Annotated in this window: 32 protein-coding genes, 9 tRNA genes and 1 riboswitch; of the genes, 22 read left to right on the forward strand and 19 right to left on the reverse strand. The window is 42.0% G+C overall.

What is annotated here, in order from left to right; all coding sequences use genetic code 11:
- Window positions 1-107: 107 nt before the first annotated feature.
- Window positions 108-183: transfer RNA gene (locus IEY03_RS16090), tRNA-Val, on the reverse strand.
- A gap of 274 nt (window positions 184-457) precedes the next feature.
- Between IEY03_RS16090 and gltX the strand changes: the two genes are divergently transcribed.
- From gltX to IEY03_RS16135, 9 genes are all read left to right on the forward strand, one after another.
- Complete coding sequence (gene gltX, locus IEY03_RS16095) at window positions 458-1,867, forward strand: glutamate--tRNA ligase (protein WP_188843570.1); 1,410 nt, start codon at window positions 458-460, stop codon at window positions 1,865-1,867.
- A gap of 105 nt (window positions 1,868-1,972) precedes the next feature.
- Window positions 1,973-2,048: transfer RNA gene (locus tag IEY03_RS16100), tRNA-Ala, on the forward strand.
- Window positions 2,049-2,145: 97 nt separating this feature from the next.
- Window positions 2,146-2,221 (forward strand) — tRNA-Glu (locus IEY03_RS16105).
- 106 nt (window positions 2,222-2,327) lie between these two features.
- Window positions 2,328-2,403, forward strand: a tRNA-Glu gene (locus IEY03_RS16110).
- Window positions 2,404-2,508: 105 nt separating this feature from the next.
- Window positions 2,509-2,584: transfer RNA gene (locus IEY03_RS16115), tRNA-Glu, on the forward strand.
- Between the two features lie 106 nt (window positions 2,585-2,690).
- A tRNA-Glu gene (locus tag IEY03_RS16120) sits at window positions 2,691-2,766 on the forward strand.
- A 106-nt stretch (window positions 2,767-2,872) separates the two neighbouring features.
- Window positions 2,873-2,948, forward strand: a tRNA-Glu gene (locus IEY03_RS16125).
- A 28-nt stretch (window positions 2,949-2,976) separates the two neighbouring features.
- A tRNA-Ala gene (locus IEY03_RS16130) sits at window positions 2,977-3,052 on the forward strand.
- A gap of 92 nt (window positions 3,053-3,144) precedes the next feature.
- A tRNA-Glu gene (locus IEY03_RS16135) sits at window positions 3,145-3,220 on the forward strand.
- 286 nt (window positions 3,221-3,506) lie between these two features.
- On the opposite strand, the gene IEY03_RS16140 is transcribed toward IEY03_RS16135, so the two are convergent.
- On the reverse strand, window positions 3,507-3,992 hold the full coding sequence (locus IEY03_RS16140; RefSeq protein WP_188843572.1) for a glutathione peroxidase: 486 nt from the start codon (window positions 3,990-3,992) through the stop codon (window positions 3,507-3,509).
- A gap of 224 nt (window positions 3,993-4,216) precedes the next feature.
- Between IEY03_RS16140 and IEY03_RS16145 the strand changes: the two genes are divergently transcribed.
- From IEY03_RS16145 to IEY03_RS16155, 3 genes are all read left to right on the forward strand, one after another.
- A complete protein-coding gene (locus IEY03_RS16145) occupies window positions 4,217-5,611 on the forward strand; it encodes a magnesium transporter (protein WP_188843574.1) in 1,395 nt (464 codons plus the stop codon).
- A 190-nt stretch (window positions 5,612-5,801) separates the two neighbouring features.
- Window positions 5,802-5,963 carry a hypothetical protein gene (locus IEY03_RS16150; RefSeq protein WP_188843576.1) on the forward strand — a complete coding sequence of 54 codons (162 nt, stop codon included), beginning with the start codon at window positions 5,802-5,804 and terminating at the stop codon, window positions 5,961-5,963.
- 16 nt (window positions 5,964-5,979) lie between these two features.
- Window positions 5,980-6,339, forward strand: coding sequence for a YfaZ family outer membrane protein (locus IEY03_RS16155; protein WP_188843579.1), 360 nt, complete (start codon window positions 5,980-5,982; stop codon window positions 6,337-6,339).
- Between the two features lie 70 nt (window positions 6,340-6,409).
- Here IEY03_RS16155 and IEY03_RS16160 read toward each other — a convergent pair whose 3' ends face one another.
- The gene (locus tag IEY03_RS16160; RefSeq protein ID WP_188843581.1) at window positions 6,410-6,574 is read right to left on the reverse strand and encodes a small highly charged protein; all 165 of its coding nucleotides are present in this window, start codon (window positions 6,572-6,574) and stop codon (window positions 6,410-6,412) included.
- A gap of 414 nt (window positions 6,575-6,988) precedes the next feature.
- On the reverse strand, window positions 6,989-8,107 hold the full coding sequence (locus tag IEY03_RS16165) for a patatin-like phospholipase family protein (RefSeq protein ID WP_188843583.1): 1,119 nt from the start codon (window positions 8,105-8,107) through the stop codon (window positions 6,989-6,991).
- 261 nt (window positions 8,108-8,368) lie between these two features.
- On the opposite strand from IEY03_RS16165, the gene IEY03_RS16170 reads away from it, so the two are divergent.
- Both IEY03_RS16170 and IEY03_RS16175 read left to right on the forward strand, forming a co-directional pair.
- Entirely contained in the window at window positions 8,369-9,931 is a 1,563-nt protein-coding gene (locus IEY03_RS16170) for a DUF3369 domain-containing protein (RefSeq protein WP_188843585.1), read from the forward strand.
- 2 nt (window positions 9,932-9,933) lie between these two features.
- Window positions 9,934-11,295 (forward strand): GAF domain-containing sensor histidine kinase, encoded by a 1,362-nt coding sequence (locus IEY03_RS16175; protein WP_188843588.1) that lies wholly within the window; start codon window positions 9,934-9,936, stop codon window positions 11,293-11,295.
- Between the two features lie 51 nt (window positions 11,296-11,346).
- Here the strand turns inward: IEY03_RS16175 and IEY03_RS16180 are convergent, their stop codons facing one another.
- From IEY03_RS16180 to IEY03_RS16200, 5 genes are all read right to left on the reverse strand, one after another.
- On the reverse strand, window positions 11,347-13,056 hold the full coding sequence (locus IEY03_RS16180) for a proline--tRNA ligase (RefSeq protein ID WP_188843590.1): 1,710 nt from the start codon (window positions 13,054-13,056) through the stop codon (window positions 11,347-11,349).
- 107 nt (window positions 13,057-13,163) lie between these two features.
- Window positions 13,164-13,775 carry an acyltransferase gene (locus IEY03_RS16185; protein WP_188843593.1) on the reverse strand — a complete coding sequence of 204 codons (612 nt, stop codon included), beginning with the start codon at window positions 13,773-13,775 and terminating at the stop codon, window positions 13,164-13,166.
- Window positions 13,776-13,827: 52 nt separating this feature from the next.
- On the reverse strand, window positions 13,828-14,556 hold the full coding sequence (gene tsaA, locus IEY03_RS16190; protein WP_188843595.1) for a tRNA (N6-threonylcarbamoyladenosine(37)-N6)-methyltransferase TrmO: 729 nt from the start codon (window positions 14,554-14,556) through the stop codon (window positions 13,828-13,830).
- A 70-nt stretch (window positions 14,557-14,626) separates the two neighbouring features.
- Window positions 14,627-15,016, reverse strand: a complete 390-nt coding sequence (gene rcsF / locus IEY03_RS16195; RefSeq protein ID WP_188843597.1) for an Rcs stress response system protein RcsF — start codon at window positions 15,014-15,016, stop codon at window positions 14,627-14,629.
- Window positions 15,017-15,145: 129 nt separating this feature from the next.
- Complete coding sequence (locus IEY03_RS16200; protein WP_188843599.1) at window positions 15,146-15,553, reverse strand: H-NS histone family protein; 408 nt, start codon at window positions 15,551-15,553, stop codon at window positions 15,146-15,148.
- Between the two features lie 501 nt (window positions 15,554-16,054).
- Here IEY03_RS16200 and IEY03_RS16205 point away from each other — a divergent pair.
- From IEY03_RS16205 to IEY03_RS16220, 4 genes are all read left to right on the forward strand, one after another.
- Window positions 16,055-16,804 carry an electron transfer flavoprotein subunit beta/FixA family protein gene (locus IEY03_RS16205; RefSeq protein WP_188843601.1) on the forward strand — a complete coding sequence of 250 codons (750 nt, stop codon included), beginning with the start codon at window positions 16,055-16,057 and terminating at the stop codon, window positions 16,802-16,804.
- Window position 16,805: 1 nt separating this feature from the next.
- Window positions 16,806-17,729, forward strand: a complete 924-nt coding sequence (locus tag IEY03_RS16210; RefSeq protein WP_188843603.1) for an electron transfer flavoprotein subunit alpha/FixB family protein — start codon at window positions 16,806-16,808, stop codon at window positions 17,727-17,729.
- Between the two features lie 79 nt (window positions 17,730-17,808).
- Window positions 17,809-18,006: riboswitch (Lysine riboswitch) on the forward strand.
- 76 nt (window positions 18,007-18,082) lie between these two features.
- Window positions 18,083-19,642 carry a Na+/H+ antiporter NhaC family protein gene (locus IEY03_RS16215; protein WP_188843605.1) on the forward strand — a complete coding sequence of 520 codons (1,560 nt, stop codon included), beginning with the start codon at window positions 18,083-18,085 and terminating at the stop codon, window positions 19,640-19,642.
- Between the two features lie 113 nt (window positions 19,643-19,755).
- Window positions 19,756-20,334 carry a thymidine kinase gene (locus IEY03_RS16220; protein WP_188843607.1) on the forward strand — a complete coding sequence of 193 codons (579 nt, stop codon included), beginning with the start codon at window positions 19,756-19,758 and terminating at the stop codon, window positions 20,332-20,334.
- A 264-nt stretch (window positions 20,335-20,598) separates the two neighbouring features.
- Here IEY03_RS16220 and IEY03_RS16225 read toward each other — a convergent pair whose 3' ends face one another.
- Window positions 20,599-22,632, reverse strand: coding sequence for a methyl-accepting chemotaxis protein (locus IEY03_RS16225; RefSeq protein ID WP_229778369.1), 2,034 nt, complete (start codon window positions 22,630-22,632; stop codon window positions 20,599-20,601).
- A 251-nt stretch (window positions 22,633-22,883) separates the two neighbouring features.
- Here IEY03_RS16225 and IEY03_RS16230 point away from each other — a divergent pair, with 251 nt between their 5' ends.
- Window positions 22,884-23,555: a fumarylacetoacetate hydrolase family protein gene (locus IEY03_RS16230; protein WP_188843609.1), complete on the forward strand. Its 672-nt coding sequence runs from the start codon at window positions 22,884-22,886 to the stop codon at window positions 23,553-23,555.
- A gap of 16 nt (window positions 23,556-23,571) precedes the next feature.
- Window positions 23,572-24,351, forward strand: a complete 780-nt coding sequence (locus IEY03_RS16235; protein ID WP_188843611.1) for a fumarylacetoacetate hydrolase family protein — start codon at window positions 23,572-23,574, stop codon at window positions 24,349-24,351.
- Window positions 24,352-24,436: 85 nt separating this feature from the next.
- Here the strand turns inward: IEY03_RS16235 and yghU are convergent, their stop codons facing one another.
- From yghU to IEY03_RS16280, 9 genes are all read right to left on the reverse strand, one after another.
- Complete coding sequence (yghU, locus tag IEY03_RS16240; protein WP_188843613.1) at window positions 24,437-25,294, reverse strand: glutathione-dependent disulfide-bond oxidoreductase; 858 nt, start codon at window positions 25,292-25,294, stop codon at window positions 24,437-24,439.
- A gap of 339 nt (window positions 25,295-25,633) precedes the next feature.
- Window positions 25,634-26,386, reverse strand: coding sequence for a substrate-binding periplasmic protein (locus IEY03_RS16245; protein ID WP_229778370.1), 753 nt, complete (start codon window positions 26,384-26,386; stop codon window positions 25,634-25,636).
- A gap of 244 nt (window positions 26,387-26,630) precedes the next feature.
- Window positions 26,631-26,885: a hypothetical protein gene (locus IEY03_RS16250; RefSeq protein ID WP_188843615.1), complete on the reverse strand. Its 255-nt coding sequence runs from the start codon at window positions 26,883-26,885 to the stop codon at window positions 26,631-26,633.
- Window positions 26,886-26,981: 96 nt separating this feature from the next.
- Window positions 26,982-28,637: an eicosapentaenoate synthase subunit PfaD gene (gene pfaD / locus IEY03_RS16255; protein ID WP_188843617.1), complete on the reverse strand. Its 1,656-nt coding sequence runs from the start codon at window positions 28,635-28,637 to the stop codon at window positions 26,982-26,984.
- Window positions 28,638-28,647: 10 nt separating this feature from the next.
- Window positions 28,648-34,464 carry a hotdog fold thioesterase gene (locus IEY03_RS16260; protein WP_188843619.1) on the reverse strand — a complete coding sequence of 1,939 codons (5,817 nt, stop codon included), beginning with the start codon at window positions 34,462-34,464 and terminating at the stop codon, window positions 28,648-28,650.
- Window positions 34,461-36,575 carry a PfaB family protein gene (locus IEY03_RS16265; RefSeq protein WP_188843621.1) on the reverse strand — a complete coding sequence of 705 codons (2,115 nt, stop codon included), beginning with the start codon at window positions 36,573-36,575 and terminating at the stop codon, window positions 34,461-34,463. The genes IEY03_RS16260 and IEY03_RS16265 overlap by 4 nt, the downstream gene beginning before the upstream one ends.
- A gap of 2 nt (window positions 36,576-36,577) precedes the next feature.
- Window positions 36,578-44,482 carry a type I polyketide synthase gene (locus tag IEY03_RS16270; protein ID WP_188843623.1) on the reverse strand — a complete coding sequence of 2,635 codons (7,905 nt, stop codon included), beginning with the start codon at window positions 44,480-44,482 and terminating at the stop codon, window positions 36,578-36,580.
- A complete protein-coding gene (locus tag IEY03_RS16275) occupies window positions 44,479-45,351 on the reverse strand; it encodes a COG3415 family protein (RefSeq protein ID WP_188843625.1) in 873 nt (290 codons plus the stop codon). The genes IEY03_RS16270 and IEY03_RS16275 overlap by 4 nt, the downstream gene beginning before the upstream one ends.
- A gap of 191 nt (window positions 45,352-45,542) precedes the next feature.
- On the reverse strand, window positions 45,543-46,505 hold the full coding sequence (locus IEY03_RS16280; protein ID WP_188843627.1) for an integron integrase: 963 nt from the start codon (window positions 46,503-46,505) through the stop codon (window positions 45,543-45,545).
- A 366-nt stretch (window positions 46,506-46,871) separates the two neighbouring features.
- Here IEY03_RS16280 and IEY03_RS16285 point away from each other — a divergent pair, with 366 nt between their 5' ends.
- Both IEY03_RS16285 and IEY03_RS16290 read left to right on the forward strand, forming a co-directional pair.
- On the forward strand, window positions 46,872-49,340 hold the full coding sequence (locus IEY03_RS16285) for a P-loop NTPase (RefSeq protein ID WP_188843630.1): 2,469 nt from the start codon (window positions 46,872-46,874) through the stop codon (window positions 49,338-49,340).
- Window positions 49,341-49,421: 81 nt separating this feature from the next.
- Window positions 49,422-50,027 carry a DUF998 domain-containing protein gene (locus IEY03_RS16290; RefSeq protein ID WP_188843632.1) on the forward strand — a complete coding sequence of 202 codons (606 nt, stop codon included), beginning with the start codon at window positions 49,422-49,424 and terminating at the stop codon, window positions 50,025-50,027.
- Window positions 50,028-50,552: the final 525 nt, after the last annotated feature.

Genomic DNA, 50,552 nt, shown 5'->3' on the forward strand with positions numbered 1-50,552 from the left:
TGGGCTCGAACCAGTGACCCCCTCCTTGTAAGGGAGGTGCTCTCCCAGCTGAGCTAAGCGACCTGGGAATATAATCAACAACAATAATAATTTCTTCAATGAAATTATGGTGGTCGCTACTGGGCTCGAACCAGTGACCCCCTCCTTGTAAGGGAGGTGCTCTCCCAGCTGAGCTAAGCGACCTCATGCTGTGTGGGTCGGTATTATAGGGAGCAAGCAAAAGCTGTCAACGATTTTTCGATAAAAATATAACGATAGTGCTATTTTTGTGCCGTTTGGCGTTTTGTTAAACAGAGTTGTTTTTATTTTTAATGAAAAACGGAGCATGATTCGACATTCGCCCATTTCAACCTAGCGCGTTGGCTGTTAGAATATCGGCCACATTTTTATCCTCGTCTGTTTTGGGTTTATACCTACATACTTATACAGACTTCTTTATATAGGTTAGTGTCCGATTATGACTACTAAGACTCGTTTTGCTCCAAGCCCTACAGGTTTCTTACACGTTGGTGGTGCCCGTACAGCACTTTATTCATGGTTACATGCCAAAGCAAATAACGGTGAATTTGTTTTACGTATTGAAGACACTGATATTGAACGTTCAACGCAAGAAGCTTGTGATGCTATTTTAGATGGTATGAACTGGTTAGGCTTAACCTGGAATGAAGGTCCTTATTATCAAACAAAGCGTTTTGATCGTTATAACGAGATCATTGCGCAAATGTTAGACAAGGGCACTGCTTATAAATGTTATTGCTCTCGTGAACGTATTGAATCTTTACGTGAAGAACAAGCCGCTAACGGTGAACAGCAAAAATATGATGGATGTTGTCGTGACTTAGCTCCGCGTGACACTGATGAGCCATTTGTTGTTCGCTTTAAAAACCCAACAGAAGGTAGTGTTGTGTTTGACGATCATGTACGTGGTCGCATTGAAATTGCTAACAGTATGCTTGATGATTTAATCATTAAACGTACTGACGGCGTGCCTACCTATAACTTCTGTGTCGTGGTTGATGACTGGGATATGGGGATCACTTGCGTTGTGCGCGGTGAAGATCATATTAACAATACTCCTCGTCAAATTAATATTTTACAGGCACTAGGCGCGCCAATTCCTGAATATGCGCATGTTTCGATGATTTTAGGCGATGACGGTGCTAAATTATCAAAACGTCATGGGGCAGTGGGTGTCATGCAATACCGTGATGATGGCTATTTACCTGAAGCCTTATTGAACTACCTTGTTCGCTTAGGATGGTCTCATGGTGATCAAGAAGTGTTTTCAATGGACGAAATGATAAGCCTGTTTAAATTGGATGATATTAATAAAGCCGCTTCCGCTTTTAATACAGACAAGTTGAATTGGTTAAATCAGCACTATATTAAATCATTAGCGCCTGAATATGTTGCCTCACATTTAGCATGGCACATGGATGACCAGAAAATAGATACTAGTAATGGACCTGCACTAACAGAAGTCGTGACTGCGCTTTCTGAACGCGCTAAAACATTAAAAGAGCTTGCCGCTTCTAGTCGATACTTCTTTGAAGATTTTGCTGACTTTGATGAGGCGCAGGCGAAAAAGCACCTCCGTGGTGTTGCTTTAGAGCCATTAACGCTAGTAAAAGCAAAGTTGGAAGCTTTATCTGATTGGACAGTAGAATCATTACATGCTGTTATTGAAGCAACAGCAACCGAGTTAGATGTTGGTATGGGGAAGGTGGGTATGCCGTTACGCGTTGCCGTGACCGGAGCCGGACAATCACCAGCTTTAGATTTAACCTTGTTTTTGATAGGTAAAGACAGATCTGTTGAAAGAATATCCAAAGCGATTGATTTTGTAGCAGATAGAATAAATTCCTAAAAAACGAGTTGACACATTAAGGTATGCTGCATAGAATGCGCCTCGCAGTTGAGACACGGCTCAGTAATTTCTGGCAGCGTATCTAGATTGTGATTTAAGTAAGACGGGGTTATAGCTCAGCTGGGAGAGCGCTTCGCTGGCAGTGAAGAGGTCCACGGTTCGATCCCGTGTAGCTCCACCACTTACTTAAATACTTCTTGATGAGAAGTTAGCATTGATGTTTAGCCTACAGGCATCGATGAGTATTCACTCGATACAGAGTATAAGGTATCAACAGTGTCCCATTCGTCTAGAGGCCTAGGACACCGCCCTTTCACGGCGGTAACAGGGGTTCGAATCCCCTATGGGATACCACTTTTTTGAGTGGTTGACTGTAAAGTTAACGATTCGATAGCATTGATGTTTAGCCTACAGGCATCGATGAGTATTCACTCGATACAGAGTATAACGTATCAACAGTGTCCCATTCGTCTAGAGGCCTAGGACACCGCCCTTTCACGGCGGTAACAGGGGTTCGAATCCCCTATGGGATACCACTTTTTGAGTGGTTGACTATAAAGTTAACGATTCGATAGCATTGATGTTTAGCCTACAGGCATCGATGAGTATTCACTCGATACAGAGTATAAAGTATCAACAGTGTCCCATTCGTCTAGAGGCCTAGGACACCGCCCTTTCACGGCGGTAACAGGGGTTCGAATCCCCTATGGGATACCACTTTTTTGAGTGGTTGACTGTAAAGTTAACGATTCGATAGCATTGATGTTTAGCCTACAGACATCGGTGAGTATTCACTCGATACAGAGTATAAGGTATCAACAGTGTCCCATTCGTCTAGAGGCCTAGGACACCGCCCTTTCACGGCGGTAACAGGGGTTCGAATCCCCTATGGGATACCACTTTTTTGAGTGGTTGACTGTAAAGTTAACGATTCGATAGCATTGATGTTTAGCCTACAGACATTGATGAGTATTCACTCGATACAGAGTATAAGGTATCAACAGTGTCCCATTCGTCTAGAGGCCTAGGACACCGCCCTTTCACGGCGGTAACAGGGGTTCGAATCCCCTATGGGATACCACATTTTGATTTTAGTGTTAACTAGAATTGGGGTTATAGCTCAGCTGGGAGAGCGCTTCGCTGGCAGTGAAGAGGTCCACGGTTCGATCCCGTGTAGCTCCACCAAGTTTTTTTGGTATCAACAAATAGCATCAATGTTTAGCCTACAGGCATTGATGAGTATTCACTCTATTTACTGAGTATAAGTAAATCTCGGCGTCCCATTCGTCTAGAGGCCTAGGACACCGCCCTTTCACGGCGGTAACAGGGGTTCGAATCCCCTATGGGATACCACACTAAACCACCGAAAGGTGGTTTTTTTATGCTTGTATTTTATGTTTGGCATAAATCTAAGCCATAAAAAAAGGCAATCAAATGATTGCCTATCGATCTACTTAGAGATCAAGGGGACCGCGCTAGAAGTCCCAGGGAGATGATGAACAAAGTGAGTATCACTGTTAATAGATTTGAGTGCCCATCAAGCTAAAAGTTCAAAAATAACTGCAAATTATTTCAAAATATTGATATTGCTAGCCCATAAATTTAAATAAAGATAAAATTCAACTAGTTAAATAATACTTTATTTTAACAGTGTCGCAATTTTACTCGCCAAATCTTCTGGTTTTGTGGTTGGAGCGTAGCGCTCTAATACATTTCCTTGCTTATCAACTAAAAATTTTGTGAAATTCCACTTAATTGATTGACTACCTAGTAGCCCTTTAGCTGATTGCTTCAGATAGTGGTAAAGCGGCGCAGCATTATCGCCATTAACCTCAACTTTACTAAATAAAGGAAAGGTTACCCCAAAATTGAGTTCGCAAAATTGACTTATGTCAGCTTCAGAACCTTGCTCTTGGCTACCAAACTGGTTACAAGGAAACCCTAAGATCACTAAGCCTTGATCTTTATACTGCTGGTATAGTTGTTCTAATGCTTTATATTGGGGGGTGAAACCACATTTACTTGCCGTATTGACAATCAACAGTACTTTGCCCTTAAAGCTTTCCATACTGACCCTATTTCCTTGGATATCTTTAACATCAAATTGATAAATATCTGCGCTCATTTTGTGCTCCTTAAAAACCTGTTTCATCAAATATAGTTGATACCAAGTTGTAAACTGTAAAAGGTAAACTTTAAACGTCGTTCTTCAATGTGTTTTGACACTATAATAAATAAATTAGAAGTGGTCAATTTAATTGCGTGCAATTTAATTTATGTATTTGCTTATCATGGTAAATATCAATATAGTCTGCGCATTATTCGCTTAACTATATAAGGGGCGGGCTTATGGAAGAATTAAAGAACGAACTTATATCTGAAGCTGAACAAGACATTACATCACAACTGCAAATAGAGGTGAGTCAAGTTGTCCAACAACTGACCGAAGCCGAGGGTGAAGAGCAGGCTGAAGTTTTCAGTGAAATTCTAAATGAAGCGGAAGCTGGCACCATCGCGATCCTACTTGAATCATTACCTTTAGATGAGCGTTATGATCGTTGGCAGCAGGTTCAGCCAGAAGAGCGCGTCGATGTTTTAAACTTGATGCGTGCCGATCCTCGTTTAGGCATTTTGAAGAAGATGCCAGATGAAGAATTGGATTTATTGTTCTCACAACTGAGTCCAGAAGATCTGATTGATTGGAGTGACTCGTTACCGGACAGTATTACCGATCGCGCTTTAGCGCAGATGGGCGAGCGGCAACGCAAACACTTCGAGCTTTATGACCAATATGACGAGAATGAAATTGGTCGTTATGCCGATCACCAAATGTTGGTGTTGAACCCTGATTCAACAGTTGCCCAAGGTCAACGTTTTTTTCGTCGAATCGATTTAGATTGTAATGATCACCTGTTTTTAGTTGATGTTAACGATAAATATGTTGGAACCGTGCGTCGCTATGACTTATTTAAAGCTGATGTTGACAGTTTACTTTCAAGTTTAATATGGCCTGACAGTCGGGTTATTTCAGCGGACTCCTCATTGATTGAATCGGCCGAAACCCTTGAGCATAGTCGAGAGTTAGAATTGCCTGTAGTGGATGATGAAGGGACCTTGATTGGCCGTATGACCCTGCGAACCGCAACGGCATTAGTACGTGAGCATTATGAGGCTCAACTGATGGCGACAGCCGGTATGGATGAGGATGATGACTTATTCGCGCCAATTATTGTTGGTGCTCGAAGAAGAGCGCTTTGGTTAGGTATTAATTTGCTAACGGCATTTTTAGCATCAGCCACGATTGGTCTATTTGAAAATGTGCTGTCGCAAGTTGTGGCGTTAGCTGTGTTGATGCCTATTGTTGCGTCAATGGGCGGTATCGCAGGTAGTCAGTCATTAACATTGATGATCCGTGGTATGGCGATGGGCCAGATATCTGCTGGTAACGTTGTGTCTTTACTTAAAAACGAATTAGGTATTGGTGCCTTGAATGGCGTTTTATGGGCCATAGTCATAGGTCTCATCGCAGGCTGGTGGTTTAATGATGTTATTATGGGGATCATTATTGGCTGTGCCATTTTAATCAACATGGCAATGGCAGCAATTGCGGGCGTAATGGTGCCAATGATATTACAGAAGTTTAATCAGGATGCTGCGTTATCTGGGTCAGTTATTTTAACCACTGTGACCGATGTTGTGGGTTTTTTCACTTTCCTCGGTTTAGCGACCATCTTGTATTTATAAATGGTTCGTTAAATACCATTAATCTAAAAGGACCTATTGGTCCTTTTTTGTTAATGGTATTTATGACTTTTTAAAAATGGTGAGTGGTTAAGGTTGATAAACTGGTTTGAAATGAATCAATATTATGATTTTAAATGCTTTATTTAATATGCCACGTATCATTTAATGATCAATTAAATGAGGGGGAATAATGAAGCGCTATTTTATTTCAGCAATGTTTTTAGCTGTTATTTCTACTTCTGCATTGGCAGGCGATATTAACTTTGAAGTGAGCGAACATGTGGTTTCGGCTGAAATGAAAGCTAGCATTTCATCTCATGTTAATATGGGGGGGGGGTTATACATATTCTGACCATAAAGGCCAATTAATGCAGTTTTATACACATATGATGCATCAAAGCGGCGCTCATTCTATTGAAATCGGTCCTAAGTTTGTAAAAGCGTGGATGGATAAAGGTCCGAATGCCTCTGTGTTGTCTGTTGGTGGACAATATGGATTACAAATAGCCAAAAATGTCACATTAAGTGCGGCAGCTTATTATGCGCCATCAGTATTATCTTTTGCTGACTCCTCGGGCTATTTTGAGTATGAAGGGAAAGCCCAATATCACTTTAACCCCAATATGGCGATATTTATAGGTTATCGAAAATCATCGTTTGAGTTTGAGGAAGCACCGAGTCGAACATTTGAACAGGGGATGTTCATTGGAGGAAAAGCCAGTTTTTAAATGTTAGGCAATAAAAAAAGCAAGTTTACTGTAACTTGCTTTTTAAACTTGATGATATAACCCTGATAACTTACTTCCACTTATTAGCGGGTGAAAACTCCACTTCAGCATTGTCATCGAAGTAACGACGCTTGGTATCGCGGCGTCTTTGTTTCACTTTCTTCGACTTAGGTTTTCCTTTTATGTTGTCACCCCAAGGTGCATCATCTTCATCAAATTCAAATGTGTGTGCCATTTCTTAGCTTTCCAAAATACAATACCGCTATTGGTACAGGCTCTTTTTACCTAAAGTTGGTCTAAATCTAAAGCGAAATTTTTAGCTCAGATTGGTGAAATAAATTGCATGTCAAAGTGAGTAAACTCACTGTTGTTAATCCTATCAAATTTAAATGAATAAAATATGACAGTAAAATCATTCAAAGATTACCACTTTATTGTGGCTTTAGACTGCTAAGTAACCTCAGCTAGAGACAATAAACGCATATAAAACAGATTTTTACACAGCTAACTACATTAAATTTATTTGTAATAGACCTATTATTGATGCTTAAATTTGCCTTGTTATCAGTGCAAAGTTTAAGTTTGACTTTAAGCAATTGAATACTGGTATTTTAAATATCGTTTATTCATTTCTTAACCCGAGTTGCGGTTAAGTAATATCGAAGAAATGCTTAATTTCATCCATTTTCACTAAGGCATCTTGATAGCCTAAATCGATCAATGCACTTGTATAGGCTTTTTCAAACAGTAAATAAGATACGATACTTGAGTCTGATTGTTGATTAATACCAAATAATGTTAATAAGTGACGAATAGCTATTGGCATTTCTAAATAGTAACGCGCGGCAATTTCACTTAAATCTTCACTCGGTTTAATCACTAAGGTTTCAATTTCACGTAGATTGAGTTTGTTTTTATCCTCATCAGATATCAGACTCAATGTGTTATTAACCCGCTGTAATCGTTCTAAATCACTGTTTAAGGTGTCAGAAAATATAGTATCGAGTAAATGGCCGGCAATCGTTGCGGTTTTAGGATGATGCTTGAGTTGTTTACCTTCTTGTTTATGTGGGCTATCTAAGTTAATCACAAAGAGCTTTTTTGCTCCCAAATGAATCGGACTCGATAAGGGGGATAATTGGTGAACTGAGCCATCACCAAAAAATGCACGGTTTAATTTGACAGATGGAAACACCATAGGAATGGCTGAGCTTGCCAATAAGTGATCAGTATTTAATTGGCTACGTTGTCCTTGTCTTCGAGCGCGTTTCCAGTTCTCTATTGAATGATGACCGTGAAAAAAACTGTATGACATCGAGTTGTTATAACAGGATGCATCAACACTAATAGCATCGAGTGCACCCAGATGAATATTTCTGTCGATACGTTTGAAATCAATTAGTTTATTGAGTAATTCACGTAATGGCTGATTATTTAATAAGCTGCCAGCATCAGTACTGATTTTGTCATGCTGTAAACCTTTGATGGCCATTTTGACAAGGTGCTTAGTGACCCCAAATACCGATGACTCATATACTTGATGAGTTTCAAAATGACGCCAAACCCAATCTAACTTTTTCACACCAAGGTGAAAGCATGCGGCGTGAGTTGCTAGTGAAGTGGCATTAATTGCGCCGGCAGAAGTGCCGCAAATAATACTGAAGGGAACGTGCTGGTTTCTGGGGTATAACTGCACTAGGGCTTTTAATACCCCTATTTGATATGCTGCGCGGGCACCGCCGCCACCAAGTACAAGTCCAATCGACACGGTATCATTTAATCCTTTCAAGTTAAGCTTACTTTAAGAGTATGTCTTGTTTTAAGTTTTCACACTAGTCGGATAAGTATTTCTAGACTAATTATTTAAAAAAATAATGAAAATATATCCTTTGAAACTGTTAACTTTTCTTTGACAAGAGTGCGTTTTATCAGCTATTAACTAAGGGTAGATAATAAAAAGAATAATATTTTCGCTTCAATATTTGTAATCATAATGCTGAATTGAAAGAGTAACAGTAAGGAATACCCATTGGCTCTGTTTAAAAAATCTGCTGATATGCCAAAGGACAATGACGCGGAATTAAAATCTCGTGTGCAATTGCCCCCTTGGAAAGTTGTCATCATTGATGACGAACCGGGGATCCACGATGTTACCAAATTCGCATTGAGCCAATTTAGTTTAGATGGCCGCGGGTTAACATTTTATTCTTGTTTTAGCGCACAAGAGGGCTTTGAACTTCTCCGTGATCAGCAAGATATCGCGTTAGCGTTTGTTGATGTCGTGATGGAAAATGATCACGCTGGTCTTGATTTAATTGAGCGCATTCGTGGTGAATTAAATAATCACAGTACGCGAATCATATTAAGGACAGGTCAGCCTGGTAGTGCTCCTGAAGAAAGAGTGATACGAGATTTCGACATTAATGATTACAAAGCAAAAACGGAACTGACTGCAGCAAAATTAAAATCCTGTGTTTACACCTCTCTTCGTTCTTATCGTGACATCAAAATTATTGAACAAAGCCAGCGGGGAATGGAAAAAGTCATTTCAGCGTCTTCTTCGGTACTGCGTAGCCATACATTGCATCATTTTGGAAGTGCTGTTTTAGAGCAAACCCTGCAACTTCTAGGCTTAAGTAGCTCTGCTTTATATCTCACCAGTTACCATGAAGATTTATACCACGACACTCAAATGAATTTGCTCGCAGCTACTGGCGAGATGGTAAGTTATTCTGAAATTGACAGCGTTGAGGCATTACCCGGTGATGTAAAAGAATACATAATTGAAGCTATAGCACTCAAAAAATCCATAGTGCATGACAACATTTATGTGGGTTTCTACGAGTTTGGAAATGATGTAACCAGCATTCTATATTTAGGGCATAACGCGTCACTCACCTCGTTACAGGTCAGAATTCTTGAACTTTTTGCCGCCAATGTGAGTCTTACATTTGAAAATTTATCCGGCAAAGAAAACGTACAACAAACTCAAAAAGAGCTCATTTTAATCATTGGCGATGCGATTGAGCAGCGCAGTAAAGAAACCGGCGCGCATGTTCGACGCGTTGCATTAATGAGTGAAATATTAGCTGAATACCTAAATCAAAGCCTAGATTTTATTGAAACGATTCGCTACGCGGCACCGCTTCATGATGTTGGTAAAATTGGCATTCCAGAAAGCATCCTCCACAAGCCTGGTAAACTCACAGATGATGAATGGCAAATAATGAAAACCCATGCTGAAAAAGGTTATAACTTGCTTGCGGCATCAAACCGTATTATTGCAAAAATGGGCGCCAGAATAGCTTATACCCATCATGAGCGATGGGATGGACAAGGTTACCCTAGAGGTCTTGTGGGTGAAGATATCCCAGTAGAAGGGCGGATAATGGCAATTGTTGATGTGATTGATGCGCTCTTATCTAAACGAAGCTATAAACCTGCCTGGCCTGCTGAAAAAGTGATTGAATACTTGAATGAGCAATCGGGTAAACAGTTTGACCCAGTAATGTGTAATGCAAGCTTGGCATTGATGGATAGATTTATTGAAATCCAACGACAAATGCCAGATAGCGCTGATGAAGAACATTAGCTATGCATCACTCTCTAGAGAATGTCTTATTTAAAGTTAGTCAATCTGAACTCATCGATAAAGGTGATTTGAACAGTGCTTCACAATTAATCATTGAATCAATATGCCTTGGATTGAATATTGAGCGTGCGGGTATTTGGTTGCTTGCCGAAGATAAACAGTCTATTGAGTGCTTTTTATTGCTGGATAATGCGACCCGCCAAGATAACATAGTGCTAACTCGTGAGCAGTTTCCAAAATACTTTCATGCTTTAGATTCTGAACGCGTCATTTCAGCATCTGATGCCCATCGACACGTTGCAACACATGAGTTTACTGATGTGTATTTAAAGCCGCAGGGCATTGTTTCTATGCTAGATAGTCCTATTCGTCATTGTGGAAAAATGATTGGGATCATTTGCTGTGAACACCGTGGTGATTTAAAGCAATGGAGCAGGGATGAAGAAGTGTTCGTCGGTTCTTTGGCCGATTTATATGGCCGAGCCGTTAATGCACATGAAGTAAGAAGTCACCAAGTTTTACTGGAAAAACTTAATAGTGAGCTTGAAAATAAAGTTGCTTTGAGAACAGATGAATTACAGCAAGCATTAATTCATCTGAAAACGACCCAAGCCAGTTTAATCGAAAGTGAAAAGTTGGCTGCTCTAGGCAATCTTGTTGCCGGTGTCGCCCATGAAGTCAATACTCCATTGGGTATTTCGGTCACTTCAACTAGCCATTGTATTGATGAATTAAATAAACTGAAGAAACATTTTTTAGCGGGCGAATTAGACGAAAAAGAGTTTCAATATTTTATTGATACTATGACCGATGGCTTATTATTGATTGAAAGGAATTTATCTCGAGCTGCTGAGTTAGTACATAATTTCAAACGTACTGCAGCAGATCAATTGACCCTTGAAAAAGAATATTTCAATTTAACTGAGTATTTAGAACAAATATCAACTCCCTTAAGGCCATTAACCCGTAAGCAGAATATTAAGCTGGATATTCAACTTGCTGAATCAATTATGGTGGAATCTTATCCTGGTGCGATTGCACAAATATTCACTAATCTTGTCTCTAACTGTTTTCGCCATGCTTACCCAGAAGGCTTTACGGGTGAAAAAATTATTACATTAGGTGCGCAAGTGTGTGGTGACGAGATTAAGATGTTTTATAAAGACAACGGCAAAGGATTATCAAAAGAAGCTAAGGACAGGATTTTTGAGCCTTTTTTTACTACAGCTAGAAGTGCGGGCGGCACAGGATTGGGTATGTCGATTGTTTATAATTTAGTCACCCAGAAATTAGGCGGAAGGTTAGAGTTAATCTCTGAAATTAATCAAGGGCTTGAAATTGATATTTACATAAACCATAAATAAAAAACGCACATTAAAGTGCGTTTTTTAATATCCGTTTAGAACCGAAAAAGCTTAATTAGATGCGGTTAAAAAATCGATAATGTCATCAAAAGGAATATTTTGTTTCTCGCCAGTACGACGATTTTTATATTCAAATACACCTTCATCAATATTACGATCACCAATAACAACAACGTGTGGCAAACCGATCAGTTCCATATCGGCAAACATTACCCCAGGGCGCTCTTTGCGGTCATCCATCAATACTTCAATACCTTTAGCTTGTAAATCAGCATAAAGTTTCTCAGCTATCTCTGCAACGCGATGAGACTTATGCATATTCATGGGGAGAATACCGACTTTGAATGGTGCAATTGCCTCTGGCCAAATAATGCCACGGTCATCATGATTCTGTTCAATCGCTGCGGCAACAATACGGCTCACGCCGACACCGTAACATCCCATTAATAACACTTGTGCTTTACCGTTTTCGTCAAGCACGGTCGCATTCATAGATTTTGAATAATTAGTGCCAAGTTGGAAAATATGGCCAACTTCAATGCCACGAGCCATTGCATAAGTGCCTAGATGATCTGGTGTAGGTTCACCTTCAACTACATTTCGAATGTCTGCAGAAGTTGCTAGAGGCAGATCACGTTCCCAGTTAATGCCAAATTGATGCTTATCATCTTGGTTTGCACCTGCAGCAAAGTCGCTTAATACTGCAACGCTGTGATCGATAATGATAGGCATGCTTAATCCAACCGGACCAAGAGAGCCTGGACCTGCACCAACAGCAGCTCGGATTTCAGCTTCAGTGGCAAACTCTAATGGTGAAGCAACCGCTTCAAGTTTGTCTGCTTTGATTTCATTTAACTCGTGATCGCCACGAACAATTAATGCTACTAACGGCGCGTCTTCAGATGCGCCTTTAACGATTAATGTTTTTACCGTTTGAGTAATGGCTAAACCAAATTGCTCTACTAATTCAGCAATAGTTTTGGCATTAGGCGTATCGACTAATTTCAGCTCTTGAGTCGGTGCTTGACGTGTTTGCGTCGGCATTGGTGATTCCGCTTTCTCAATGTTAGCTGCATAATCACTGCCAGTTGAATAAGCGATTAAGTCTTCACCACTATTTGCAAGCACATGGAATTCATGCGAAACACTGCCACCAATAGAGCCTGTATCAGCAAGAACGGGGCGGAACTCTAATCCCATACGGCTTAAAATATTGCTATAAGCGGTATACATAGACTGATATGTTTCATCCATAGTTTGTTGATCTAAATGGAATGAATACGCATCTTTCATTAAAAATTCACGTGCGCGCATGACACCAAAACGCGGGCGAACTTCATCACGGAATTTAGTTTGCACTTGATACAAATTAAGCGGGAGTTGCTTGTATGAACTTAACTCTTTACGCACTAAGTCAGTGATCACTTCTTCGTGAGTAGGGCCTAAAACGAAGTCACGGTTGTGGCGGTCTTGAAAGCGAAGTAATTCGGGGCCAAACTTCTCCCAACGGCCTGTTTCTACCCATAAATCAGCAGGCTGAACCAAAGGCATCAGAATTTCAATAGCACCTGCGTTATTCATCTCTTCACGCACGATAGCTTCAACTTTACGCAGCACACGTAAACCTGACGGTAACCAGCTATATAAACCAGAAGCGTTACGACGGATCATACCAGCACGTAACATTAATTGATGGCTAATCACTTCCGCATTGGCAGGCGTTTCTTTTTGTGTTGAAAGCAGGTACTTACTAACTCGCATTCCAGTTTCCATTTTAGTAAAAGTTAATGAGCGTCATTTTAGCACTTGAAGCAGTTATGTCACCTGATTATTACTGGATTAGCGGGTTAATTTATCTCGTCTTGCTGCTATTTGTTACGCCTATCACCAATCACTTTAGCTGGGTTGCCTGCGACGATTGAATATGCTGGTATGTCTTTAGTAACAATGCATCCCATACCGATTACGGCATGGTCGCCAATACTAACGCCATCTACAATACCGGCTTGTGCGCCAATCCAAACATCTTTTCCTATCACAATGCCTTTAGAGGTAACGGGTTGTTCATAGATAGGGCTGTCAGGAGACATTCCGTGATTAAAGGCATAGATGGTAACATTATTAGCGATACGGGTTTGATCACCGATACTAATTCCAGCTCTTCCGCCATCTAAACTACATCCGTGATTTATGGCAACTTCATTGCCTAAGGTGATAGGGCCATGCATAAAAACATCTGCGGCAATCATGCACTTATTCCCAACAATAATGTCTCTACCGGGTTCAGCAAACAGTTCCGCCTCGGGAGCAATGAAGCTGTTTTCACCAATGTTGATGGTTTCTAATTGCATTAAAGTTTGTTGGATTTGCTGTTGCCAGGGTAATGCCCATTCCAGTAATTTGGGTTTTAATGAGAAATAAAGCCAAGGCATCCAAGACAGTCTTTTTTTATGCTGCGTTTGGTAATCAAGTGACGCCATTAAGTAATCCCTCAGTTTGAAATTAAATCTATATTCATTTGAATATGTAAGCTTAGTCGTTGAGTAAGGTCACTGTGGTAGGCTTTAATTCTATAACCACTATTTTCTGATCGATGACTTGCCAAAATATATCAAGATCATAGAGTGCAACTTGGTATATTTTCGGATCGTCTTTGGCTTTTTTATAAGCGGGTCGAGGATCTTGTGCAAGGACTGCAGATATTAATGATTGCAGTTGAGGATATTTATCATTTTGAGCCAACGCGGATAATTGTGTTTGCGCGCTAGCAGCATAGGTCACATTTATTAATTCGGGTGCGTCTTGTGCGATTCCGCCTTTAGCATTGACGATAGCGTCAGAAAAAGGAATATAAGGTTTTATATCTATAATTGGGGTGCCATCTAATAAATCCATACCGGATATTTCGAGACAGACTTTGCCCTTACGCTGAACCACGCCGTGCAGTTTAACAACAGATTGTCCAATGCCATTGGGCCGAAAGGTTGAACGGGTGGCAAATACGCCCAACTTTTCATTTCCACCAAGGCGAGGGGGGCGAACGGTTGTTTTCCAGCCTTGGGCTAGATTTTCGTGAAAACAAAATAGCAGCCAAAGGTGTGAATACTGTTCTATGCCTCTAATCGCATCAAGGGTATTGAGTTCAGGCACTAACTCAACATAGCCTTTGACATCGACTAAACCTGGTTGGCGAGGGATGCCAAACTTTTGTTTGTAGGGGGTTCGGCAAACCGCTACTGCATTAATTTGAGATGTAAACATGGCAACAAGTCAACTTGAGATTAAAGTCAGCCAAAATTGAAAGTATTTCAGCTGAGTAAAAAACATTACTTTACTGAGCGCGTTTAATAGCTTGTCCGACACATAAGCTGCGACTAAAACAACCCGCTTCCTGTTCTTCGATGACTAAACATTGCTTGATAATAAGACCGTTAGCGCCCATAGCAGCGGCTTTTTTGCGGGCTTCAGTGCGGGCATCTTCAATTGATGCGGGAGCACCATTTGCCACATCTTGGCAAACCTCACCTTCTGCTAAACCAATAACTGAATAGTGTCCCTTAGGTAATATGTCACCTTCATACAATGCGACTTCACCGACTTTGAAATACTCATCAATCGCTTTTCCATCAAGATTACTCTTGAACGCATAGTCGCCAGCACAAGCCGTTAATAATAAAGCAAATGAACAGACGGATAACATTTTTAGTTGAGAAGAGGACATAAGTCAGCTCACTTAATTCAATTTGATAACAGTTTACTCTGTCCTTATTTAAGGCGAAAGCAAACCTTTATGAGATAGATAAAAAAACGCTTACCTAAGTAAGCGCTTTATATGATGCTGTCAGTTAATTTATTCCATTCCAGGAATTAAGAAACTCTCCATCGGCTTACCTGCATCGACTTGTTTTTTGAACACTGTCGGCATACGGCCTTGTCCAGTCCACTGAATTAATTCACCATCAACAGTAATTTGGTATTTTGCTGGACGAGGAGCACGTTTTTTTGGCGCTGATTTAGTCGCAGTCACTTCGCCTAAATCTTCAATTGATAATCCGCTATTTTCAATTTGGGCCAGAATTTCCGCAATACGCGCATTACGTTCAGCATTGGCTGCGGCATCGGCTTTTGCTTCTTCTTCCCGTTCAACAATCACTTTATCAAGTTTAACGGCTAAATCACGTAAATCCTCAATGCTTAGTTCTTTAACAGCGGCTTTAAAGCGACGGCCATGGGTTAAAATATCTAAAAAATCACTCATAATGCGAAATGTCCTAAGAAAAATGGAATTTGAATAAATTTTATTACTAGTTTATTGAATGATGCCATGCCTTATAGCATGTCAATTAATCTTAAATATTAAGTGTTCATTAAGACTTAAATACACTGAAATAATTTGCTTAAAGATACAAATTATTATCGAGATTGATATTTTGCATTACATTCAGCAGGGCTAATAACAATTAATAAAATTTATTTTTTATTAATGTTCATAATAATAGAAACTTATTCGACCTTGATCAATTTAATTTACCAAAAATAAGCTTATTTTATGAGTTGATTTAAAACTAGGCTATTTAAGGCCAGTAAAAAGTCATTGTTTTGGCTGATTGTTACTTTTCCTTGCCAGTTTTTGGTCTATTTTTTCAAACAAGCGTTTAACTTAGGTTGACGTTAACGTTAACAGGTCGTAAAGTTGAGCTATCTTGCATTGGCTTTAGTCAATGTGTTGTCCATAGACAAGGTGTAGGAAGGAAAACCTATGAAAGTATTGGTGCCTGTAAAGCGCGTCGTTGATGCCAATGTCAAGGTCAGGGTAAAAGCTGATCATTCAAATGTTGATACCGCTAATCTCAAGATGGCTTTGAACCCATTTTGTGAAATTGCTGTCGAAGAAGCTGTCCGTCTAAAAGAAGCGGGCATCGCCACAGAAGTGGTTGTGGTGAGTGTTGGTACCAAAGCTGTGCAAGAACAATTAAGAACAGCCATGGCATTAGGTGCTGATCGTGCTATTCATGTTGAAACCGATGAAGAACTTGTGCCGTTATCAATTGCAAAATTACTATTAGCCGTGCAACAAAAAGAACAAGCACAGTTAGTGGTGTTTGGTAAGCAATCTATTGATGGTGATAATAACCAAACAGGCCAAATGTTAGCCGCCCTTGCTGATATGCCACAGGCGACTTTTGCTTCTGAAGTAAAAGTAGATGGCGACAACATTGTCGTTACTCGTGAAATTGATGGCGGCTTACAAACATTGAAAATGCCATTGCCTGCGGTTATTTCTGTTGATTTACGCTTAAATGAGCCGCGTTATGCATCATTACCTAACATTATGAAAGCTAAGCGTAAGCCATTAGATGTGCATTCAATTGCAGATTTAGGTGTCACGCTAAAAGCCCACCAAACGGTTCTAAAAGTGACTCCACCTGCTGAACGTCAAGCCGGGATCATGGTGTCTTCAGTAGAAGAACTTGTCGAAAAATTAAAAAACGAAGCGAAGGTGATCTAATATGACCATTTTAGTTTTAGCAGAACACGATAATGCGCATTTAAAAGCGGACACCGCAAAAGTGGTTGCAGCTGCATCGGCAATTGGTGGTGATATTCATGTGCTAGTGGCAGGTCATCAATGCGTCGAAGCAGCAAAAGCTGCGCAATCATTAGCCGGTGTAACTAAGGTGCTTGTTGCTGATGCTGCAGTGTTTGCCAATCATTTAGCAGAAAACCTAGGGAAATTAATTATCAGTTTATCTGCTGATTATTCACATATTTTATCTGCAGCCTCAAGTGTCGGTAAAGATACATTACCGCGCGTTGCGGCATTATTAGATGTTGCGCAAATTTCTGAAGTTATTGCCGTTGCAAGTGCTGATACCTTTATTCGTCCAATTTACGCGGGTAATGCGCTTGCGACCGTACAAAGTTTAGATGATAAAAAAGTCATGACAGTCCGCTCAACTGCATTTGATGCCGTTGCTGCAACGGGTAGCGCAGAATTAGTCTCTGTTGATAATGCGCTTGATGCTCGCACTGAGTTTGTTTCGCAAACACTGACTGAGTCAGCACGTCCTGAATTAGGCAATGCCGGCATCATTGTATCAGGCGGCCGAGGTATGGGCAGTGGTGAGAACTTTGCCATTCTTGAGCAATTAGCTGATAAGTTAGGTGCTGCCGTTGGCGCATCTCGTGCTGCAGTTGATGCAGGCTTTGTACCCAATGATTTACAAGTAGGTCAAACAGGTAAGATTGTTGCCCCAGATCTCTATATTGCTGTGGGTATTTCAGGTGCCATCCAGCACCTTGCCGGTATGAAAGACTCTAAAGTGATTGTGGCTATCAACAAAGACCCAGAAGCACCGATTTTCCAAGTCGCTGATTATGGTTTAGAAGCTGACTTATTTGATGCTATTCCCGCTTTAAATAATTTACTGTAAATGTGATTTTTGTCACAATATGCGGCGGTGGGGTGGCAACCCCACCGCCGCTGTGTTTTCATGTGCACGCTTTTTTGCCCTTTTTAGTAGAGGTGCGCTGAATATGAGTAAAGTGAGTTAGGGTGATGCCTGTGATCTAGCTTGAAAGGATTTAGTGCCGAAGTTGTTATCGTTATCAAACTTAACAGCTGGTATGGTTACCGAATAGGTACCGTACTGCCATAGTATTTTTTGTCGGGATGACAAAGATAAATTACTATGGAGCGCTACTGATAGGACAGGTGTTCCTTGGCATTATTTTGCTTTGCACCGGTTCAGTCGCCCTCCATTCGTACATACACGAAGAATAAATAATGAACGTACTAAGTCATGCCGATTCGGCACTGTCACTGCTTCCCCCTGTAATCGCAATCGTTTTAGCAATTATGACCCGTAAAGTATTGCTGTCTCTCGGTGTCGGTATTTTAGTGGGAGCATTACTGCTCACCCAGTTCTCATTAGGGGACACAAGCACATTTTTAATTACAACCGTCAAGGGTCTTATTTGGGATGATGGCGCATTAAATAGTTGGAATTTACAGATTTTAGGGTTTTTAATCATGCTTGGCATGATCACCGCATTGATCACTGTCAGTGGTGCTTCTCGCGCTTTTGCTGATTGGGCTAAAGATCGTATTCGCAGTAAACGCGATGCCAAACTGATGACCATGTTTTTGGGCTGTGTGGTTTTTATCGATGATTACTTCAATAGTTTAGTTGTGGGTTCTATCTCTAAACCGATTACCGACAGATACCATATTTCACGTGCAAAACTGGCTTATTTATTAGATTCGACCGCAGCACCTGTGTGCGTAATCTCTCCAATATCCAGTTGGGGAGCTTATATAATTGCGCTGATTGGCGGTATTTTAACTGCGCATGGATTTACCGATTCGGGTCATTTAAGTGTATTTGTGCAGATGATCCCAATGAACTTTTACGCTATTTTTGCGCTTTTACTTTTGTTATGCGTGGCAATCTTTGGGCTGGATATTGGCCCAATGCGTCAGCATGAATTAAATGCGCAAAAAGGTGAGCTGTTTGATGAGTCGAAAGGTTTACCTCCCGGTGCAAACCCTGATTTACCTGAGGCTGATACGGGTAAGATCATTGGACTCTTCTTACCCATTTTAGCGTTAATCGCCGCGACAGTTTATTTTATGGTAAGCAGTGGTGCCGATGCTTTAGCCGCCAATGGTAAGCCATTTGATGTATTAGGGGCGTTCGAAAACACCGCCGTTAGCCAATCATTATTTTACGGTTCTGTTGTTGGCTTTATTGTGACCTTGGTGCTGGCTTTTATGCAAAAGGTATCAACTCGCTTGGTGCTGCAGGGTGTGGTTGCAGGTGCTCGTTCAATGTTACCCGCAATTTATATTTTACTTTTTGCATGGTCTATCGCTGGGGTAATTGGTCAGTTAGAAACCGGTAAATACATGGCCAGCTTAGTGACAGGCGCAATTCCTTTTGAATTATTGCCTGTGGTGCTATTTATGCTTGCGGGTATTACGGCTTTTTCAACGGGCACAAGTTGGGGCACCTTTGGCATTATGTTGCCTATTGCAGCCGATATGGCAATGGGAAGCGACTCGACCATGATGTTGCCCATGTTGTCGGCCGTATTAGCAGGAGCGGTATTTGGTGACCATTGTTCACCTATTTCTGACACCACTATTTTGTCTTCAACAGGCGCAAGTTGTCATCATATTGACCATGTGATTACCCAACTTCCCTATGCCTTAATTGTTGCCTTTATCAGCATTGTTGGATATTCGGTACTCGGATTTACCGGCTCCATCATCAGTGGCTTCTTAGCCTGTAGTGTGGTGTTTGCCATCACACTAGGCGGGCTTGTGTTTTATACTCGTCGTTAAGCGATAACATTCATACAAAAATGCCACACAATTAACCTTGTGTGGCATTTTTGTTTGTGATGAACACGATTAAACGAGTAGAATTTAGCAAAGTAAAAATATTGGACTCTGTTGTGGCACAATTGTATTTCTATTATTCATCAATGAACGCGGGTAAATCGACTTCATTATTGCAATCTTCGTATAATTACCGTGAACGTGGTATGCACACCTTAGTGATGACAGCATCAATTGATGATCGTTATGGCGTAGGTAAAGTAGCATCACGTATTGGTATCGAAACCGATGCACAGGTGTTTGCGAGTCATGATGATCTGAGTGAGATGATTTCACAGTCTCATCAACAAAAACATATTCATTGTGTGTTGATTGATGAAAGCCAGTTTTTGTCTAAAACGCAGGTTAAGCAGTTAACCTATGTGGTCGATATTCTTGATATTCCGGTATTGTGTTACGGATTGCGTAATGATTTCCAAGGTGAGTTATTTACCGGTAGCCAGTACCTTTTGGCTTGGGCCGATAAACTGGTTGAACTCAAAACCATTTGCCATTGTGGCCGCAAAGCTAACATGGTGGTGCGTCTAGATGGCGAGGGCAAACCGATGAAAGAAGGTGAGCAAGTGGCTATTGGCGGTAACGAGTCTTACGAGTCAGTTTGTCGCAAACATTTCCGAGAGTTTTTGTGGGATTAAAAATCTAAACAACAAAAAATTGAAGGCCGAATTAATCATTGGATTTAACTCGGCCTTTTTATTTGCCTGCAGAACACTGCCAAAGTGTTAAAATTTGCCACTTTTTGTGCTTTGAAACATGTCATTGTCTGATCGACATTCAGTTGATGGAAATTAAAATGCTGAAGTCATGTTCATCAAGATGCAAAATTAAATGAATGACACCTTAATGAAATTAAATCGTTAAGGCTCAGCATTATTTCATCATCTTTTATTATAAAAAGCTTAAAGCTTAAACCGTTCAATCGATGCTGTGAGCGAGTGTGCCAGTTGATTTAATTCTTGGCTGCGTTTTGCCATTGCTGATGAATCTTCAGCATTGGTTTCTGCTGAATCGGCGGTGACGGTCATAGTGTGTTCAATTTGTTCACTAAAGTTTACCTGTTCATTTGCCGCTTGATTGATGTTTTGGCTCATATGATTAATGGTTAGCAAAGCCGATTCAATTTTTTTAATCGCATCATGTAATGATTGGCTTTGCTCTACACATTGGTTGGCTTCCGATTGCCCCTTGGAAATGGCTTTAACTGCATTGGTGGTTTCAAGTTGTAAAGCTGAAATCATAGTTTGAATTTCAGCAGTTGAAGATTGGGTTCTTGATGCAAGCGATCGTACTTCGTCGGCGACAACAGCAAAACCGCGACCATGTTCGCCTGCTCTAGCTGCTTCTATGGCTGCATTTAAAGCCAGAAGGTTGGTTTGATCTGCAATTGCGCTAATGGTCACTAAAATGCCACCAATGTTATCGCTGTGCTGGCTAAGATTGTTCATGGTATTAACCGAATGGCTTAAGCCTATCGATAACTGCTCAATTCTAGCTCTATTATCATCCGCAATCTCTTTAACCTGCTTCCCCTGCGAAGAGGCTAAGTTAATATGACTGGCAGATTCACTGGCTTGCTCATTCACTAAACTTGAACTCTGATGAATTTGTTCAGCCAATCTCTTCGCTTGGGCGATTTGGCCAATCTGATTGCTAGCTGAGTTGGCGATTTGCTCGCCCTGAGCTTGAGAACGAATAGCTGATTCATCCAGCAAATGCGCATCTCGACTGATATCTTGCAACAAAGATCTTAAATCATTTGATAACTTATTTATGTTATCCATTAACTGACCAAATTCATCATTGTTACGTTTATCCAGCCGTTGAGATAAATCACCACTGGCAATACGTGATAACGCTTTATTAACTGCTTGCAAAGGCTCTAACATGGCTTTGGAAGTGAGAGTGTAAATAATAATAGCAAGGACAATGAAGATTACCGCAAGCACAATTGCTAAGGTCTGGGCGGTGCTAATTTCATTTGAGGCTGCAAGTTGGTAATCACCAAAACGTTTATCAGCAAGAGTAATAAGCTGATTCAATTCAGCAAAGCTTGATTCAAAATATAGATTTGATTGCTCATAAGCCATTTCAGATTGCTTTATTACCTCGACAACTTTACGTTGGCTTTCATAAAGTGTCCCAGGGGCATCTAACAAGGCTTTCATTTGCGTAAATTGTGCAGCAAAAACCGCCAATAATTCATCCGCTGGCAAAGTGGCGGCTTGCTGTTTTAAAAACTGAAAGTTTGTCTCAATGCTGCTAACCATCATCATGACATCTTGTTGATGATTATCGACACTTTTTAAGTCAGTAAACCGCGCCACTTCAGCCATAATATTGCCCATATTATAAATGGTGTCGTCTAACCTTGTGCCCGTGCCTATGACTTCTTCCAGCAAACGTGCTTGATCGCCTGCATCAATCATTTCCAGATCTATCATGCTATTACTGGCTTGATCTTTAATGGCTAGAAACTGTTGTAATTGTTTTTGATAATCTTCACGCGTTTGTTCAATGGTTAACTTGGCATTAAACATCATTTCAGTTTGCTGAAGGTATTGCGCATATTGTTGCTTAACATTGTCTAATGCCCGCTTCATATTAGGTTGGTCGGCAACCTTAATAGCCAGATCATTAAAAGTGGCGGCATATTCTTTTTGCAGCTGTTTAAATTGGTTAAAGCTACTCGTAAGGTGAGTGTTACCCGCTTGCGAAAACGCCAAACTGCCGGTTTTAACCATTTTTAATAAACTGAGTTGAAGGGCATTACTTTGACTTTGTACGGGTTGGGCTAAGATTTCAATATTGGTGTTTGCTGTTTGAATTTGAGTTAGTGAACGATAAAAGAAGCTACTTCCTGCAAGAAGTAACACGCCAATTGTGGCAAAACCCAAAGCAATTTTTTGTTTAATTGTTAGCTCAAGCAAGTTCATTTTACGTCTCTTATTTGTTGTGCTATGCGCACTATTTTATTTTAATTATATGTTTTCAATAAGATTAAGCATTTTTAGTGTAGCTAAAATAAGTAAAGGTTAATAGTTTTTAGGTTAAATGATTGAGTCTTTATGACGATTGTTTTTAGCAAAGATACTGTTTTATATCGGCAAAACGTGATTTAAGTATAGTGGTTTAATTTTGTATGCTAGATAATTACTAAGACGCTTTTTATTTGAGACTTAATCCCATGCAACACATTCGTTTTAATCAGCATCTTCAAGTTACTCCGTCCAAAATTATCTGTATTGGACGCAATTATGTAGAGCATATCCACGAGTTAGGTAATGATATTCCGGATGAGATGGTGGTGTTTATTAAGCCCAATAGTGCGATTAACAACCAACTGAACAGTGTTCATCTTCAACAGGCACTTCACTATGAGGCTGAGCTGTGTTTTGTTGTTGAAAATGGGCTGTTTACGGCAGTAGGCTTAGGCTTAGATTTAACTAAGCGTCAATTACAAAGCCAATTAAAATCCAAAGCTCTGCCCTGGGAACGAGCTAAGGCTTTTAATGGTTCTGCAGTATTTACTGATTTTTTGAGCATAAAGGATGTTAATCCTCAAAATGGCAACTGGTCTTTTAGTTTGACAATCGATGGCCAGTTAACGCAATTGGGCCATAGTCAGCTGATGATCTATTCACCGAGTGACATACTTGCAGATATTAGTGACTTTTTAAGCTTGGAAAATGGTGACATTGTTATGACGGGCACCCCAAAAGGTGTCGGTGAAGTATCGTCTGGTCGAGTTTTTGAGTTAACCCTGTGGCATGGGATTGAATATCAGTCAGAGGAACAGCTGATTCAAGATACCGCCAATACTAAGCCTCTTCTCAAACAACAGTGGGTAGCGATTTAATGGATACTCAAAAACTATGACAAATTTACATACCTTATTGGCGCAACATTTATTGACTCAACGCAGCGCAACTTCACCAGCCTCTGAACTTGCTGATGTTAAACCGCAAAGTATTGACGATGCCTTTGCTGTACAGCAACAAATGATAGCACTTTTGAATCAAGATATTGCTGGGTGGAAATGTTTAACACCACTGGAAAATGGCCAACTTATTTTTGCACCCATATTGAGGCGGGCTGTGGTTGAACAGTTTCATTGCCCAATCATCCCCTTTGCTAAATCGAGCGGCTTACAAGCGTTAATCGAGCCTGAAATAGCCTTTGTTTTGGGGCAAGATTTTGCAGCTTATCAAAGCTATAACCATCAACAAATTGATTTGGCTATCAGTGCTACCCATATGGCGCTGGAGTTAATTCAAAGTCGATTCAGCGCTGATTACACCGCCAGCTATGTTGAGAAACTGGCTGATGGTTTAAGTAATCAAGGTTTGTATTTAGGACCGCAAATTGATAAAGCTCTTGCTTATCAGGCGAATAACATCAATATCACCGTGAGCCATGACGGCGAAGCACGCACGTTTGACGGTGCGCATCCGTGTCAGTCTCCACAAGCACCAATTTATTGGTTAATCAATTATTTAACATCTAAAGGCGTGAACCTCAAAAAAGGGCAGGCGATAATAACGGGCTCTTATTGCGGTGTGGTTAAGGTACCTATGGCCGCTCAAATTGATATCGAGTATCAAGGTTTGGGAAAGGTGAGCGTTCAATTTGAACAACAGACCCTCAAAGCTTAAACAGACAAAATAATACATCAGACTTGTCGGTTTAAGCGTATTTGACCCGCTCAGACTTAACTTATTGAGGTTTAATCAAACTAAGTTAAGGTTTCAGTGCCAGTACCTTATCAATGTCTGCTGCACTATGACGGTTTGGCACTTGTTCCCATACATCGCCCCAGGTTCTGTTGACAATTCTGCCTCGTTGTACTGCTGGGCGTTGCTCAATCGCTTTCGCCCAGCGCATCAGATGTGTATAACTAGCCACATCTAAAAATGCAGCAGCACTATAAAGGTTACCCAATACGAGATTGCCGTACCATGGCCAAATAGCGATGTCCGCAATCGAGTATTCATCACCGCCTATGTAGGCAGTTTTGGCAAGTTGCTTATCTAATAAATCTAATTGGCGTTTTACTTCCATTGAAAAGCGATTAATAGGATATTCAAATTTTTCTGGAGCATAAGCATAAAAATGGCCAAAGCCACCGCCAAGATAAGGCGCTGAACCTTGTAACCAAAATAACCAGTTCATTACTTTGGTACGATCAGCGATATGAGATGGAATAAAGTGGCCAAATTTATCTGCTAGGTATAATAAAATCCCACCAGACTCAAATACATTTATGGCTTCAGCACCTGAGTTATCAACCAAGGCTGGAATTTTTGAGTTAGGGTTTACCTGTACAAACCCAGATGAAAACTGATTGCCTTCACCAATATTAATTAAGTGTGCATCATACTCAGCGCCACTTACCCCTAATGCGAGTAACTCTTCAAGCAAAATGGTGACTTTTTGGCCGTTAGGTGTCGCTAATGAATAAAGCTGTAAGTCGTGCTCTCCAATCGGTAAAACTTGTTCATGGCGCGCACCGGAATCCGGACGATTAATGCTAGCCCACTGGCCACCGTTTTCAGTATCCATTGTCCACACGGCTGGAGGTGTATATTGATTACTCATGTAAAATCCTTGTTTAATTTTGAGATGTCTGATGAGACTTTTGCCTAACACGATAAATTCATGCTTGGAGGATCATCAATTACAAAGGTTGCGTTTAATTAATCTAATTTGATTTAAAAGATGAATAAACAATATTTAAAATACTTATATTCAAACGCTTACGGTCAAAATTGAACTTTGCGCTGATATCAAGGCGAATTTACGCGTCAACAGTGAGTCTACCTTAAGCGATTTAACGGAGTTGTTACCGTAAGATGCTGTTTTATATGGGTTTATTATCCACACCTGAAGTTGAATGGTATGTTGTGTCTACTTGATTATCACAGCAATAGTCTCAGTTTAGTTCATTTTACCAGTGGCATTTTTTGGTGCATCTAGGCTGGCAAGCACTTCATCTTCGGCTTGTTTTAACAGCATATCTAGCTCTCCACTGGTTTTCATTGATTTGATAACTGCATCAATTTTAGGGACCAAATCGGCATTTTTAGGATTGATATAATGATAAAGCTCGAGTGTCGCAAGTGCGGGGGGCAGTGGCTTAATATAATCAATATTTAATTTTTTAATCGCATACAAACCGTCAGCGGTATTGGTTAATGCAATACTATTGTGAGTCTGGGCTAAAGCCTCCATCATGGTGAATGTATTGTTATAATTAAATACATATTTTAAACCATGGGTGATATTGTCTGTGTGTTTAACTCCACGGACTTTGAGTAAATTATGGTTTAGTAAATCGGCATTAGATGCCAATTTAATTTGACTGTTTTTATGGACAAACGCCATGGTTTCTAATTGATAATACGCTGTTGGTACACGGATCATGGTTGGATTTTCAATACCATAAGTCCATATTCGCATAATCTCGCCATCTTTATGACCAGACACGGCTTCTCGCTGGGCACGCTTGCCAGGCATAGGTGTGATACTAATGGTTAATCCTAATTTTGCATAAATCTCTGGCAGCACTTTTGCACCGACTTGCTGCTCGAATAGGAATTCGATTGAGGCAAACTGATAATCTTCAGTTTGGGCAACGCTTACGCCGCTAAAAACCATTGCAGCAAGGGCTAACATAAAACGATACTTCATTGATAACCTTGAGTCTGTATTTTTATGATGTCCAGCACTTTGAGTTGCAGAACGTTTGCTCACTTTTAACAGTATAGTGTTTGCTATTAAAAGAGTAGACCGAGATGAAAGTTATTTTATTTCAATCTTTGTTGATAAATGAAGCACTGTTTACGTTTAATACCTTAAAGTTGTGTAAAATAGACCAACAAAAAAGGCGCGAAAGGCGCCTTTAATCATTAAAAAACAGAGCACTGTATCTTTGTTACATCAAAGACACGGCTTCCATATCCAACTCAATATCCGTACAACCTTTCGCACAATAGATACCAGGCGGCTTAGCACTCGGCTTGGCATTTTTTGTGTTGGGCGGTAATTGTAAGGTAAGCGGTTTATTGCATTCACTGCAGGTTGCGCTATTCCCTTTCATCATGCGTTTAATCAGATTTTTATGCTGATTAAAAGACGCTAGCGTCGTGTCATTAACGGCTGAAAAATCCAGTTTTTGCGTTTCGCTCATTACCATTACCTAGTGTAAGTGTCTGTTAACTAGCAGCTATGTTAACAGACCTTATTGAATATTAAACCAAGTACAAATAGCGTTTTTTTACGCTAATTACTTAACTTGATCTTGTGGACGCCAGCGTTGAAGTTCAACAGGAACCGCCACACCTTGAGCCGTAAGTAAGTTAACTCTAGCTTGGTATGCGGCGCCGTGCATCATGTGTTTAGCTAAATCTACCGCATTTCGCTTAGTATAATCATCTAAATAACTGCCTTTGGCCCATTCATTGAAAGCACCAAGTGCAGGGCCGGCCCATATTTGATAATCCATTTCTCGGCCCACTTCACCGGTATTTGACCAACGACTTGATAGACCAAGATACCAGCGGAAAATTAACGCCATTTTACGTTTGGGATTATCTTTAGCGCGTTCAATTTGCTTAGGATCGCGTTCATTAAAATGTGCAACCGTGCCCGCCCAAATATCATCTAGACTTGAACGAAACACTTGTTTTTCAAGTTTTTCACGTTCATCTTCTGGGATCGCTTCGATAGAATCATAGCGGGTATAAATTTCGTATAACTTGTTAGCACGCATAGGGAATAGCGTACCACGCTTAACCACTTGCAGTTTGACGCCCATTTCAAACATATCTGCAGCTGGCGCCATGGTGACATCGGCCATTTCAGTGGTTGCAAGTAACTTACGGGTGTGCTCACTGGCACCCGCTTCAACACAAGCCTGATTAATTGAGCCAGTTACAATAAAGGCAGCGCCCATGTTGAAGGTTGCCAACGCTGCATCGGGTGTGCCCACGCCGCCGCCACAGCCAACACGGATTGGGGTTTTATATTGATATTTGGCTTGAATTTTATCTTTTAGGGCTAAAATCGTCGGTAATAAGGTCACCAATGGACGGTTGTCAGTATGACCACCAGAGTCAGCTTCTGCTGTAATGTCATCGGCCATAGGAACTTGCTGTGCTAATTCCATTTGCAGTGCCGTAATTAACCCTTCGTCTACTAGTTGTTGTAGCATTTTGACTGGCGCGGGCTCCATAAATTTAGTCGCTACTTCCGTTCGGCTAATTTTAGCGATCACTTTATTGCCAATCACCACTTCACCTTGGCTATCGCGACTCAGTCCCGCAGCTCGGTAATAAACGATTTGCGGTGTTAAGCCCAAAAAGGCAGAAGCCTCTACGGTGCGTACTTTATGTTTTAAAAATAACTCAACACTGCCGCGCTCTAAAGCTGGCTCACTCGGGCTGTGGATCAAGTTAAACATATACGGGCCATTGGGAAGCGCCGTTTGAATACGATTAATAGCTTGTTCCACGCGTGATGGAATAAGACCCGCCGCGCCAAATGAACATAAAATACCGGCTTGCCCCAAGGCAATCACTAACTCTTCTGAGGCAATACCGTTGGCCATAGCACCTGCGTAATAGGCATATTTCACCCCATGTACGCGGCGAAAATTACTGTCACCTAAACTTTGCGTGCCAAGGGCAGGGGCAAAAGCACTGACAGGTAAATGCTGCGCATTGGCATCATTACTGGCAATGTTGGCTATCTCGTCTTGCTCGGTAATCACTTGCGCCTGCTGTGACACACCTAAGCCTTGCTCTGGGTGATTGATTAAATAGCATGACTTAGTGAGGTCCTTTAATTTTTTACCCATATTAACAGGGTCAAAGCTGGCATCGCTTGAGGCAACTTGCCAAGGCCATGGAGAAAGCTTTTCGTTTTGGATACTTATTGTCATTATTATTCCCTTATGCCTCTTCGATACAAATTGCGATGTCTTTCACTTCATAAATACGTAAACCATCTTTACTCAGGTTTGCGTCGCCAACAATAATGCGCTTACCGTTTTCATCTTTCACGGCGCTGATATGCACATCAAGTGACATTTGTTTGTTTAATGGGTTGATTTGGCCACGGTATTTCCACTTGATATCTGACAATATTTGGCCAAATTTAGGATTAGTAAAGCCTTTGCCTAGGTCGGTGCTAATGGCGTAAGTTTGCATTAACTCAATCACGGCTTCAACGCCTAATGAACCCGGCATGACGGGATCTTGGTGGAAATGGAACTGGAAGAACCAATCACTTGGGTCAATGGTGCGTGATGCAGCCAGATAGCCTTTACCGTATTTGCCGCCAGTTTCAACAATTTCAGCTTTGTCGATAAAGTTTAACTGACCGCCCGCTAAAGCATAATGAGGCTGATTAGCGGGTGGGTTAAACACGCGAGACTGTTTGTCTAACAGGTTAACACTGATATCCGCGGCCACATTATTATCAATATGCCAAGGTTGGGTAATTTTACCATTATCAATACCGAGCTGGTTTTTCAGCGCATCACCTTTAAAATAACCAAATACTGCACTACCTGTATAGAAAGGCTCTCCATCAACGCTTAAGTCAAAGGTAAAATTTTGAATAATGTTACTGCCAGCGATGACAGTGGATAATAGCTTCGAATCATTGACAATGGTTTTGCCGCGTAAATCCACATGGCGTAATAATTTTCCGCTGCCATCGAGATTACGGAAAAACAATTCTTGTCCAGGGAAACCTAAGGTCGTGCCCATATAGCCTGAAATAAAGCCATTAGGTTGTAGTGATATCTCCATTAACACTGAATAAGGCATCACCGCTGGATGGCTGTTTTTAGCAAAATACCAGGCATCAGCAGGGACTTCATATTCAGCAATACACGATGATGGCTTTTTCAACTCACCACGTTTACCGTTAATTTCCACTACGCGGGTGGTTAACTGTAAATCACCACAGGGCGTACGGGGTGGAATTAAGCCGCGGTAAATACTGAAATCTGGCCCAAAACATTTTTCAATGTTGCCCGTTGCAAACTCGAACATATGATAAGGCGTAAACGGCACGGTATCAGGTACGCGGTTAGCGTATTTTGAATCTGGCGCAACACTTGGCGCTTCAACATGTTTAAGCGGAATAACGCCCTTATTTGTTGGGGCACTTAAATCAGGTACTTGTGCCATTAATGGCGCTTTATTGTGTTCATTCACACTGGCGTCAGGCGTTTCTAAAGCCAGTAGCGGGTAACGAGTACATTCGCTATCTTCTTTAATCATCACACCGAGATTTTGGAAATCGACTACCACCTTGCCGTTAAGCAAAATATCAATATTGGCTTTCGCATAAGGACGCGGGCTAACACCGATTTCAGTGACTTCCATTCGATAGGTCAATTCACCGTGTTGAGGTAGAACCTGACCGCGACAGCGCACTTTTTGTGATGCGTTTTCAAGTGGTTGGAAGCGACCATTACTCACCAAAGTGTGCATACCGATATGCAACATAAAGAACTGTAATAGTTGCCCACAGCCTTCGGCCATTAATGAGCCCGCCATCACCTGATCACCTTTAAAGTGGCATGGGAAATACCAATGGTCAGGTGCTAATTGTTTGTGGCCTTCAATTAAGCCTAAGCCCCAAGCACCGCCATTCACGGTTAAGTTGCTGACTTGTTCAATCATTAAAAACTTTTCAGAGGCAAAACATAACGAGGCTTGGCTACCTGTTTGCTGCTGATGTTTAGCATGCTCGCCACCAAAACAGCTGCCGATATCACCTGTAAGTAAGTGATGTATTTGGCCATAATTAAACTGTGTTTGCCCACAATGTAATAACGGCTCAAAACGCGGTTTGTGAGGGTTATTGATCACTTCTAGGCGTTTTTTAATTTCGTCTTCAGTTTGAATCACCCCTTTACCGTCAGCAAGCTCTTGATCAGTGAAGAATCCAGCGCAACCGCCATCCATCTTCAGAATCATTTTGTCGCCCACAAAACATTCATAGGAGAAGAAGAACAGTAATGTATCGCCATTGCTGGCAAAGTTATTGATTTTAATGTCGTAACGTAAGGTATCACCGCCACGAGGCAAATCTTCTAAGAAAGTTAACGTGCAATCTAATAAGCGATATACGCGGTCGCCTTTGTTTTCAAAGTCGATCCCTAAGTAGCTGATCAACATTAAATCGCACTGGCCTGACTCAACGGCCACTGCCCAAGGGATTTGACCATCAACTAAGTAAGGTGCATCCACTGGAATATCGTATTCAGTGGTCATTGAACACGGCTTATATTGGTTCATGGTCGCATCAAGTTTGGTCACCCGTGACACCAATAAGTAATCCGTGGTGGGTAATCGTACGCGACGAGAGTAGCTATCAATAATGGCGTAGTCTTTACCAAATACCTTGGCAATATCACCTTCTGCATATTCCACTAAATCAGCGTAATTCCAAATACACGGTTTATTGGCGGGAATAGGTGCAGTGTAGGCGGGCACTTTTGCATGATTAGGTGCTAGTGCAGTTTGCGGGGCTGGTTTCGCCAGTACATTTTCTGCTTGAACCTGAACAGCCATCGGGGTGGCAGAGCCGTTGGCCTGAGCAAGTTGTTGCTTTAACAAGGTATCAGCCACTTTTAAGCCCGCATCGCGGCTTTTCAAAAATGCCAAATGGGCTTGTTGAGCAAGCCACTGGTTTTGTTGGAAAGCGGTTAAATGCGCTGGCGGTAAAGCGTTAGCCACAGACGAAGATTGGATCTGTGCATGTTTAACAGGAGAAGCCGGTTTTAGATTAGGCATAATAATGGGTGTCGTCTCTGTTGAAGTCGTGGATTCTGTCACCGACTGAGTAAGCTCATTGTGATGAGTTAGACTATGAGTCATAGGGATTGCTGAAATCGTGGCTGACGGGCGCACTACAGGCACAATATGGGCGCATTTCGCTTGAATATCTGTCATGGCAGCTAATGGCGCATCAATAATGTGCTGATAAATATCTTGCCCACCCAAACTGACTTGCTTAATTAAGCTCAATTTACTGCCTGTGGCTAATTGTTGAGTTAGCGGTGTGCTCAAACGATCTCTTAGTGCAGAGTGTTGTGATGACGATACGGATAAATCAATGTTGGAACATTGATCTTCACTGACCGTCACAACACAGGCGTTAACTGTCGAGTTTTGCTCATTCAGTTTGATTAAGCTGTGTACAATGCTCGCCATGCCCGATGCTGCAAAACTGTGACCCATCAAGTGTTGCGCTTGGGTTAAGCTATTCACACCCTGTGATAATTGCTTATGCAGGCTTTGTCCCATTAAGCCTAGTTGGCTTTCAGGCGATTGATTCAATTCAACTAAATAAGCTGACTTGGCGATAATGTTTGCACTGACCTTATCCGCACTGTAACGCGAGTTAAATTGCAGGCCATCAATATTGGCATAACTGTGGGCATAGCTGTTTGTATTTGCTTGGGCACTTGCTGACACCGCGTTTGGCGCTTGCAATACTATCGCGCCTGCACCCTCACCGACATACCATGGTGATACCGCACTATCACTTGCCCCTAAAGACGATAAACAGGCATTTTTTAGCAGCATATTTTCGATGCTGCCAGATAAGTCGACCGCCGCGATAATGACCGCATCTAGTGGTTCTTGGTATGAACTTAGCGCAAACAGATTTTGGGCCACATCAATACAGCGATTAACCGATTGCTCACCCGCAGAAATAGTAAAGGCTGGACCATTAAAGTCCCACAATGATGAAATGCGCGACGCCATAATATTGCCAATAAAGCTGGTGTACTGATTCAGCTTAGCGGCATCTAACACACTGTCCATGGCGATAGTTTCAAGGGCGAGGTACTCATCTTGAGTTAATTCAACACCGTGGGCGGTTAAACTGTCGGCGATTTGGCTATGGAGGTTAACTCGGCCCCTGAACTGATGGAGTTCAAGCTCAGTTTCCATCGCCACTAATACAGCCACTTTGCTGCCAGGCGTTAACTTGGCATCAACAATCGCTTCGTCGGCCACTTTCATCAATAACAGCTGCTGCGAGATTAATCGGTCATCTTCATTAGGCGGCACTTTAAAGCGTAAAAAATCAAAGTCGAACTGCTCAATATAGCCGCCTTGCGGCGCAGCGTGTAGACCATGTTTAGCGAGAAGTTCTGGGTGTTTTTCTAAGCCTTTCCAGCGTTTGGCTGGAAGTTTAGTCATTAATGATTGCTGCTGTGTCACTTTAGTTGCAAGGTCATTTAAGCTACTGGCTTGACCAAAGTGAGCCGCAATACCGGTAATACGCATGGGTTGATGCGATGCGTTTAATGCAGGTGCATTCGTCTTAGCATGATTAATAGGACGATTATTGTCATAAGATTCAATTAATAAATGCGCGTTGCAACCACCAAAACCAAACACCGACACGCCAGCGTGACGTACTGCATTACCGGCTTTATCTGGCCATGGCAATACATCATTGGGCAGCGTTTGCTGGCCAAATAATTGGTTTGGTGACGCTATCGGGCTACTGATATTAATGCTTGGCGGCAACACGCCTTGGCGCATGGCAAAGATCATTTTCATGATCCCAGGCATGCCGGCTGCCGTGAGTAAATGACCTAAATTGGATTTTGCTGAACCAATTAATGGCGTGGCACTACCATTGAGTTTATCTTCAAAGAAGCGCTCCATTGAGGTTAGCTCAACCTTGTCGCCTAATGGCGTGCCTGTAGCGTGGCATTCAATCACTTCAATACTGGCAGGGGCGATGTTGGCTTCACGATAGGCGCGCTCAAATGACAAGACCTGTCCTTTGCTGTTTGGGCTCAGTACAAATTGACCTTTTCCGTCGTTTGATAGCCCGATACCGCTGACTAGCGCATAAATATGATCGCCATCGCGCTCGGCATCTTCAAGCCGCTTTAGTACTAATACGCCAGCGCCTTCACCAGCAAATAACCCTTTACTGTTGCTGTCAAAGGGCGCTGAAATGCCATGATCTGGATACGCATGGAAAATGGAAAAACCCATGTTAATAAAGAAAGGATCCGCCCCTGATACGGCACCGGCTAGCATGATATCAGCCTTGCCTGTGTGTAAATAATCGCAGGCCAACTTGAGGGCATAAACTGAACTAGCACAGGCTGCATCAAGGCTTAATTGCGCTGCGCCTAGCCCTAAAGCATCCGCTACCAATTTTGAGGCGTTATGGGCAATCGCGCCATTGCGATAGTTAATCTGTTGGGGTTGCTGCTCACCAAAACCTTGTAATACAAAGTTTGGCTGTGCCAATTTAACCTGTAAGGCTTTTTCAACCGCATCATGATAAAGCGGAACAAATAGCTGGTTCGACTTAGCGGTCGGGAACGACAGGGTACCCATCACAATACCTGTGCGTGCTAAACGATCATCGTTTAAGTCGATGCCCGCATCAGCTAACGCGTTGCGCGCGGTATCTGTCGCCCATAAAAAACTGTCATCTAAACCGGTAAATGCACTGGCTGGAATGTGATAATCGTTGGCATTAAATTGAAAGTTTTGAATGTAGCCGCCTTTATCGCAATAGAAGCGATCAGATTGGCCTTGAACCCCTGTGTATTCTTGAGGTTTTGCATTTAACTTTTCATTGCTGATTTGACTGCGAGAGTCTTTTTTATCCAGCAGGTTTTGCCAAAATTTTGCCGGCGTATCCGCATCGGGGTACTGATTCGCTAGTCCGACTATGGCAATTTTTGGAGTGTTATGAGAACTCAATGGGGTTCTCCTTCTGAAATAAGGTGGGGTGTCTCAGTCGATAAAGACGAATGACCATAAGCCTGCAATGACGCAATAGCACAATCAATGCTATCGATAAACGGGGTAAATGACATAGGCACCTGATGGCTGAGTAGTTGACCTAAACATTTCAATAAGCTGATACATTCATCCGCACCTTTAGCATTAACGGCAATAGCCTGAGCTTGATGACAAGCCTGACTAGGCAAAATTTTGTCAATTAATGTGGTGGTTTGTCTGTCTGCACCCATTTCAACAAATAAGCGGCTACCGTGTTGATAAGCTTTAGCGATGAGCTGGGTAAAATTCAGCTGATGGCAAAAGGTATCGGCAATAGACTGCGCGATGGCATCTGAGGTTAACTTGATTGGCTGAGCTTCAGTCGCGCTAATAAACTTTATCGCATCGGGCACAGCATCCATTAACGGTTGATGATAAAACTGCTGCACTTGCTCAATAATTTGCATCGCAGGTAAAGTGTGCATAGCGGTGACTTTATTTGAAGCAATGCCACGCTTACCCGCTTGTTTTAATAACGCCTTACAACTTGCTTCACACCCTGCAACCACACAGGTATCGCCCTGAATGATGGCAATGTATGCCCGAGGATATTCAGCAAGGTACGGGGCCAACTCTTCAGGCGTTGCCCGAGTGACAAAACTATTCCACACAATCTCATCCGTTGGCAGTAGCTGCCAATCTTGGCGTACACAATGTAACGGCCCTGAAATGTCTTGGGTGAAAATCGAGCTGGTTTGAGTGGCATCAATTAAGCTGTGCGGTTGTTGCCACACATCTAAACTGGCCCACATTGACGCCTCACCCATTGAATAGCCTAAAGCTAATTTAGGCTTAATATTGAATGTTTTCGTCAGTAGCTTAGTCAATATATAGCTTGCACCCACACCCGAAATGGCCAGCTCTGATAGGCTCATATTCTGGGTTGAACCCTCTGGGGCATAAATATGTTGGCTTTGTAACATGGCTTGTAAATCGCCGTGTTTTTCAAGTTCAGCATAAAGCGCAGGAAAGGTATGCCCTAGGTGTTTAAGCATATTGGGATAAACCGTGCCCACGCCCGGGAAGACAAAACTTAAGCCTTTATCTCCTAAGGGGACCGTGGTAACGCAACTGCCCGCAGGGGTTTTATAGTGTAAAGCTTCATTGGCATTGATACCCGCTAGGGCATTTTGTATTGCAGAGACTTCTGCACACAAGGCCGCAAAACTTGTGGCCATGACCACGGCGGTGAATTTATGCTGTTCAACATTCGCGCTATATGCTGCCAGTTGCTGCTTGATTAAATGCAGCAAGGGAAGGGACACTGCCGAACCATCAAGCTTGTCAGTAATGCCATCCGTTAACACATCATTTAAGCCAGCTAATTGCTGTGCTAATTCAGCTAAATGTATCTGTAACTCAGCTACCGTAGCTGCGCCAATCGGCAACCATAATCTATGCTGATTCAGCAAAGGATTAGCCGTAAGCACTTCAGTGCCCTGGGTTAAAATAACCGCTTGATGCGAGTCAGCACTCATCGAACTGCTAAATGCTGCCACCCGACTTTGATGAAAATCGCAAAACCAATAAGGCTGCTCTGCGACATTATCCTCACTAGCATAGGTCGCAGATTGTGGCGTTTGACGATGCGCAATTGCACTCACCAACGCATGTAATTGTTGTAACTTATGCTTGGCCGAACTGGCTTTTGCAGTATGAACAATTGGGGCGATATGCAAGCGTTTCGCATGGGTTAATGCCTGCTTAACGGCCTCATCACTGTTGGTTGCTATGCCCACACCGTTAATAAAGGCGTGGGGGTGAATGTTATTTTTAGCCGCGAATAGTGCCGGAATAAGCCACAAAGCGTCAGCCAAATTAACCATCATATTTGGCTTTTCACTCAGTAACTGAGCCGCACTCGCGAGCGCTTGTTCAAATCCAAGTAGATTGGAGCCGTCCATCGCAATAGTGTGGCTGTCAACTTGGGGAAGAGGGTTAGGCGGATTAAGCAACACCGCGATGCGCATAGGCATCAAATGGCGTTGCTTAACCGCTTCAGCTAATTCCTTGCTGGTTAAGGCGCTCATAATCAAATTGAGTCCTCAACTAGGTTACTGCTTGAAGCGAGACTTGGGTTACGAGGCGCCATAAACGCATCATTCAAGCTTTTACTAATGGTGGTTTTAGCCGCCGACATAGTGCAACTCAATCTGCCATCAGTATGGTATAGCGCCACATCAGCAGTGAGCGAACGACTACTGCTTTTTAGCACAGTTAATACGATGTAACCTTGATCACCTGATGCAAAAGGCGCATAGGTAGTCATTTCGCCAATGGTTGATGGCAAACTGGCGGCATCATGCTGAATACGCGCCCACACCAACATCGCCTGCAACAACAAATCTTCTGCGAAGGCCTGACTGCCGCCCAGTGTTAACTGAGGCGCAAAGCCTAAACAATCATTTGCGTTGATTGGCGGTAATTCAACTTGACACACGAGCTGCTGTTCATCAGCAATCAACACCTGCTTAATACCTTGCAGGCGAGGGCCATGAAATAAGCTGCCATTGGTATACAACTCAGTATCTGTGCTGATCACTCGGGCTTCACTGGCATATTGCTTTGCCGTATTCACAATACTTGGCAAAGTGTTAGACCCATTATCAAGATGGCGATGGCTTATCAGCCTAGCTTGATATTGTGGTCTTAAAACACTGTCGCTGTTGTCGCTTTGCATTCTGCTGGCGATTAACGCGTGTAAACCTGAATCAGTTTGTGTCAGTGTTAACGTTAATACCTGCGGCTGAACTGTGTCGAATATGATGCCTTTGAGTAACTTATACTCTTGAACACACACAGGTTGACCACACAAACGTTGCGCGGTTTCACGCATCCACTGAATGGCACAGACTGTCGGCAGTACTGGATTGCCCGCGATGCAATGATCTTCAATAAAAGGCATTGCAAGCGGATCAAGTACACGTTCAACGGTATAAGTGTTATTCACACCCGTAAAAGATAGTGTCAGCGAACCCTCGGCAATAGGCGAAGAGTCCGCATTAAGCTTTTTTACAGCGGCACCTGATTTATCAGCATTGCTATTGTCTGAGCCTTGCATGTCTGAGCCAATCAGCAGTTGCACGCCGGATTCCGACAGCAGGCTGTGAGCAAACAGATTTGCACCTTTATCTAAAGGAATAACGTATACCCCGCGTTCAACAAACATTTTCTTTAATGCTGAACTGACCATGCCGCCGTCCCAAGGGCCCCAGTTAAAACTCATCACTTTAGCTTGCGGATAGGTTGCCGCTAGCTGCAGTGCTGTTTTGTTGAGGATCTCGTTTGACATTGAATAGTCACTTTGACCGGTATTGCCATAAAAGCCTGCAGCAGATGAGAACATCGCTACTAACTTAAGTTGGCTAGCATCAATGGCATTGATTATTCCGGCAAAGCCAGACACTTTAGTGCCATACACTCGGCCTAATTCAGTGAGGGTTTTATCCTGAATATGCTTATCAGCTAATACGCCAGCACCGTGAATAATACCGGTAATCGCTTTACCTGATGACTTTTCAAGATCGGCTAAGGTTTGCTTAATCGCTGCATCTGAACTGACGTCCATGCTGATATATTGCGCGCTTGCTCCAACTTCTTTAAAGGCTGCAAGTGAGCGGTCAATCTCTAAGCTACTGGTAATCGGCCACACGAGTGCATCAATTTGCTTTGGTGTTGGCTTGTTACCTTGCGATTGAATATAGGCAATAGCAGCGGCTTTTAACTCATTGGCTTTTTTACCTTGTGCCCATGCGGGGAGGTTGGCAGCCAAGTGCTCGCTACGTCCAGCAAGTATAAAGTGAGACTGGGTTTGCTTAGCTAACGTGAGCGCACATTCAAAGGTGACACCCTTTGCGCCACCGGTAACCAATACGCTATCTTCACGGTTTAAACGACTGGCTTGAAAGCGCGTTTTGGCGGTTGCGGTTGCCGTTAGCGTGTGACGACCTTGCTGACTAATACCAATTTCGGTTGTTGAGGTATCAAGATCAAACAGTTCTGCCACGATAGCTTGGGCTAATTCGCTGGCTTCAAACTGCGGGGCAATGTCTAATGCGCGGCAAAACACCTTTGGCCATTCATGGCTTAATGTTTTGCTTAAGCCAGAAAGTGCAGCCTGATTAAGCTCAGCAGTCATTAGCGCTTGGTTATCTAAGTAACCAAATCCACCGTCAATACGGCTAACCGTCATAAAGCTTACGCGCTCAGATTGAGATAACGCCTCAAAGCCTTTTTGCAAATGCTTAGCCATCAGGAAAGCTTGCTCAACGGCGTGAAAACCCGCATCACTTAATGGCAAAGATCCTTTCGCGGTAAGTTGCGGCTGTAAGTGAACAAAAGCGGCTATTTTGTGTTTTGCTGCAATTTGGCCAATCACTTTTGCAATAGCATCATCACTGACCTCAGTTAACACGAAGCTTGCTATCGCACTGCTTAATGGTGACTGCGTACTTGTGATGGTTTTTGGGCTTTGAATTACCGCGACGGTTAAGCCAGTTGCCACTAATTTTTCTGCTAATACGCCAGCATTATGACCATCATCATTGATGACGATGCAGGCATCTTTAGAAAAACAGCCAACTAATTTATCCGCCGCTGGTAGCTTTTTTAGTGCGACTTCCTGATGAGGAGGAAGATCAGTAGTAAGCGTTGCCGCGGCTTGTGGAGCAACAGTTTGCGCAGCAGACTGGCTGGCTGTTGACGCGCTGCCCGCTGGCAACTTGCTGTTCATGTAAGCCACGATTTCACCCAGCGTACGACACTCGGCTAAATCTTCTGGGTTTAATTCAGGTAAGCCGGGTAACTCGTCTTGAACCGTGCCTAAAATTTCCACGCGCTTGATAGAGTCAATGCCAAGGTCTGCTTCCATATCCATGCTTAATTCAAGCATTTCAGTCGGGTAACCGGTTTTTTCAGCCACAACGGACATCATGGTGCTTTGTACCTGATGCGCGCTCAAGGCTGACTCTGCGCTCAAGCTGCTGTTTGCCGATACTGGCGCAGAAGCAACTGTTGCAGCAACTGAACTTGTGCCTGCTGCTGGCAACTTGCTGTTCATGTAAGCCACGATTTCACCCAGCGTACGACACTCGGCTAAATCTTCTGGGTTTAATTCTGGTAAGCCGGGTAACTCGTCTTGAACCGTGCCTAAAATTTCCACACGCTTGATAGAGTCAATGCCAAGGTCTGCTTCCATATCCATGCTTAATTCAAGCATTTCTGTTGGGTAACCGGTTTTATCAGCCACAACAGACATCATGGTGCTTTGTACCTGATGCGCGCTCAAGCTGCTGTTTGCCGATACTGGCGTAGAAGCAACTGCTGCAACTGACGCAGCAACTGGGCTTGCGCCTGCGGCTGGTAACTTGCTGTTCATGTAAGCCACGATTTCACCCAGCGTACGACACTCGGCTAAATCTTCAGGGCTTAATTCAGGTAAGCCAGGTAACTCGTCTTGAACCGTGCCTAAAATTTCCACACGCTTGATTGAGTCAATGCCAAGGTCGGCTTCCATATCCATGCTTAATTCAAGCATTTCAGTTGGGTAACCGGTTTTATCAGCCACAACAGACATCATGGTGCTTTGTACCTGATGCGCGCTCAAGGCTGACTCTGCGCTCAAGCTGCTGTTTGCCGATACTGGCGTAGAAGCAACTGTAGCTGCAACTGACGCAGCGACTGGGCTTGCGCCTGCAGCTGGCAACTTGCTGTTCATGTAATCAACGATTTCACCCAGCGTACGACACTCGGCTAAATCTTCTGGGCTTAATTCAGGTAAGCCAGGTAACTCGTCTTGAACCGTGCCTAAAATTTCCACACGCTTGATTGAGTCAATGCCAAGATCTGCTTCCATATCCATGCTTAATTCAAGCATTTCTGTTGGGTAACCGGTTTTTTCAGCCACGACTGACATCATGGTGCTTTGTACCTGATGCGCGCTCAAGGCTGACTCTGCGCTCAAGCTGCTGTTTGCCGATACTGGCGCAGAAGCAACTGTAGCAGCAACTGGGCTTGCGCCTGCGGCTGGCAATTTGCTGTTCATGTAATCAACGATTTCACCCAGCGTACGACACTCGGCTAAATCTTCAGGGCTTAATTCAGGTAAGCCGGGTAACTCATCTTGAACCGTGCCTAAAATTTCCACGCGCTTGATTGAGTCAATGCCAAGGTCTGCTTCCATATCCATGCTTAATTCAAGCATTTCTGTTGGGTAACCGGTTTTTTCAGCGACCACGTCTAACATGGTGTTGAGTACTTTATCTGCGCTTAGGCCAGCACTCACAGCCACCGGAGCTACCGCTACAGGTGCTGCTGCAACAGGTGCCACGGCTTTAATTGGTGCGACTTGAGGTGCTGGTGCTGACATAGCGACAGCTTGCTGCGGCGCGGGTGCAACACGATGTTGTACCGCAGGCTGAGCTACAGCAGCTTGAGCAGCAATAGCTTGAACTGGCTGCTGCACAGGTGCTTGAGTCACAACGGGCGCAGTGTAAGTATGTTGAGCCATCGCAACAGGCGCTTGTCCTGTTAACATGGCTAATGCACTTTGGTTAGATTGCGCTTGCTGCTCAAGGAACAAGGTATGACTTTGTAAAGTCTGAGCCTGATGCTGGTGGAATTGTGCCATTGATTGCTGCAAGCTGTCTGGAATCGCTAAACCCGACGCCGCCATTTGGGTTTGCGCCGCCATGAGCGTGGCAAAAGTGTCGCCATATTGCTGAGGAATGGCTAAAAATTGTTGATGCAATTGCGCGGTTTGCTCTTGTGCGGCAAAAAATGCGCTAATGCTGTCAGTATTTACCGCAGCTGAGTTGGTTTGCGTAATAGCTGGGCGGCTAACAGGCGCATTGTTTGCTGTTGATGGCACAGCACCTGCTTGTGGTACTTCAATATATTCAGTTTTTATCACTTCTTTTTCCACTATCTTCTCAACAATTTTTTCGACTGGCACTTCAACCTTCACTTCAATTTGCTTAGGCGCAACTTGACCGGTTTCTAACGACTTCTGCATTTTAGCTTTGGTCGCTGGGCTGATGAAGTTGGTGGCGGTGAGCTTGACATTCATTGGCGATGATTTGGCTAATTCCGCAATCGGCGCTTGATACGGGTCAACCTCGGCTAATGCCACACCTAACACCGCAAGTTGCATAGCTGCTTGACGCAGTTGTGTATCGCTGTTTCCTTTCGGGTTTGGATTAAGGCTAACCACACTGACAGCATCGCTTTGATTGCCTAAGGTGCCTTCAACCAGTTTTTGGAGAATGTTTTTCGGACCAAACTCAACAAACACTCGAGCACCTGCATCGTACATAGCTTTAAGCTGGTCGCTAAAACGCACTGACTGCAACATATGTTCACTAAAGGCGCTTTGAATGGCTTTAGGATCTTTTGGATGCAACTGACCTGTGCCATTGGCATACAGGCTGACTTTAGGCTTAGCAAATTTCACTTTGCTGATAGCTTTTGCAAACGGCACCTGGGCATGGGCCACCAGTGGTGTATGGAACGCGCCCGACACAGGTAACGCAATGGCTTTGAAGCCCAATGACTGAATGGCCTTGGCGGCATCCGCAGTCGTATTGGTTGGGCCTGCAATCACTAATTGAGTCGGTGAGTTGTAGTTTGCTACCTTGACGCCGTCAAAGTCTTTAATACAAAGCTCAAGTTTATCAATGTGGGTGGTATCAGTGCTCGCTGGCAGGATCACAGCATACATAGCGCCGGCATCTTGATCTTTAGGCGTTGCCGCCATTGATTGGCCGCGGGCAAAGGCTAGCTGATAATAATCTTCAGTGCTAATCACTCCCGCCGCGCATAATGCTGACAGTTCACCAAAACTGTGGCCAGCAACCATATCGGCTTTAAAGCCAGCCTGACTCAGTAATTGATATTGTCCCATACTCACGGCACCAATCGCGCTTTGCGCATTGGCTGTATTGGTCAAATCCGCTTGTTGCGCTGCGATATCATCAGCTTCAAAGGCGGGGATAGGGAACAAAACTTGCGATAATAGTGTTTGCTTGTGCTTGGCAAACACCTTATCGGCTAGCATTAACTGCTGACGCATTTCAGGGTAATGACACGCCAGATCGATACCCATATTAACGTATTGTGAGCCTTGACCCGCAAATAATGCCGCCACTTTTACCTTGGCATCGGTTGTTACCAATGCGTGATGACGGAAACTGGTGCCAGACGGTAATTGCCATGCATCGCTGCTATTGCTAGCTAACTGGGCAATGGCTTGAGTCAGTTGGGTAACCAATTCAGTTAATGAACTCACTACCATACCAATACGTGCAGCTTTGCTATCAATAGCGCTAATGGCAAAGCGTTTGGCTAACTTAGCCAATTCAATTTCAACCATGTTAGGCGAGCTAACGTTTAAGCTTTGTACTTCATTGAGTAACTGATTTAATTCAGTCGCAAGCGCGGCTTTATTACTGGCGCTAATCAATAAACTTTGTGCCACGGCACGCTGACGGTATTTAGCATCACGTTGATGGTCTTGAGTGTATTCTTCAAGTACCACGTGGAAGTTAGTACCACCAAAACCAAATGAGCTAATACCTGCGCGACGAGGAGTATCATCAGCACGGGGTAACCAAGGGCGGGTTTCAGTATTAAGGTAAAAAGGTGAGTCATCTATGCCCAATTTAGGGTTAGGTTTACTCACATTAATGGTTGGCGGTAGCACTTTATGGTGCAGTGCCAATGCCGCTTTAATCACACCGGCTGTCCCCGCAGTGGATTTTGTGTGACCCACCTGAGATTTAACTGACCCGAGTGCAATGTGTTGCTTGGTATCATTACCTTCAGCAAACACTGACTTCAAGCCGTTAAACTCGGCAACATCACCCGCGGCCGTACCTGTACCGTGCGCTTCAATCAAGCCAATGGTGTGCGGTTCAAATCCAGCATCATCATAGGCACGCTTTAATGCTTTTGCTTGTCCTTCAGGGCGTGGGGCGTAAATACTTTTAAATTTACCATCAGATGAGGCACCAACCCCTTTAATGACCGCATAAATACGGTCACCATCACGCTCGGCATCTTCAAGACGTTTCAGCGCCACCATGCCAATACCTTCACCAATCATCATGCCTTTTGAATCGATATCAAAAGGTTGGATGGTTTCGTTGGTGGTAAATGCCGGTGTTTTAGAGAAACTCATATACATAGATGGCGAGTTATCAGTACACACACCACCGGTGATCATCATGTCGCTACGACATTCGGTTAATTCAGTCAGTGCCATACGCAATGCAGCTAAAGAGCCAGCACATGCGGCGTCGACCACACAGTTCATTCCGCCTAAATCAAAACGGTTTGCGATACGGCCAGCAATCACGTTACCTAATGAACCAGGGAACGAGTTTTCTTCCCAGTGAACATATTGGTCTTGAAACTTTTTGATGAGCATTTCAGTATCAGCATCACTCAGTCCGCTGCTTTTGAATACTTTTTTAAGTACAGGGTATTGTAAACGACCACTTAAACTGTGATTCAGTTTCTGACCACCGCCCACGCCCAAGGTAATGCCAATACGGTCAGTGTCATAATCTGCACCCACGCCAGCATCGGCTAATACTTCTTTGGCCACAATCAGCGACAGCAATTGTGATGAATCCGTTAATTCAAGGATGTTTGGTGGTAGGCCAAACTCCATTGGGTTGAAGTCAACCTCAGGTAAAAAACCACCGCGTTTACAGTAGCTTTTGTCCGGCGCAGATTTATCTGCGTCGTAATAATCTTCAATACGCCAATGAGTGTCAGGCACTTCGGTAATAGCGTCGATTTTCTCGCTGATTAAATCCCAAAATTTATTTAAATAACGAGAATTAGCAAAAATGCTGGCCATGCCAACAATTGCAACAGGCATATCTTTTAAACGCTTATTAAGACGTTTATCGGTATTTTTTTTGGATTGGCTCATTGTGAGTCTCCGTTTGATGACACTGGGGGAGTCATCTGATGTAGGGATCCAGCTGCGTTAGGTTGAACATTTTTAGGTTTAGCAACTGATAAACTTGCTCCAGGAAATCGAGCAAGAAAACTGTGATAGTTGCGCACAAGCAACTTTCGTAAATGAAATGGACCGTGTTTTAAAACGTGTGCCATGTAGCGATTGCTCGCCTGAGCATGGCTATCTTGATAAATATCTAAGTAAACCCAATCAGATTTAAAGTCGACCCCCAAAAGCACTGAGTAAGCTTGGTGTTCGGTCAGTTTTGGCGGAATACTGAGCGAAACCACTTGCACTACATTTTCAGGATCAGGGCTGGGTAACGCTAAGGTGTCGGCTAAGGTTTGTGGGTTTACGGTATAGGTTTGAATGTTTGCTCCCTGAGTGACAGGGAGCTGATTGAAGAATTTTTCAGGCACGAAAGGGCTGTCAAATTCATCAAGTTTAGAGACCCCAAAGCGCTTTAAACATCGGGCTAAGCCTGAGCGTGACACATTGGGATTAATAAATTCTTGAGTGACTTTTAATAGTCTATCTAAGGGCATTTTTAATTGATAACGCAAACCCAACATCACGTATTCTTCCATCGGTGACAAGGTGGTATTGAGTTTGTGAGGGGTATTGGGGGTGTTATCAATGGAGTCGCGTTTGCGCCACTTGCGAACAGTAGCTTCACTAATATTGAGGATTTTAGATAACTGACTCACGCTTAAATCAGATTCTTGAATAAACTGACGCATCTCAGGCGTGGTGGTCGCATTACGATGGTTAACCGTTTTTTTACCCGCTATCTCATCTGTTTTTGCTATGTCTGTTAGCTTATTAGTCTTTTGGGTCATCGAGACAGCATATCCGAATAATCTACTGGGACTGCTGGGTCACTCAAGCGCTGACCAAGCGTTAAATCCACTTAAATATAGTAAGAGCATGCAGACTACCTGAGGTTTCGCTTCGATACAATCACCCGAAACTAAAAACTGTGATCTAGAAGATTAAACAATGTAAATGTTAGTGTGCGATTTGGTTTTATTTACCTTATGTAGTCCATCGGGCTGACAATACCGGTTTGATGTAAGCCAGCAACATGGGTATAGATTTGTGTTGTTTTTACATCATTATGACCCAGTAGCTCTTGTACGGTTCTGATATCATGGCCGCGTCTGAGTAGGTTTGTTGCAAAAGAATGCCTGAACGTATGGGCTGTCACCCGTTTGGTAATTGATGTTTGGCTAAGCGCTTTTTGTAATGCTTTTCTAAACGTTGTGGGATCAATGTGATGCCTGCAAATATAGCCATTTACGGGATGCAAAACGCAATGTATCGAGGGGAAAAGATATTGCCAATGAAATAACTTAGCACTAGTGCCAAATTTTTTTATCAGGCTAGACGGTAATGATGCCATGCCTAACCCCTTATTTAAGTCTGTTAAATGCGTTTGGCGTACGTGACTCATTTGCTTATCGATTAACTCATTAGCCATTTGCGGTAAAATGCACACGCGATCTTTTTTACCTTTTCCTCGGTAAATAAACAGGGTCTGATTTTGAGTATCAATATCTTTTATGCGTAAGGTCAATGCCTCTGTAAGCCTAAGCCCAGCACCATAAAGTAAGATGCCTAGAAGTTTATATTTTCCTGTTAAGCGTTCGATAATTAACTTTGCCTCAGAATCGTCAAGCACTTGGGGGATTCTGCTGGGCGGTTTTGCATAAGGGAATTGCAAATCATCGGTGTTAATTGCAAGCACATGTTTGAACGCAAAAACAAGTGCGCACAGTGCCTGTTGCTGGGTACTGCTGGACACTTGTTTTCTGTTAGCAAGAAAAGTCAGAAATTGTTCAATATGTAATGGTGTAATTTGTTTGGCCGAGGAAAATTTAAAGTGCCGAATAAAGTAACGGTTCCAATACAAATATGATTTCTCAGTTTGATAACTGTAATGGCGCACTCTTATTTGTTCTCTAATCGAGCCTAAATAACCGATGTTTTTCATAAATTCGCCTGATTTTGTTTATAACTGTATATTTATACAGTTATAATGGTTTTCGGCTGATTTACGAATTATCAGGTCAAAAATCATTCATAAGTAGTAGGTGTTATTGAAGCGAGGGGGTTATAAGGTGTTTATTTTGTTAGTGTTTTGTCAACAAGCAAGTAGAAACATCATATTGAAAAACATTTTGCACGCTTTGTTTTGCGATTATTGAAATTAAAAGTGCTTTACATCAATAAGATAGCAAATGTAGGATGTTATTAATCAATAACTTAAACGGCCGACATTGAATGATGCGCCGTTGAATAAGCTGTTATGTGAATTTGGCTTACAATCGAACATTCTCAACTTAATAAAGGATAAATAATGGATTTAGAGATAGGAACACAAGGTTTTAAAAGGGTAGATGTTTCTTTGGAAAGTTTTCTATCACGAATTAGCACCGGTAAAGCTGTTTTATTCACAGGTGCAGGTTTCTCTCTAAATACAAAAAATTTGAATGGAAAAGAGCCACCTCTAGCTAAAGGATTAGCAAGGGAAATAGCAAAACTTGGCAAAATGGAGCCTAGTGATAATTTAATGTATGTATCGGATTACTATCTTTCATACAAATCTAAACCGGATTTATTAAATTTATTAAAAAACAACTTTGTGTTGAACGAAGTTAGCGACGATCATATTTCGATATGTTCTATTCCATGGAAAAGAAGCTATACGACAAATTATGATAATGCAATTGAGCTTTCAAATAGAAAAAATGGAAGAAACATAGAGTCATTATGTACAGATGATAATCCTAACGACTATATCCATATTGGCGATATTTGTTTGCATATAAATGGAAAAATTGAAAACTCAACTGTCGAGCACTTGGAAAGTAATATAAAGCTGAGCAACTCTTCTTATATTTCAGCTGATTGCTTTACAAGTTCAAATTGGTTTTATCATTTTAAAAGAGATCTCGAAAGTTGTACGGCTTTAGTTTTTGTTGGATATTCATTGTACGACTTGGACATTCAAAAATTCTTATTTGACAACCAATCGATTAAAGAACGAACTTACTTTATAACGCGTAAGGATGCTACTCACGAAGAAACTTATTTCCTAGGGAAGTTTGGACATGTACTTGCAATAGGGGTTGATGGTTTCGGTAACTTAATACAAGACAATAAAAGTACAATTTTAGATCAACAACATGAAGACTATACCGAGTCATTAGTTAAGTATGAAAACACCTTTGATGATATTAATATTAGAGACGCAGAAGTCGAAAGATTTATTCTCCATGGTGATATCAAAAAGTCACATATAGATAAGGCTATTTCGATTGCGCAAAGCATACCTTATTTGATTAATAGAAACTATGTGCAGGAAATTTGTGATCTTCTTATAAGTGAAGGAAATAATGTTGCTTTAGTTTCAGAATTAGGTAACGGTAAGTCAATTATTTTAAAAAGTGTCGTTGCTAATTTAACCAAAAATGGTATTGATACGTTTACTTTAGAAGATGATGGGGGAGACTACTTAAGTGATTTGGATGTTTTAAGCAAGATAAGCAAAAGGATAGTGGTGGCCGTTGATGATTATGATAAGTATATTGAGCTAATTAAACATTTCGATAATACGAAACCAGCGAACATTAATTTAATTATTACTTCCAGAACATCGGAGCATGAAAGGCATCGGCACGAGTTTTCTAAATTTGAAAGTAAGTTTTTAGAAATTTCTATCGATATACTTAAAAAAGATGAAGTTGAATTTTTTACTAGCATAATCGACAACATAGGGATTTGGGGCGATATAGCAAACTGGAGTACTGAAAGAAAGACCAATCATTTAATCCGAAAGCACCACTCTCAACTATCATTAATCTTGTTAGATTTATTTAATTCACCATATATTGTAGATAAGGTTAAAAAGATAACCAACGTCTTGTTTAGCAATTTTAAATATAAAGATACCGCATTCGGAATTGCATTGATTGAAACTGTAGGTCTTGAGGCAAAATCGAGTTTGATCTCAGAGATATCGCTGAACAATGAAATTTATGACGGTAAGCTAACTAATAATCCATCTTTTAGAGAACTATTTAAAATTGAAAATAACGTAGCAAGCTCAAAATCAAGTTTGTTTTCTTTATCTCTCATTAAAAACTATTTTTCAGCAAATTACATTGTTGAGCAGTTGCTTTTAATTGCTAGGCACCTGAATTCTGAAAGTGGTCGATCCTATGAAGAAAATAGAATATTTAAAGCACTTCTTAAGTTCTCTTTCATTGAAAGGCTGCTGCCAGAGCAAAATAGGAAAAATAATTTATCTAAATACTATGAAAACCTAAAAATTTCCGCACCATGGTTAAAGACTAGCCCACATTTTTGGGTACAGTTTGGGATGTCACGACTTCCTTATAAGGATTTTAAAAAAGCTCAGGATTATTTTGATCAAGCATATTCTTTTGCTGAAAACAAAAATGATTACCACACTGAAAATATAGATACTCAGCAAGCGAGACTTTATATTCTTCAGTGCCTTGATGCTAATGATCCTGTTGAATCAATGAAATACTTTCAAGCAGCAGATGATTTGTTGAACTCACTGAATGATGATGTTTATAAATTCAGGCAAGTTATTAAATACAAAGATGTTTATATTAATAAGTTTTTTAATTTTTCTAGTAAACAAAAAGTTGCTTTCGAACATTCATGTAAAAACTTCCGATCTGCTGTAGAGCGTGCATCAAAGGTTGGAAAAATAAGTATTAATGATGAAAAAACCATTACAAAAGTAATAGAAAGTTTAGACTTTATTATTAAAGATATTCAAGTCAAGCGTTAATTCACATAACAAGTCAAAGCACTCGGACGCAGCAAAGCTGCGCCGGTGTTTGAGGCGTTAGTTTACAAAGGGAGTTTGGTGGTGTTTGAGAGTATTGCGATCTATTCAGGATTAATTGCAACAATCTGGATTTTCATTGGTGTTTATGTAGCAAGTAGGTTTTATGCTGGTTACAGCCATTCTAAGCAATTTTGTAGTGAGTTAGGTGCGACTGGTAGCCCAACTGAAAAATTGTCTCCTTTAATTAACAATTATCCTCTTGGTTTTCTATTTTGCTTTTTCGGTTGGTATCTGGCTCAACTCTCAAATGTTTCAACTTTAGTGAATGTTGCGGGTTGGTTAGTTATAGCTCACGGTGTTGGTACATGGGTCGCAGGTTACTTCCCAATGGACGCCGATCCATTTACTAAGAATCCAACTTTTAATTGTAAGGTACATTCTTGGGCAGGTTTCATTATGTTGCTTTCGTTAGTTGTAGCACCAATATTAATTGCTATAAGTCCAACAACTGAAATTATCCCACTATATTTTCGTGTTTTTTCAGTAGTTTCTGTTGTCGCTGCTGTATATTATCTTTTTGCTATGGCTAAAGCCGTAAAATCCAAAAGTAACCCTGGCATCCATCAACGTATTTCATATGGGTTTCAGCTAATTTGGCTAAGTGCTTTTTCACTAGTATTGGTGTAATTGTAAACTAACAAGTCATTAAAGCAGGACTGCTAACAGTTTGCTCGGTTCCGCTTCGCTGCACATTTTAGCAAACTATTATCAGCCTCTTAATGAGGCGTTATATGGCATTATGAAATCGAGCATATTTATCAGCATTACGATCTTTTCTTTATTATCGTTTTGCTCTATTTACATGAGTGGCGCTCCTCTTAAGGTTCATGCCACCAACATACTTAGCTTCTTCATCGCTTTTGTATTAGCTACTGTGGCAGTAGAGTATCGTTGGTTTAAATTGAGTAAGTTACAAACTTGGTTAGCTTTTTCAATATTAGGTTTAGTGGTTTTTGACATTTTATCAGCTCTAGTTATTGTTAAACGGGAGCTATTTATGGGCTGGTTTATTATTTATCCAGTTGGTATTGCAGGGCTTGTATCATTACAAATAGTCGCATCATTTTTATGCGGTAAACTGCCATATAACAAGAGACTATGGCGTCAATAGTTAATTTCATACTTTTGGCGCTTCCCATAAAACTCCATCTC

Origin of the sequence: Shewanella aestuarii (genome assembly GCF_014647215.1) — a bacterium.
GTDB lineage: Bacteria > Pseudomonadota > Gammaproteobacteria > Enterobacterales > Shewanellaceae > Shewanella > Shewanella aestuarii.

What these genes read in the sequence shown, in the direction of transcription:
- rcsF (WP_188843597.1), bottom strand. Translation starts at nt 15,016, where the DNA reads ATGTCCTCTTCTCAACTAAAAATGTTATCCGTCTGTTCATTTGCTTTA.
- IEY03_RS16270 (WP_188843623.1), bottom strand. Translation starts at nt 44,482, where the DNA reads ATGAGCCAATCCAAAAAAAATACCGATAAACGTCTTAATAAGCGTTTA.
- tsaA (WP_188843595.1), bottom strand. Translation starts at nt 14,556, where the DNA reads ATGTTTACATCTCAAATTAATGCAGTAGCGGTTTGCCGAACCCCCTAC.
- IEY03_RS16265 (WP_188843621.1), bottom strand. Translation starts at nt 36,575, where the DNA reads ATGAGCGCCTTAACCAGCAAGGAATTAGCTGAAGCGGTTAAGCAACGC.
- IEY03_RS16280 (WP_188843627.1), bottom strand. Translation starts at nt 46,505, where the DNA reads ATGAAAAACATCGGTTATTTAGGCTCGATTAGAGAACAAATAAGAGTG.
- yghU (WP_188843613.1), bottom strand. Translation starts at nt 25,294, where the DNA reads ATGAGTAATCAATATACACCTCCAGCCGTGTGGACAATGGATACTGAA.
- IEY03_RS16230 (WP_188843609.1), top strand. Translation starts at nt 22,884, where the DNA reads ATGCAACACATTCGTTTTAATCAGCATCTTCAAGTTACTCCGTCCAAA.
- IEY03_RS16160 (WP_188843581.1), bottom strand. Translation starts at nt 6,574, where the DNA reads ATGGCACACACATTTGAATTTGATGAAGATGATGCACCTTGGGGTGAC.
- IEY03_RS16245 (WP_229778370.1), bottom strand. Translation starts at nt 26,386, where the DNA reads ATGAAGTATCGTTTTATGTTAGCCCTTGCTGCAATGGTTTTTAGCGGC.
- IEY03_RS16215 (WP_188843605.1), top strand. Translation starts at nt 18,083, where the DNA reads ATGAACGTACTAAGTCATGCCGATTCGGCACTGTCACTGCTTCCCCCT.
- IEY03_RS16150 (WP_188843576.1), top strand. Translation starts at nt 5,802, where the DNA reads ATGAAGCGCTATTTTATTTCAGCAATGTTTTTAGCTGTTATTTCTACT.
- IEY03_RS16225 (WP_229778369.1), bottom strand. Translation starts at nt 22,632, where the DNA reads ATGAACTTGCTTGAGCTAACAATTAAACAAAAAATTGCTTTGGGTTTT.
- IEY03_RS16275 (WP_188843625.1), bottom strand. Translation starts at nt 45,351, where the DNA reads ATGACCCAAAAGACTAATAAGCTAACAGACATAGCAAAAACAGATGAG.
- IEY03_RS16155 (WP_188843579.1), top strand. Translation starts at nt 5,980, where the DNA reads ATGCAGTTTTATACACATATGATGCATCAAAGCGGCGCTCATTCTATT.
- IEY03_RS16140 (WP_188843572.1), bottom strand. Translation starts at nt 3,992, where the DNA reads ATGAGCGCAGATATTTATCAATTTGATGTTAAAGATATCCAAGGAAAT.
- IEY03_RS16250 (WP_188843615.1), bottom strand. Translation starts at nt 26,885, where the DNA reads ATGAGCGAAACGCAAAAACTGGATTTTTCAGCCGTTAATGACACGACG.
- IEY03_RS16205 (WP_188843601.1), top strand. Translation starts at nt 16,055, where the DNA reads ATGAAAGTATTGGTGCCTGTAAAGCGCGTCGTTGATGCCAATGTCAAG.
- IEY03_RS16180 (WP_188843590.1), bottom strand. Translation starts at nt 13,056, where the DNA reads ATGCGAGTTAGTAAGTACCTGCTTTCAACACAAAAAGAAACGCCTGCC.
- IEY03_RS16235 (WP_188843611.1), top strand. Translation starts at nt 23,572, where the DNA reads ATGACAAATTTACATACCTTATTGGCGCAACATTTATTGACTCAACGC.
- IEY03_RS16145 (WP_188843574.1), top strand. Translation starts at nt 4,217, where the DNA reads ATGGAAGAATTAAAGAACGAACTTATATCTGAAGCTGAACAAGACATT.
- IEY03_RS16285 (WP_188843630.1), top strand. Translation starts at nt 46,872, where the DNA reads ATGGATTTAGAGATAGGAACACAAGGTTTTAAAAGGGTAGATGTTTCT.
- IEY03_RS16185 (WP_188843593.1), bottom strand. Translation starts at nt 13,775, where the DNA reads ATGGCGTCACTTGATTACCAAACGCAGCATAAAAAAAGACTGTCTTGG.
- IEY03_RS16210 (WP_188843603.1), top strand. Translation starts at nt 16,806, where the DNA reads ATGACCATTTTAGTTTTAGCAGAACACGATAATGCGCATTTAAAAGCG.
- IEY03_RS16175 (WP_188843588.1), top strand. Translation starts at nt 9,934, where the DNA reads ATGCATCACTCTCTAGAGAATGTCTTATTTAAAGTTAGTCAATCTGAA.
- pfaD (WP_188843617.1), bottom strand. Translation starts at nt 28,637, where the DNA reads ATGACAATAAGTATCCAAAACGAAAAGCTTTCTCCATGGCCTTGGCAA.
- IEY03_RS16200 (WP_188843599.1), bottom strand. Translation starts at nt 15,553, where the DNA reads ATGAGTGATTTTTTAGATATTTTAACCCATGGCCGTCGCTTTAAAGCC.
- gltX (WP_188843570.1), top strand. Translation starts at nt 458, where the DNA reads ATGACTACTAAGACTCGTTTTGCTCCAAGCCCTACAGGTTTCTTACAC.